55 protein-coding genes (1 of these 55 running past the window's edge) are annotated in these 57,671 nt (G+C 45.8%); 17 read left to right on the top strand and 38 right to left on the bottom strand.

Annotation, left to right across the window (positions count from 1 at the left end):
- The 15 genes from AAC033_RS03175 to AAC033_RS03105 all read right to left on the bottom strand — a co-directional run.
- A protein-coding gene (locus AAC033_RS03175) for a class I SAM-dependent methyltransferase (protein ID WP_339735308.1) crosses the window boundary here: on the bottom strand, positions 1-696 show its 5' portion. 129 nt of this gene lie to the left of the window's left edge; only the first 696 of its 825 coding nucleotides appear in the window; it begins with the start codon at positions 694-696; its stop codon lies off the left edge, out of view.
- Positions 697-698: 2 nt separating this feature from the next.
- Positions 699-1,037 (bottom strand): 30S ribosome-binding factor RbfA, encoded by a 339-nt coding sequence (gene rbfA, locus AAC033_RS03170; RefSeq protein WP_339735306.1) that lies wholly within the window; start codon positions 1,035-1,037, stop codon positions 699-701.
- Between the two features lie 468 nt (positions 1,038-1,505).
- Positions 1,506-1,802 (bottom strand): hypothetical protein, encoded by a 297-nt coding sequence (locus tag AAC033_RS03165; RefSeq protein WP_339735386.1) that lies wholly within the window; start codon positions 1,800-1,802, stop codon positions 1,506-1,508.
- Between the two features lie 72 nt (positions 1,803-1,874).
- The gene (locus AAC033_RS03160; RefSeq protein ID WP_339735303.1) at positions 1,875-2,171 is read right to left on the bottom strand and encodes a hypothetical protein; all 297 of its coding nucleotides are present in this window, start codon (positions 2,169-2,171) and stop codon (positions 1,875-1,877) included.
- A 221-nt stretch (positions 2,172-2,392) separates the two neighbouring features.
- Positions 2,393-4,342 carry a hypothetical protein gene (locus tag AAC033_RS03155; protein WP_339735301.1) on the bottom strand — a complete coding sequence of 650 codons (1,950 nt, stop codon included), beginning with the start codon at positions 4,340-4,342 and terminating at the stop codon, positions 2,393-2,395.
- Between the two features lie 28 nt (positions 4,343-4,370).
- Positions 4,371-7,124, bottom strand: a complete 2,754-nt coding sequence (locus AAC033_RS03150; RefSeq protein ID WP_339735299.1) for a TonB-dependent receptor — start codon at positions 7,122-7,124, stop codon at positions 4,371-4,373.
- Between the two features lie 369 nt (positions 7,125-7,493).
- Positions 7,494-9,266, bottom strand: coding sequence for an ATP-binding protein (locus AAC033_RS03145; protein ID WP_339735297.1), 1,773 nt, complete (start codon positions 9,264-9,266; stop codon positions 7,494-7,496).
- Between the two features lie 35 nt (positions 9,267-9,301).
- Positions 9,302-9,979, bottom strand: a complete 678-nt coding sequence (locus AAC033_RS03140; RefSeq protein ID WP_339735295.1) for a response regulator transcription factor — start codon at positions 9,977-9,979, stop codon at positions 9,302-9,304.
- Between the two features lie 3 nt (positions 9,980-9,982).
- On the bottom strand, positions 9,983-10,669 hold the full coding sequence (locus AAC033_RS03135; protein WP_339735293.1) for a PhoU domain-containing protein: 687 nt from the start codon (positions 10,667-10,669) through the stop codon (positions 9,983-9,985).
- A 21-nt stretch (positions 10,670-10,690) separates the two neighbouring features.
- Positions 10,691-11,473 (bottom strand): phosphate ABC transporter ATP-binding protein PstB, encoded by a 783-nt coding sequence (pstB, locus tag AAC033_RS03130; protein WP_339735290.1) that lies wholly within the window; start codon positions 11,471-11,473, stop codon positions 10,691-10,693.
- A 3-nt stretch (positions 11,474-11,476) separates the two neighbouring features.
- On the bottom strand, positions 11,477-12,364 hold the full coding sequence (pstA, locus tag AAC033_RS03125; protein WP_339735288.1) for a phosphate ABC transporter permease PstA: 888 nt from the start codon (positions 12,362-12,364) through the stop codon (positions 11,477-11,479).
- 6 nt (positions 12,365-12,370) lie between these two features.
- Positions 12,371-13,222 carry a phosphate ABC transporter permease subunit PstC gene (pstC, locus tag AAC033_RS03120; protein ID WP_339735286.1) on the bottom strand — a complete coding sequence of 284 codons (852 nt, stop codon included), beginning with the start codon at positions 13,220-13,222 and terminating at the stop codon, positions 12,371-12,373.
- 63 nt (positions 13,223-13,285) lie between these two features.
- Positions 13,286-14,353: a phosphate ABC transporter substrate-binding protein PstS gene (gene pstS / locus AAC033_RS03115; RefSeq protein WP_339735284.1), complete on the bottom strand. Its 1,068-nt coding sequence runs from the start codon at positions 14,351-14,353 to the stop codon at positions 13,286-13,288.
- Between the two features lie 16 nt (positions 14,354-14,369).
- Entirely contained in the window at positions 14,370-15,353 is a 984-nt protein-coding gene (locus tag AAC033_RS03110) for a hypothetical protein (RefSeq protein ID WP_339735282.1), read from the bottom strand.
- A gap of 307 nt (positions 15,354-15,660) precedes the next feature.
- The gene (locus AAC033_RS03105) at positions 15,661-16,371 is read right to left on the bottom strand and encodes an SIMPL domain-containing protein (RefSeq protein ID WP_339735280.1); all 711 of its coding nucleotides are present in this window, start codon (positions 16,369-16,371) and stop codon (positions 15,661-15,663) included.
- 489 nt (positions 16,372-16,860) lie between these two features.
- On the opposite strand from AAC033_RS03105, the gene AAC033_RS03100 reads away from it, so the two are divergent.
- The 6 genes from AAC033_RS03100 to AAC033_RS03075 all read left to right on the top strand — a co-directional run bounded on the left by AAC033_RS03100 (position 16,861) and on the right by AAC033_RS03075 (position 21,425).
- The gene (locus AAC033_RS03100; protein WP_339735278.1) at positions 16,861-17,367 is read left to right on the top strand and encodes a CHRD domain-containing protein; all 507 of its coding nucleotides are present in this window, start codon (positions 16,861-16,863) and stop codon (positions 17,365-17,367) included.
- A gap of 80 nt (positions 17,368-17,447) precedes the next feature.
- On the top strand, positions 17,448-17,834 hold the full coding sequence (locus tag AAC033_RS03095) for a hypothetical protein (RefSeq protein WP_339735276.1): 387 nt from the start codon (positions 17,448-17,450) through the stop codon (positions 17,832-17,834).
- Positions 17,835-17,944: 110 nt separating this feature from the next.
- Positions 17,945-18,502 carry a YceI family protein gene (locus AAC033_RS03090; protein ID WP_339735274.1) on the top strand — a complete coding sequence of 186 codons (558 nt, stop codon included), beginning with the start codon at positions 17,945-17,947 and terminating at the stop codon, positions 18,500-18,502.
- A 5-nt stretch (positions 18,503-18,507) separates the two neighbouring features.
- The gene (locus AAC033_RS03085; RefSeq protein ID WP_339735272.1) at positions 18,508-19,458 is read left to right on the top strand and encodes a DUF5777 family beta-barrel protein; all 951 of its coding nucleotides are present in this window, start codon (positions 18,508-18,510) and stop codon (positions 19,456-19,458) included.
- Between the two features lie 105 nt (positions 19,459-19,563).
- Positions 19,564-20,157 (top strand): sigma-70 family RNA polymerase sigma factor, encoded by a 594-nt coding sequence (locus AAC033_RS03080; RefSeq protein WP_339735270.1) that lies wholly within the window; start codon positions 19,564-19,566, stop codon positions 20,155-20,157.
- A gap of 2 nt (positions 20,158-20,159) precedes the next feature.
- On the top strand, positions 20,160-21,425 hold the full coding sequence (locus tag AAC033_RS03075) for a hypothetical protein (protein WP_339735268.1): 1,266 nt from the start codon (positions 20,160-20,162) through the stop codon (positions 21,423-21,425).
- A gap of 221 nt (positions 21,426-21,646) precedes the next feature.
- Here AAC033_RS03075 and metK read toward each other — a convergent pair whose 3' ends face one another.
- From metK to galE, 4 genes are all read right to left on the bottom strand, one after another.
- The gene (metK, locus tag AAC033_RS03070) at positions 21,647-22,900 is read right to left on the bottom strand and encodes a methionine adenosyltransferase (protein WP_339735266.1); all 1,254 of its coding nucleotides are present in this window, start codon (positions 22,898-22,900) and stop codon (positions 21,647-21,649) included.
- A gap of 497 nt (positions 22,901-23,397) precedes the next feature.
- On the bottom strand, positions 23,398-23,904 hold the full coding sequence (locus AAC033_RS03065; RefSeq protein ID WP_339735264.1) for a hypothetical protein: 507 nt from the start codon (positions 23,902-23,904) through the stop codon (positions 23,398-23,400).
- A gap of 95 nt (positions 23,905-23,999) precedes the next feature.
- Positions 24,000-24,272 carry a DUF493 family protein gene (locus AAC033_RS03060; RefSeq protein ID WP_339735262.1) on the bottom strand — a complete coding sequence of 91 codons (273 nt, stop codon included), beginning with the start codon at positions 24,270-24,272 and terminating at the stop codon, positions 24,000-24,002.
- 668 nt (positions 24,273-24,940) lie between these two features.
- Positions 24,941-25,969, bottom strand: coding sequence for a UDP-glucose 4-epimerase GalE (gene galE / locus AAC033_RS03055; RefSeq protein ID WP_339735260.1), 1,029 nt, complete (start codon positions 25,967-25,969; stop codon positions 24,941-24,943).
- Positions 25,970-26,137: 168 nt separating this feature from the next.
- On the opposite strand from galE, the gene AAC033_RS03050 reads away from it, so the two are divergent.
- The gene (locus tag AAC033_RS03050; RefSeq protein ID WP_339735258.1) at positions 26,138-27,049 is read left to right on the top strand and encodes an SPOR domain-containing protein; all 912 of its coding nucleotides are present in this window, start codon (positions 26,138-26,140) and stop codon (positions 27,047-27,049) included.
- 69 nt (positions 27,050-27,118) lie between these two features.
- On the opposite strand, the gene trpS is transcribed toward AAC033_RS03050, so the two are convergent.
- Positions 27,119-28,120: a tryptophan--tRNA ligase gene (gene trpS / locus AAC033_RS03045; RefSeq protein WP_339735256.1), complete on the bottom strand. Its 1,002-nt coding sequence runs from the start codon at positions 28,118-28,120 to the stop codon at positions 27,119-27,121.
- 331 nt (positions 28,121-28,451) lie between these two features.
- Here trpS and AAC033_RS03040 point away from each other — a divergent pair, with 331 nt between their 5' ends.
- The 3 genes from AAC033_RS03040 to AAC033_RS03030 all read left to right on the top strand — a co-directional run bounded on the left by AAC033_RS03040 (position 28,452) and on the right by AAC033_RS03030 (position 31,084).
- Positions 28,452-29,828 carry a TrpB-like pyridoxal phosphate-dependent enzyme gene (locus AAC033_RS03040; protein ID WP_339735254.1) on the top strand — a complete coding sequence of 459 codons (1,377 nt, stop codon included), beginning with the start codon at positions 28,452-28,454 and terminating at the stop codon, positions 29,826-29,828.
- A gap of 263 nt (positions 29,829-30,091) precedes the next feature.
- Positions 30,092-30,445, top strand: coding sequence for a carboxypeptidase-like regulatory domain-containing protein (locus AAC033_RS03035; protein WP_339735252.1), 354 nt, complete (start codon positions 30,092-30,094; stop codon positions 30,443-30,445).
- Between the two features lie 180 nt (positions 30,446-30,625).
- The gene (locus AAC033_RS03030; protein WP_339735250.1) at positions 30,626-31,084 is read left to right on the top strand and encodes a toxin-antitoxin system YwqK family antitoxin; all 459 of its coding nucleotides are present in this window, start codon (positions 30,626-30,628) and stop codon (positions 31,082-31,084) included.
- Positions 31,085-31,178: 94 nt separating this feature from the next.
- On the opposite strand, the gene AAC033_RS03025 is transcribed toward AAC033_RS03030, so the two are convergent.
- The 6 genes from AAC033_RS03025 to pepF all read right to left on the bottom strand — a co-directional run bounded on the left by AAC033_RS03025 (position 31,179) and on the right by pepF (position 38,327).
- The gene (locus tag AAC033_RS03025; protein ID WP_339735248.1) at positions 31,179-31,643 is read right to left on the bottom strand and encodes a heme-binding domain-containing protein; all 465 of its coding nucleotides are present in this window, start codon (positions 31,641-31,643) and stop codon (positions 31,179-31,181) included.
- Positions 31,644-31,653: 10 nt separating this feature from the next.
- Positions 31,654-32,052 (bottom strand): heme-binding domain-containing protein, encoded by a 399-nt coding sequence (locus tag AAC033_RS03020; RefSeq protein ID WP_339735246.1) that lies wholly within the window; start codon positions 32,050-32,052, stop codon positions 31,654-31,656.
- Positions 32,053-32,225: 173 nt separating this feature from the next.
- Positions 32,226-34,331, bottom strand: a complete 2,106-nt coding sequence (locus AAC033_RS03015; RefSeq protein WP_339735244.1) for a M3 family metallopeptidase — start codon at positions 34,329-34,331, stop codon at positions 32,226-32,228.
- Between the two features lie 88 nt (positions 34,332-34,419).
- Positions 34,420-35,013, bottom strand: coding sequence for a flavin reductase family protein (locus AAC033_RS03010; RefSeq protein ID WP_339735242.1), 594 nt, complete (start codon positions 35,011-35,013; stop codon positions 34,420-34,422).
- 296 nt (positions 35,014-35,309) lie between these two features.
- Positions 35,310-36,113, bottom strand: coding sequence for a class I SAM-dependent methyltransferase (locus AAC033_RS03005; RefSeq protein ID WP_339735240.1), 804 nt, complete (start codon positions 36,111-36,113; stop codon positions 35,310-35,312).
- Between the two features lie 321 nt (positions 36,114-36,434).
- Positions 36,435-38,327 carry an oligoendopeptidase F gene (pepF, locus tag AAC033_RS03000; protein ID WP_339735238.1) on the bottom strand — a complete coding sequence of 631 codons (1,893 nt, stop codon included), beginning with the start codon at positions 38,325-38,327 and terminating at the stop codon, positions 36,435-36,437.
- 216 nt (positions 38,328-38,543) lie between these two features.
- On the opposite strand from pepF, the gene amrS reads away from it, so the two are divergent.
- The 6 genes from amrS (at position 38,544) to AAC033_RS02970 (ending at position 44,853) form a co-directional block, all read left to right on the top strand.
- Positions 38,544-39,572: an AmmeMemoRadiSam system radical SAM enzyme gene (amrS, locus tag AAC033_RS02995; RefSeq protein ID WP_339735236.1), complete on the top strand. Its 1,029-nt coding sequence runs from the start codon at positions 38,544-38,546 to the stop codon at positions 39,570-39,572.
- The gene (gene amrB, locus AAC033_RS02990; protein WP_339735234.1) at positions 39,553-40,395 is read left to right on the top strand and encodes an AmmeMemoRadiSam system protein B; all 843 of its coding nucleotides are present in this window, start codon (positions 39,553-39,555) and stop codon (positions 40,393-40,395) included. The genes amrS and amrB overlap by 20 nt, the downstream gene beginning before the upstream one ends.
- A gap of 95 nt (positions 40,396-40,490) precedes the next feature.
- Positions 40,491-40,940 carry a DUF2147 domain-containing protein gene (locus AAC033_RS02985; RefSeq protein WP_339735232.1) on the top strand — a complete coding sequence of 150 codons (450 nt, stop codon included), beginning with the start codon at positions 40,491-40,493 and terminating at the stop codon, positions 40,938-40,940.
- A gap of 130 nt (positions 40,941-41,070) precedes the next feature.
- Complete coding sequence (dnaG, locus tag AAC033_RS02980; RefSeq protein ID WP_339735230.1) at positions 41,071-43,017, top strand: DNA primase; 1,947 nt, start codon at positions 41,071-41,073, stop codon at positions 43,015-43,017.
- 11 nt (positions 43,018-43,028) lie between these two features.
- Entirely contained in the window at positions 43,029-43,511 is a 483-nt protein-coding gene (locus AAC033_RS02975) for a pyridoxamine 5'-phosphate oxidase family protein (protein ID WP_339735228.1), read from the top strand.
- Between the two features lie 319 nt (positions 43,512-43,830).
- A complete protein-coding gene (locus tag AAC033_RS02970) occupies positions 43,831-44,853 on the top strand; it encodes an NAD-dependent epimerase/dehydratase family protein (protein ID WP_339735226.1) in 1,023 nt (340 codons plus the stop codon).
- 61 nt (positions 44,854-44,914) lie between these two features.
- Here AAC033_RS02970 and AAC033_RS02965 read toward each other — a convergent pair whose 3' ends face one another.
- The 12 genes from AAC033_RS02965 to AAC033_RS02910 all read right to left on the bottom strand — a co-directional run bounded on the left by AAC033_RS02965 (position 44,915) and on the right by AAC033_RS02910 (position 57,115).
- Positions 44,915-45,892 (bottom strand): ROK family protein, encoded by a 978-nt coding sequence (locus AAC033_RS02965; RefSeq protein WP_339735224.1) that lies wholly within the window; start codon positions 45,890-45,892, stop codon positions 44,915-44,917.
- Between the two features lie 31 nt (positions 45,893-45,923).
- Positions 45,924-47,387: an MFS transporter gene (locus tag AAC033_RS02960; protein ID WP_339735222.1), complete on the bottom strand. Its 1,464-nt coding sequence runs from the start codon at positions 47,385-47,387 to the stop codon at positions 45,924-45,926.
- 202 nt (positions 47,388-47,589) lie between these two features.
- Positions 47,590-48,540, bottom strand: a complete 951-nt coding sequence (locus AAC033_RS02955; RefSeq protein ID WP_339735219.1) for a pyruvate, water dikinase regulatory protein — start codon at positions 48,538-48,540, stop codon at positions 47,590-47,592.
- Positions 48,541-48,597: 57 nt separating this feature from the next.
- Positions 48,598-50,424, bottom strand: a complete 1,827-nt coding sequence (locus AAC033_RS02950) for an alpha-L-fucosidase (RefSeq protein ID WP_339735216.1) — start codon at positions 50,422-50,424, stop codon at positions 48,598-48,600.
- Positions 50,425-50,585: 161 nt separating this feature from the next.
- Positions 50,586-51,263, bottom strand: a complete 678-nt coding sequence (locus AAC033_RS02945) for a hypothetical protein (protein WP_339735214.1) — start codon at positions 51,261-51,263, stop codon at positions 50,586-50,588.
- A 163-nt stretch (positions 51,264-51,426) separates the two neighbouring features.
- Positions 51,427-51,765, bottom strand: a complete 339-nt coding sequence (locus AAC033_RS02940) for a DsrE family protein (RefSeq protein WP_339735212.1) — start codon at positions 51,763-51,765, stop codon at positions 51,427-51,429.
- Between the two features lie 142 nt (positions 51,766-51,907).
- Entirely contained in the window at positions 51,908-52,792 is an 885-nt protein-coding gene (locus AAC033_RS02935; RefSeq protein WP_339735210.1) for a glycine betaine ABC transporter substrate-binding protein, read from the bottom strand.
- 23 nt (positions 52,793-52,815) lie between these two features.
- Positions 52,816-53,736, bottom strand: a complete 921-nt coding sequence (locus AAC033_RS02930) for a universal stress protein (protein ID WP_339735208.1) — start codon at positions 53,734-53,736, stop codon at positions 52,816-52,818.
- A gap of 59 nt (positions 53,737-53,795) precedes the next feature.
- Complete coding sequence (locus AAC033_RS02925) at positions 53,796-55,415, bottom strand: BCCT family transporter (protein WP_339735206.1); 1,620 nt, start codon at positions 55,413-55,415, stop codon at positions 53,796-53,798.
- A 194-nt stretch (positions 55,416-55,609) separates the two neighbouring features.
- Positions 55,610-56,035 (bottom strand): large-conductance mechanosensitive channel protein MscL, encoded by a 426-nt coding sequence (mscL, locus tag AAC033_RS02920; protein WP_339735204.1) that lies wholly within the window; start codon positions 56,033-56,035, stop codon positions 55,610-55,612.
- 238 nt (positions 56,036-56,273) lie between these two features.
- Positions 56,274-56,768: an SPOR domain-containing protein gene (locus tag AAC033_RS02915; RefSeq protein WP_339735202.1), complete on the bottom strand. Its 495-nt coding sequence runs from the start codon at positions 56,766-56,768 to the stop codon at positions 56,274-56,276.
- A 101-nt stretch (positions 56,769-56,869) separates the two neighbouring features.
- Positions 56,870-57,115 (bottom strand): GIY-YIG nuclease family protein, encoded by a 246-nt coding sequence (locus tag AAC033_RS02910; RefSeq protein WP_339735199.1) that lies wholly within the window; start codon positions 57,113-57,115, stop codon positions 56,870-56,872.
- A 199-nt stretch (positions 57,116-57,314) separates the two neighbouring features.
- On the opposite strand from AAC033_RS02910, the gene AAC033_RS02905 reads away from it, so the two are divergent.
- The coding region (locus tag AAC033_RS02905; protein ID WP_339735197.1) for a DUF4968 domain-containing protein at positions 57,315-57,671 on the top strand (357 nt) is incomplete at its 3' end.

The following is a 57,671-nucleotide window of genomic DNA, read 5'->3' as shown; positions in this document are numbered from 1 at the left end:
ACTGGCTCCCAGCATTAAAATCGGATATTTCATCGATAAACGCCACGAAATCTTTCCGGGAGCACCATAAGAGTAGCGCACTTCCACCCGGCTAAATCCGGCCGCTTTCAGCTTTTTCTCTATCTCTCCAATGTTGTAGCCGTCACGCACATGCTCGTCAATAAAGCCGTGCACACCACCCGCTTCATGATCGTGATCATGCGCATCGGACCCACCCTGATCCGATGGAGTTGAAATGAGCAGTACGCCACCTTTTTTCATCGAGTGGAAAAAGTTTTCAAATACCTTGGTGTCTTCTTCTATATGCTCCATTACATCAATGGAAAGCACCAAATCGTAGGTTTCAGGGTTGGTATATTTGGTCAGATCGGCATATTGAAAACTCACCTGGTCTGACTTACCTGTTTGCTCGAAAAACTGGTTGCAGTCAGCAATCTGTTCGGGTTTAATATCGGCCGCAACAATTTTTGATTCCGGAAAAAGCTTCGACATCCGATAGGTGTATTGGCCAAAACCGGAGCCGGCATCCAAAATTACAGGCTTGCTCAAGCCATTCCTTTTCAGCTTTCGCAACTCCTTTCGGATATGCCACGAGCGCAGCAACAGCCAATCGAGCAGGCGATAAAATATTTTTCTCAAGAAAGGATGCCGGTTAAACACCCTCCCCAAAGAACGCTTGATGGGATCGTACTGCATGCTTACGTATTTAAGAGGCGATCAATGTTATCGATGTAGTCCAAGCTGTCGTCAATGTAAAACTCCAGTTCAGGAATCACACGTAACTGCTTGCCTACCCTGCGTCCCAGCATGCCCCGGATTTTCGGATTGGCGATCCGGATCTGTTTCAGCACTTCCTTGCGCTCTTCGGTTGGGAAAATACTAACATACGATTTGGCCAAAGCCAGATCGGGTGTGACCCGTACAATGGTTACACTGATCATCTTCCCCATAAACAGGGTTCGGCTTTCTTTCTGAAAAATATCAGCCAGTTCTTTTTGCAGCAGCCGGCTTATTTTTTGTTGACGTGTTGATTCCATGCGAATTGAATTTCCGGCAAAGTTACCAAAAATCCAATAGCCTTAAGGCATGCTGTCAAACGAATTCGTCGCTCCAGCTTTTTTAAGCACGAAGCCACCACGTTGATGAGGACGAATGAAAGCATGAGCTAGTCATTAGGGCTACTCCATACCCAGCAGATGCAAAACTTGCAGCTTACAGCTATCCAACCATCAAAACTGGTGGCTCAAACCAATCCCCAATGTTCTTCCCGGACTGATGAAGATATTGAGCTGATCTTCAGCCTGGTAGGACTAACAGTAGGTTTCCATTGTGCTGTCCAGAAGGTTGGACACCTTCAGCTCGATGGCTGTGTTTTGATCTTTCCCGATCTTTTTATTCAGGCTGTGAAATGGCTTGATGTAGATATCGCGGAAAAGCCCGGTGCTGGTCATGTCGATCTGAGATTCCACCACGGTCGGGTTACCGCTCAGGTTGAAATTGTTCCATTAAGGGGCAATAAAATCCAGGTCTTTTCTGAATTCCACTTCTACCCAAAACAATTGGCCATCGCCCGCATTTCGTGTTTGGTATTCGGTACTTGTTTGCTGTTCCGGTATGCACACCAATTCAGTGGGATCATCAAATCTCTTGTAGAAAGCACTTACTGAGAAGATCTGGCCTCTTTGTAAAAACATCTCCCAGCGAAGGTCCAGATGATCAATCCGTGTTTCAGTCAGGTTGCCGTCCCAATCGGAGTAAGTAAACAAGCTGCCATTAAAAGTTCGGTTTGAAATAGCATCCAGAATCTGGGCAAACGACAGTTCCTTAAACGAAGGCCTTGCGATAGTCCGTGAATAGGAAGCTTAAATCATTGCTCACCCATCTTCAATGCCTAACATCCTACCTATTTGTTCATCGGGAAGCATGATATCACCCTGGAATATTCTTACTTCATCATAATCAGTAAGAGCAATCATTCTTTCCACTAATCCATAGGCTATTAACAAACCAGGCTCCGGAGAACAAACCTCTGTTAGGCAATCGCAAATGTCTGTTTCAACATCTACTTCAATATTTACTTCAGAAAAATCTAATGGTCTCACTTCATTCTCCTGGCAAGCTTGAAAAACCACGATAACCATCAATAGGCGAATTAAAGTTACTTTTTTCATGTTTTCGAGTTCATCTCAAATACATAATCAAACCGTTAAAAAAGACGGGGAAATGCTCAAAGTTTGACTAAACTTCCAGAAACTATCAACATGATCAGTGAAGACCAGCTATTTGTGATTCAAGTAAAAAGCCCCAGTTCCAACGAACTGGGGCTTTACAGATTTACGGGAATTGAAGCTTGATTAAACTTCAATATGGTGATGATGTTTATTTAGATCGCTTATAAACTTGCTTCAATCCAGCTCCACGCTGAAATATCGACTTTTGTACCCGCATCATAGGTCGCAGTTGGATCGGCATCCACGCCATCGATTTTCACATTCGACAGGGCGCCACCATCTTTCATATCAATGTTGGTTTCGTAGCCTTCTAAATAAAGGTTGGTAATGGTTGCACCGGACTCTAACTTGAACTGTAATGCCGTACCTCCAACCGTTGAAATCGCGGTTACGTTTGCAAACTGGGGGTTGTTGTTTACCTTATCGGCTTCGAAAGCTGTAGAGAAGCCTGCAATGGTGTGTGAAATATAAGTGTTGGTCACGCCACCGCTCCAGCCTTCGGTCCAGTCAACTGCATCATCCTCGTTGTTTTCCAGGTAAATATTGGTAACGGAAGCGGTGCCTCCGAAGAACTCAACACCATCGTCGGAACCGTTGATTACGGCAATATTTTCGAGGGTGGTGCCCGAACCTACGGCGTAGAGTGACACCCCGTTGTATTGTGACTCAGAATTAATCTGGGCACCTGTACCTTTAATGACCAGGTAAGTGACCGAACCCGAGTTGTCGCCATCTTCCGTTCCTCCGTAAATGAAACCGCCTACTTCGGCTTCCGCATCTACGCCGGCTGTTGTTGTCGCTTTGCCGCATATGGTTAAACCTCCCCAGTCGCCCGGAGAACCTAAGTCAGAAGCAATAACAACGGGTTCTTCTGCCGTACCGTCGATAAAGATTTGTCCGCCTTTCAATACGGCGATGTACACTTCTGTACCGCCGGCATCAGCATGGATTTTTGTTCCGGCGGGAATGGTCAACGAAGCGCCGTCCTGCACAATGTACGAACCTGTCAAGCGGTAGGCTTTTGAAGCATCTAAAGTAACATCGGCGGTTACGTCACCCTCCAGGGTAACCACTTCGGCCAGCTCCGCATCTACCCAGCTCCAAGCGCTAGGGTCAACTGTCGCCTCAGCATTATAGCTTCTCGAAGGATCGGCAGCTTCACCATCAATGATAACATTCGACAGCGGGCCATCGTCTTTCATATCAATACTGGTGGCATAGCCGCTCAAGGATAATCCGGTGATGGTAGCGCCAGATTGCAGTTTGAACTGCAACGCTGTCCCGCCAACCGTTGATACCGCGGTCAGGTTGACAATCTTTGGATTGGCATTGTCTTTATCCGCCTCAACAACAGTTGAGAAACCGGCAATGGTGTGTTCCACATAGGCGTTGGTTACCGTGCCGTTCCATCCTTCCGTCCAGTCGATGGCATCGTCTTCGTTATTCTGCAAAAATAAGTTGGTGACCGAAACGGTACCTCCAAAGAACTCCACACCGTCGTCGGAACCGTTGATCACTGCTACGTTTTCAACCGTTGTTCCAGACCCTACCGCATAGAACGAAACACCATTGTACTGCGACTCCGCATTAATTTGGGCTCCGGTGCCAATGATGACCAGGTTTGAAATGGTTCCTGAGTTGTCACTGTCGTCAGATCCTCCGTAGATGAATCCACCAACTTCAGCCTCTGCATTAACGCCGGCTGTCGTTGTTGCATTACCACAAATGGTTAAACCACCCCAGTCGCCGGGATTTCCATTTGCTGAGGACATCACCACCGGGCTGCTTTCGGTACCCATAATCTCAATGTCGCCCCCTTGAAGGACGGCAATGTAAACATCGGTTCCTCCGTTATCTGCAACAATGTTTGTTCCGGCAGGAATGGTCAAAGTAACTCCTTCGGCCACGATAAAGGAACCAGTCAGTTGATAAGACATGGATGCATTAAGGGCGTAGTCTTCCATTAGTTCACCCTCCATAACACCGCTTTCCAGTGCTTCAATGACATCGTCGACCGGAACGGGCGTTGGATCATCATCGTCGTTACATCCGGTAAATACTGCAGTTGCCAGTAGTGCAAGACCTAAAAATTTAATTGTTCTCTTTTTCATTTTTTTCAATTTTATAAAACATGATCGTTTAATGACTATTCAAGTTTATTTTCAATCCCAAGGTAAGCTCAATGCCTTTTCGGTACGAGCTGACCGTGGCGGTATACGGGTCCCCGTTCAGGGGCTTGATATTCTGGGTCTGTTCTAGTTTTGGATTCAGCAGGTTTCTACCTGAGAACGTCAGTGCAATTGCGCGGCTGAACTTTTTACTGATCACAAGGTCTACCGCCGCAAAACCTTTTTCAATGATTTCACTATTGAATAAGGTGGCACTATTTTGAAAATCCTCGGGAGCTCCGAGCGCCAGTATTTTATCGGACGAATAATTGCCGGTAAGCGTAGCCATAAACTCATTTTCTTTATTATTTGAGAAACTCAAAGTACCGTTCAAAATGAAGTCAGACGCGCCCTGCAATTCGGTTTCCGTTACATTATTGTATTGGAACTCTTCAAGCAGATCCTGATTGAACCACATCTTTGTGGCATTTAGAATTAAGTTGAGTTCAGGCATAGCGCTACTCTCAGCCGCCAGCAAACTCAGTCTTGTTTCAAATTCAAATCCATACACATCGGCCCGATCACCTGTATTCTCGTAGATGAAATTACCGGATGAACCTCTTGTTTGCGCCAAGTTGATCGGATCATTAATTTGCTTGTAGAAACCTGTAAGCGATACCAATTCTTTAGTGCCCAGGAATAGCTCCCATTTCAAATCCAGATTGTAATTTTCCGAATGCTGAAGCTCCGGATTTCCCTTGGTTACCCGACCTGTTGGTGAAACATATTCAAAGGGAGACAATTCTTTAAATTCGGGCAGCGTAATGGTTTTGCTGGCTGCAAGACGCAAGGAATTTTTTTCAGATAGCTGATATTTCAAATTTAAGGCAGGAAGAATATTGGTGTATTCATTGGCAATTGAACCGGCTCGGCCCACGTAGTTAGCCACATCCCACTCCACATCAATTTGATCCATTTCGTAACGTGCACCAACCGTTCCGCTCAATTTATCCAAGTTGAAATCAGCATTCAAATAACCGGCATACACCTTTAAGTCAGCCTGGTAAAGATCGGGTCTGGCTTCCCTCAGAACAAGTTCCCGCGTGTTATATTTGCTTAAATCCAGAAATGCTTCGTCCAAATGATCGATGGATCGAACCTGGGCATCCTTTGCCCTCACCCCAACAAACAAAGACTCAAAATCCCGTTTTTTCATCCGGAAGTTTGTGCCATAATTCAGCTTCAACTTCTTTTGCCCCGCATTGATTAAACGAAGTTCATCGTTCAGGAAACCATTGATTTCACTATCCTCAATAAACTGGTGAGATTTTCGCTGTTGAAAATCGCCTACGTAGGCAAAGCGAACACTATTTTCAGCCACTGTATGAACCTGGTTGCGAATCCGGTTGGGTTCGTCAGAATTCACAATATTGTAAGCCACAGCCCACTTGAGCGTATTGTTGTCGCTTAGCTTGTGTGTTGCAAGCAGTTGATTAACATACAGCTGAGTCAGTTTCAGATTCTGATCCCGAACAAATGCGGCGGAATCTTGCGGCAGCTGATCGTAAATGTACCCTTCGCCGTTGCGTCCTGCTTCATACAGTTGATCGGTGGTTTTAAATACAACCAGGCTATTGAAGCTCAAACTGTGATCTTCACTGAAATCATAGGCGAGGTTCAGTAGACCTGTCGAATTCATTTTGGTTAAAAATGTTTCCGCATCGGTAAACGAATCAGTCAATACATTGGAACGGTATTTCTGGTAATCCCCCTTCTGGTGTTCACTGGCGTTTTCGTGCTCCAATGTTGCAAAGACCTTCAAATCATTGTCAAAGAGCCTGAATTTCTTACCCCCGGTGAACGACAAGCCGTAGCCTAGCGGAAATTTCCGGGTTTCTGTATTCCAACTCTGATACTTTACAGCATCGGATGTGGTATAGGGGCGGTCGTAAAATCCAAAACTCACATCATTCCAGTTTTGCGTGGTTCTAAATCCGTTCCACAAGCCCTCTTTCAAAATATTGGTGTTTGCCTTTGCCGAAACGCCAATGGAAAGCTTATTGCTGAACGTTTTGGAGCTCACATTGACCGTGCCTGAAGACTGGTCGGCATAGGAGGCCACGGAGAAGGTCTTGTCAATTCCCACATTTTCAATAATATCAACCGAAAACAGGTTCAAGTCAATATTCTTTTTCTCCACATCGTCCGATGGAATTGGCAGGCCGTTCATGGTGGTGGTCAGATAGCGGTCACCCAATCCGCGAACGTAAACATCGCCTGAACTTTCATTCCGAGTGACGCCCGAAATTTTTGCCGTGGCAGACGCGGCATTCGAAACACCCATGCTGGACATTCGGTTTGAGCCAATGCTTTCTTTAATGCCCGAGGCTTCTTTCTGATCCAGCAATAGCATTGCTTCGGATTCGCGGTTAGCCTTGGCGACAACCCTTACATCGCCGAGCTCAACCGTTGACTCGCCCAACTGAAAGTGAATTTCCACTATCCCACCAGCCTCGATTGCTACATTCTCCCTATTTTTCGTCTCATACGATATGTAAGAACACCTCACCCGGTAAGTTCCTGCTGGAACTTGCTCCAGCACGTAGTTTCCGTCAAAATCGGTGGTTGTTCCAAGGCTTGTGCCTTCCAGATAAATTGTTGCTCCAATCAAAGTTTCATTGGTCTTGATATCAACAACGGTTCCTTTTATCGCACCAGTTTGTGCCGAAGCAAAAACCAGCGTGTTTGCCAGTAAACAAAACAAGAGTAATCTTTTTAATCCCATAAATCTGTTCTCAATTATTCAGCTAAAATTCAACCGCTTGCCGCTGAGTTTTTAGCATTGTCTGCTATTCATGACTGACAGGGGTAGATGCTGCCGGAATCGTTTCCGACCTTTGTCATGTGCCTGGTTTGGCACGCATCCTCTGAGCTGTTGTCGTTTCATTTTCGCAATCAATCGGTTTATTTTTCGGAAGCTAAGTACGGGTAATCGTGTTACAACTTGATTAAAGTTTGGCTACGCTTGGATTACATTTGGATAACAAGGATTATAATAATTGTCTGATAAACAACACAACAAACCCCGGTCAAATGATGACCGGGGTTTGCTTATATGATTACAATTCAATTAATAAGGGAAAAATCTGGCTGCTTAACCTTTAGCCAGAGAAAACAGGAATTCAAGTCCACCTTCGGGCTTGTTACGTACCGAGATTTCACCTTTATGCAGCTGGACCGCATTTTTCACAATGGATAAACCCAATCCGGTTCCGCCATTTTCGCGCGTGCGGCCTTCGTCGGCCCGGTAGAATCGCTCGAAAATCCGCGGCAGATGCTCCTCTGCAATTCCTTTTCCGGTATCGGAGTAGCTCAAGTAATAGAATTTTTCGTCTTCGAGATACTGCTTAATCAGGATATTCGTGTTCTCTCCGGCATAATTAACCGAGTTTTCGATGAAGTTCTGGAAAATAGACGACAACAAACTGTCGTTTCCATACACCATTACCTTGTCGCTTACCGAAAGCTGAACCAGCATATTTTTCTCGTTTAACCGCGACTCCAGGTTTTCAATCACGTCGTTGATCAGCGGCCGCAGGTGAACCTTTTTGAACTCGAACAAATCGCCGGCGTCTTCAATATTATTCAACAGCGAAATATCATTGAGCAGCGAGTTCAGGCGTTCACTTTGAACAAAGGCCCGCTCGATAAAATAGTTCAGTTTCTCCTTAGGCAGGTTCTTGTTGTTCAAAATCGTCTCCAGGTAACCTTTCACTGAAGCCAGCGGCGTTTTCAGCTCATGGGCAATATTCGACGTGAGCTGTTGTTTCAGCAGGCGGCGCTTCTCGGGACGGGTGATATCACTAATCAATACTTCAAAACTTTTATCAGGAAAAACGATGCTTTGAACGTTGAAATACTTTTCATTTTTGGAGATTGTGATTGAAAACTGCGGTAAGTCCTTGGGATTAATAACGTAATCAGCACGCAGGTACTTTTCAATTTGAACAATCAGGGGCTGAAATTCCTCGATCTCAAAGAGCTTTTCGGCCGAAACCGATGAACGTTCTGAAATGAGGTTGATGTATTGAATGAAATGGCTGTTAGCCAGTATCTTTTCTCTATCTGGAAGGAAAAATGCGATTCCTTCATTCAGGGCATTCAGGTGATTGAACAGCCGCTCTTTCTCAGTCGTTAAATCCTCCTTGGTTTTTCGCAGCCGGTTGTAAATTTGAACAATCTGCCGGCGAATATCGCCAAACTCCGAGTCGGCGAAACCTAAATTCGGGTCAATATCTTCATTGTTTCCGGCCCGAACGGCAAAATCACGCAAACGATCAACAAACTCGCCCAACCGGTTCGTCACAACCGACAACAGAATCCACATCATGAGGAACAGGGCAATCATGAAGAAAATAAATACGCGTTCAGTCTTCAGAAAATCCCTCACCTCAATGTTGTAAATCACCGCACATCGAACAAAATAATCGTCGTAAAAGCGGGCAAAGTAGTAAAAATCCTGCCCTGTCGTGGCCGAATGCCGGATGTTTCCGCCGGTTCCGGAATACAGGGCTTTTTGCACTTCAGGACGAAACAGGTGGTTTTCCATCTCTTCGGCTTCCGGTACAAAACTATCATACAACACCTTGCCTTTGACATCAATCACCGTCACGCGGATATTACTTTCCGGGATCAGGTATTTTACCGTATCCAGCCGGGCAAAGTTCTGCTCCGGAATAATCGCGTAATGCTCGATGTACCGGTGCGTAAAACCAGCAATATTGTCGAGCGTATTTTCCAGCTGGTCCGTCCGGTATCGCTTTTCGCGGTTGAACTGGAAAGCCAGAATCGCGATCATGAAAAAGGTGAAGGCAGCAAAAAAATAGATGAAAATGCGCTGCTTGTAAGTTCGTCGTTTAAGTATCACGGTTTTATGTTTTAAATTCCAAATTCCAAAGGCCCTTACTCAAAGCAATATCCATAACCAGAGCGGCCTTTGATGGCAGCTCCATATTCCCCTATCTTCTTCCGCAACCGCGCAATGTTAACATCCACATTCCGTTCGGTTACAATGACATCGTCGCTCCAAATACGGGTCAAAATCTCATCGCGCGAGATATATTTGCCCCGATTCTTCATCAACAAAACCAGGATTTCAAATTCCTTGCGGGTTAGTTTTACCAGCTCATCATCAATGGTAGCCGACTTGCGGTTAATATCGAGCTGTAAGCCACCAATCTCCAGTATTGTTGATGGCTTTTTTGTGGTGGTTCCACGTTTCAAAACGGCTTTAATGCGCACCACCACTTCCTTGATCGAAAAAGGCTTCACGATATAGTCGTCGCCCCCCACATTGAATCCGGTCAACAAATCATTCTCTGAACCTTTGGCCGTCAAAAAAATAATCGGAACATCCAGCTCCTTTTCCTTGCGCAGGATATCGGCCATTTTATAGCCCGACATGCCGCCCATCATCACATCAAGCAAAATGAGGTGATAATTCTCCAGCGGTAAGCCTAAAGCTTCTTCAGCCGAGCAGGCCACATCAATTTCGAACCCCTCGCTCGACAGGTTGAACTGCAGGATTTCGCGCAGGTCTTTTTCATCGTCAACAACCAGTATTTTCGGTGTATAATCCATGACTTACTTGTCAATTTTATGGTGACGGATGTCCTTTCCCTCAATCGAATAAATCGCCGCTTCGGCAATGTTGGTAGCATGATCCGCAATGCGTTCAATGTTCGACATCATTTCCTTAATGGTTACAATGCTCATCAACAAATGCTTATTGCTTTCGGCCGTTTCGGTTTTGGCCAGAATCTTTTTCAACAGTTTATGATTGATCTCGTCAAAAACCACATCATTTTTTATGGTCCAAATAGCAAACTCCCGGTCGTCATTCAGATACGAAAGCAGCGATTTGCGAACCATCTTAATGCTCTGAATGGTCATGGTAGAAAGCACTTCCTTCAACCGGTCATAGACTTCGGGTGTTTTAATTTTCTTGATGAAATTGGTAACATTCAACACAATATCACCAATCCGTTCCAGGCTCAAAATGATCCGGTAACAAGCCATAATCCATCTTAAATCAGAAGCTACCGGCTTGTAAAGCACGATAGCATTCACGATCTTATCGCTTAGTTTGACTTCTCGCTTGTCAATGTCTTTCTCGTTTTGCAGGATTCTCTTCAAAACATCGTCGGGAACTGAAATTTCACCCGAAATGACGACCTGTTCCATAAGGTCAAGCTGTTCCAGCACCAGGTTGGCCAATTCCTCAAAATCAGCCTGGATATGATTAATTGCGTCGTCTTTTTTAATGGTCATAATTTGAATTTTTACCGATTGTTAACCAAACTTACCCGTTAAGTACTCTTCTGTTCTCGGATCAATGGGGTTGGTAAACATGTTTTTAGTTTTACCATACTCAACCAACTCCCCAAGATACATAAATAATGAATAATCAGAGATGCGTGCAGCCTGCGACATGTTGTGCGTGACCAGCACAATGGTGTAGTGCTCTTTCAGCTTGACCAGAAGGTCTTCAATTTTTGAAGTCGCGATGGGGTCAAGCGCCGAGGTGGGTTCGTCCATCAAGACTACTTCGGGGCTGAACGCCAGCGCCCGTGCTATGCATAAACGCTGCTGTTGTCCACCGGACAAGAAGGTGCCTTTTTTGAATAGCGAATCCTTCACTTCATCCCACAGCGCTACATCACGTAGCGAACGTTCAACAATCTCATCCCGCTCCTGCTTTTTGGTGCGGATGCCGTTGAGCTTGTAGCCGGCAATCACGTTGTCGTAAATGCTCATGGTCGGAAACGGGTTTGGGCGTTGAAAAACCATGCCCATGTGCCGCCGAAGCTTGATGGCCGGCATATCGTAAATATTCTTCCCGTTGAGCAATGCCTCCCCTTCGGTCGTAATATTTTCATACAACTCATGCATGCGGTTCAAAGCCCGCAGCAAGGTACTCTTACCACAACCCGAGGGCCCCATAATGGCAGTAACCGTATTTTTCTTTATTTCGACTGAAACATTCTTCGCCGCATAATTCTTGTCGTAGGCAACTGATAAATCCTTCAACGACAAGATCGGGTTCTTTACTTCAGCAATGGTATTTGTAGTCATGTTCTATCGTCTTTTGGCGGCAATTTGTTTCGAGACCAAATTCAGTACTAGAATCATTGCCATCAACAGCAATGACGAGCTCCAGATCAGGCCAATCATGTTAGGATCGTTGTAAAATTCCCAGATTAGCAAGGGAATGGCGCTTGTGGGCTTGGTCATGTCCAGGTTAATCATGGAACTTCCCAACGCCGTTAACATCAGCGGAGCGGTTTCCCCCAAGATTCGGGAAATACCAAGCAAAATACCCGTGAGCAAACCGCTAAAACCTGTTGGAATCAACACCCGCAAAATGACTTTATGATAGGGAACACCCAGTGCCAGCGCAGCTTCTTTCAGGCTTTCGGGAATCATTTTCAGGGTTTCTTCGGTTGAACGAACAATCATGGGAAGCATCATAATCGACAGGGAAACGCTTCCGGCCAAAGCCGAAAAGCCCATGGTAATGTGTTTGACAACCCACAAGTAAGAGATCAATCCGAGTACAATGGACGGTACGCCCTGCAAAATATCGGAAATATCACGGGTTAGATTAGCCATAAAGCTTCCCTGGTTTTCGTAGAGGTAAATACCCGTTAGAATCCCAACAGGGATAGCCAGTGCCGAAGCCAGAACCACCATCAACAAAGTACCCACAATACCGTTGGCAATACCTCCGGGAATCAGCTCTCCGTTGGCAACGGCAGTCATCGCTTCAAAGGTGTCGGGCGTATTTTCGATCAGAAAGTCGAGACTGATTTGCCGGTAGCCTTCCACCACCAGTTTCCAAATAATCAGAACGATCGGCGAAATGGTGATCAGCGAAAGTACAATCACCAGGCCAAGAATAAGCTTGTCCTTGAGCATCCTTCCGGATGAGTGATCCTGACTTTTCAGTATATCGATGGATTCCATAGCTACTTAGTTCATCTTTTTAATAATCAACTTGCCGATGGCGTTGATCACGCCGGTCATCAGAAACAGCAGCAGTCCGATCGCAATCAGTGAACTGAGTTTGAGCCCGTCAGCTTCGCCAAACTGGTTGGCAATCACACTGGCCATGGTGTTTCCGGTGTCAAACAAACTGTCGGGGACCAGGTTGGTATTTCCAATCAGCATGGTCACGGCCATGGTTTCGCCCAAAGCCCTTCCAAAAGAAAGAATGTATCCGGCCACGATTCCGGATCGCGCTGCCGGAATGGTTACCGTGGTAATCACTTCCAGCCGTGTGGCGCCCAGCGAGTAGGCCGCTTCCTTCAGATCATTCGGCACCATACTGATGATCTCATTGCTCAACGATGTGGCATACGGAATAATCATGATCGCCAAAATCAGGCTGGCCGTAAAAATTCCGAAGCCTTGTCCGCCAAAACCCAGGTCGATGAGCAAAGGACGCAGCACATAAAAACCCCACAAGCCATAAACGATCGAAGGAATGCCGGCTAACAAGTCAACCAGTATACCCAATAGTCTGGCAACCCGCGTGCCCCTGAAATATTCACCCAAAAAAAGTGAGGCGGAAAAAGAAAGCGGTAGCGAAATCAGCAAGGCGGCAAACGAGGTAATTAATGTTCCGACAATAAATGGTAACGCGCCATATTTTTCGCGTCCGTAAGTGGGATCCCACTCCCCGGAAATGATAAACTGCAATCCAAAGGCTTTGAAAGAAGGTAACGACCCTCCCACCAGCGAATACAGCATGCCGGCAGCCAGCAGCAGAATCAGAATTGAAACGGAAAATAAGACGGCTTTGGTGACTTTGTCGCTGTTCATTTGTTGCCTTTTCTTACTCAGCGGGCAACTTTAGATCACCCGCTGAGTAAAGCTTAAATCAGTTTATTCTCTCAAAAGTGCTTCACCGTTGTAAGTCACACTGCGAAGGATGGCTTTCGCTTTTTCAACAGTGGCATCAGGCAGCGGAGCGTAGTTCACCTTGGCAGCTTGAGCCTGTGCATCTTCACTAACCAACCAGTCAAGAAACTCAACTGTTCCGCGGGCCAAAGCCTCCGAACGACCATCGTACGCCTGCTCCTTATACAAAATGATCCAGGTAAATCCGCTGATTGGATAAGCCGTTGGATAAGATGAATTGGTCACCATTACCCGTGTGTCGGCAGGAATCTCACCTTGAGCGGCAGCACTAATGCTTTCAATGCTCGGCTCAATGTATTCGCCACTGCTGTTTTGAACTTTGGCGGTTTGAATCTTTTGGGCAAAGGCAAATTCAGAACCGATATAGCCAATGGCACCTTCGGTTTGGCTAATGGTTCCGGCAACGCCCGGATTTCCTTTGGCTCCCATACCTACCGGCCATTTCAGAGACTTTCCGGTTCCCACTTCATTAGCCCATTTTTGGCTGACTTTGCTCATATAGTCACTGAAAATATGGGTGGTTCCGCTACCATCCGAGCGATGCACAAACAAGATTTCCAGATCGGGAAGGGCTACTCCTTCGTTGTTGCTTTTCAAAGCCGGATCGTTCCAACGGGTGATCTCGCCCATGAATATTTTTTCCAACAGAATATCTGATAGTTTCAGTTCGTCCACTCCCGGCAAGTTATAAGCGATAACTACCGCGCCCATGCAGGTTGGAATGTGAACCACTTCGGCTGGCATTTCCTCCAATTGAGCGTCATTCAAGTATGCATCGGTAGCTCCAAAATCAACTACTTTATCTTTCAAGCTACGAATACCGCCACCAGATCCAATGCCTCCATAGGTGACCTGAACGCCGGTTTCTTTCGTATAATCTTTAAACACCAAATTGTAGTATGGCAAAGGAAATGTTGCTCCTGCAGCTGTCAAGCTCACGGAACTACCTTCGGATTCTCCCGCCTTCTTGGCGGAGTTTTGACAGGCACTAAAAAGAACCACGACCAAAACAAGGGATAGCAATGTTTTCATGTTTTTCATTTATAAATTAAAATCTGATTTCACAATTTAAATAGAGACTGGAGCTAATGGGCTGACCTGCGTCATCCGGACTCCAACCTTTATATCTTGGGGCCAGTTTCACTCCCTTCACCGGGGCAAACTCGAGCCCGGCAATAAAGACCTGCCCATCGTTTGAAAGGTTCCAGGCTTCGGTTTCCCCCACCAGGGTATTTGAATAAAGTTTGTCGTAGCGGGCAAACAGCTTGACTTTTTTGGCCAAATGATAAGTGGCATAAAACGACACACCGCTCCAGTCCTGATCTTCCTGAAAGCGCCAGTTGAACTGCTTGTTGTATTCGGCACCCAACCGAAACTGATCGGCTTCGTAACCTATGAAGGTAGCCAAAGAGGACTGCGTGTGTTCTTTGGAGCTAAAATCATAGTACACCCGACCCGTCAATTTTTTCACTGGAGTAAGCGTCACGCCAAAGCCGGTCCGGAACACACTGTCATTCTGTAGTTTTTTATAGCCTTCGCCATTGGAAACAATCACATCGGCCGAAATGACCTCTGAAAATTGGTAAGCCACGCTCACCCCCAGATCGGCGCTCGAATTGAATCCAAATTCATCTTGAAGCGATTTCTCATGATAGCGATAGCCCCAGTTGTCCTCCTGGATTTTAAACTGGTTGGTTGCAATCAAACCAAAATTTACGTCCAACCCATTCTTGCGGTAGCGCAAAAAGGCATTTTTCACATAGGCTGTCATTTGCAGGCTGCCAACACCTGGATTACCTACATCAAGCACGGCGGCTCCAAATAATTCCTTACTAAACTGGTGCTGATACCCCAAGTAGACCCGGGTAAGCTCGAAAGCCGAGGCGGTTTCTCCATCCGAAAAGGTGCTGTGGTAATTACTGAAAATTCTCATCGTTGGTCTCCCACCCGGTTTAAATTCATCTGTTGTTTGGGCCAGGCCCACTAAAGTCATGCAAAACACGACTAACGTTGTTACGCCAATACGTTTCATATACTTAAGATTGATAAAAAATTAGTTATTCCTCTCATGGAATTCAATGGCAAATGAATACCTAAAACATTACAGTGGGATTAACAAATTATTACAAAACGATTAATTAAACTGTTTGTCCTATACTTGCCAATCGCCAAACAAGCTTTAAATTCCTATCCGACAAACAGATAATGAAAATTACAAAACAATTACAGCTCCCCGTTTTTATAACAAATGATTACAAAACCATAAAAAAATCCCGTCCAATAAAGAACGGGATTCTGACCACATAGGTTTCGCATTAGAACGCATAAAATGAGTCCAATTAATCTTGTAAAAAGTAATCGATGGTTGATACGACCCGCACAATTTTGATATGCGGACTGTTTTGATCGCGATCGGTTATGGTGAACAGTCCCTGACGCGCGGTCTTGATCTTTCCAACTTTCGAATCAGAGTCTTTAGCGAACTTTTCAGCCACTTCACGCGCATTCATAGTTGCCTCTTCAATCATCGAAGGCTTAATTTCATTCAGCTTGGTAAAAATAAATTCGATGGGCTGCCAGGTATTCTTCGATCCAATCAAAACGCCTTTCGAGATCAGTTCAAGCGATCCGGAAAGAGCCGTTTGAAGCTTATCAATGTCACTGGTTCGAACCGTGAACTCCGTTTTTACTACATATCGGTATTGGCGGTTGTCCATGTTTCCTCCATACATTTGGGCGCGGGCATCTTCAATATTGGTCGAGCCCATGCTCAACTCTTCTCGGTTAAAACCTTGATCCAGAAAAAACTGCTGCACCTCGGCCTTTTGCCTTTCAATATCGGTCTTCAGCAATTTGAGATCATTGCCGGTCAGCGTGATTTGAATTGGCCAAACGGCTAAATCGGCCTCCACTTCGCGTTCCGACAGACCTTTTACCTCTACATGCCGATTATATTTGATCGAATTTTTGTGCATATTGCCCACAAAATACCCGGCAATTACCAAAGCTGCTGACACCATTGCCACTGATAACCATCCTGTTTTTTCCATGTTTCTGCTTTTTAATTGTTTTTAAAAATTAAAGCCAAACCGAAACTCGATCGCCCGGCTTGCTTTGAGTACCCAAATTAAGAAAATTTGTTGGCCTATAAACAAAAAACATGACAAATAAACCGGACACCAGCTGCATCATAAAAAGCACACCCTTTGCTATTGGGAGTAGCAAATCAGACTGTTCGAGACAATTCCACTTTAACAGACTCCAATGACCATTCTAATTCTTCTCCCGATTTACCCTTCCCCTATCTGTCAGGAGAAAAATCTGGCTGTTTTCGGCAGTTGCCGAATTCAGGCTGGAACAATCAGATTTTTGAATATGTCACGGCAGAATTAAAAAATAAAAGACAAAAATGTATTTTTTAAGGCAGCGTTTCAATTTTCCCTCCCGTATTCATTAATAGAAGCGACTGTATAAACGGTTTGACTCTTCATTTCAGAGTCACGTTAACAGCATTTAATAACCCATTAAAATTCAGCGTTATGAAAACAATCAATTATTTATCTAAGAAAAAAACAAGTTGGATGGCCGTTTTGATGATCTTGTTCTTTGTTGGACTGACCTCCTGCGGCGATGATTCGGATACGGAGGAGATGGTCGACATGAAGGTCAACTACGCCGGCGATTTTGTCAAAGCTAATAACGAGGTGATGACAAGCGCCACCGGCTCTGCCACTGCCACTTACGATCCGGCTACGATGGAGCTCTCCTATTCAGCAAGCTATTCTGGCCTGGGATCTAACGTTGCAAACATGCACTTTCACAATGACGGTCCGGTAATGGTGGGCATCCCAGGTTTCGCGGAAAGCACTGGAGGGTCGGTGTCGGGGAAAGTTACCCTCACCTCACAACAAGCCAGCGATCTTGCAGCAGGACAAATCTACATTCAAATTCATACGGTAGACTATCCGGGTGGTGAAGTGATTGCCACATTAACAAAAAGTAGCAGCTCTTCAACCAACACAGGCGGAAACGGTGGTGGTTATTGACAAAAGAAAGCATCAGTTCCGGTTGAATCCCGGATCTGAGCTTATTGAAAAATAATGAATAAACAAAAAGTTATTCCCCGATGAAAAAAACAAGTTATTTAATTTTAGTCACCGGCATCATCCTTCTTTATGGTTGTAGCAACGAAGCCGACGAAATGTTACCGGAGGAAGACCCAAAGCAGGAAGAAGACTGCGTGCCTCAATTTCCTGATATGGATGTTACCTACAACAATTATGTGAAAAGCGTTGTGGATCAATACTGCATCAGTTGTCACCACACCGGCAATTCGAGCGGCCCGGGTGATTTTACAAACTACAATGGACTGCTGACATATGCCACGGGAAATTCATTTTACGCCCGCGTAATTCAAGATGGCGCCGACATGCCACAAGGTACGGCGCCACTACCAAAGGCAATTCGCGATTCGCTCAACGTTTGGATCCAAAATTGTGCACCACTGAATTAGGACTTCGAGCTCGTGAAACAAGCAATGGAAAGTCTTTACGCAAAGGGGATTATTGCGGGTAAATTCCATCCGCCAACTGGCGGACCATGGAAAACAAATAATTTAATCATATGAAATTTGTATGGACATCTGCTTTTTTTCTATTAACCAATCTGTTTACCCAGGCGCAGGTTCTGACCTCGGAGGATGTCAGCTTAAGCTTTTTTTCGGATGCTCCAATTGAGGATATTACTGCCGAAAGCCACACCGGCGTTTCGGCCCTGAATGTTGAGTCAAAGTCAATCTATTTCAAGGTGGCGATCCGCTCTTTTCAATTCAGAAAAAGCCTGATGCAGGAACATTTTAACGAAAACTACATGGAAAGCCACAAATATCCCCATGCCGAGTTTAAAGGACAACTCACGAGTGAGGTTGATTTTTCGGCCGCCGGAACCTATCCCGTAAACGTGGAAGGCGAGCTCACCATTCACAATGTAACCAAAAGCTACCGTGTGAATGGCGAACTGAGGGTAACAAAACAGGCCGTTGAGGCACAGGCAACGTTTTTGGTAAAATTGGTCGATCATCAAATAAAAATTCCACGTCTGCTGATTAAGAACATTGCAGAGGTGGTAGAAGTAAGCGTTGCTGCTAAATATGAATCCGATGATTTGAAAATCGTAAAATGAAATCGATGAAACCCATTTTATTACTGCTGTTAACTTACATCTGTCCTATGCCGCTTTGGGCACAGGAAGATTTGAGCAAGTTATTTGCCGATTCGGAAGCCAAAAAGGCACCTCTTCCAGTCATCGCTACCTTTAAGTCGCCTTGGATCATCAATGGCCAATCCAACGAAACCATTTATAAAAACGACTTGCTGTTTGTGGTAAAGCACCGGTTTGGCGATCTTGCAGGAGGCAATGGCGGTCTCAAAACTTTTTTTGGACTAGACAATTCGACCGATATCCTGATTGGCTTTGATTACGGCCTGTCCAACAGATGGAGCATCGGCCTGGGTCGTGCAAAAGGAGCGCCCAACGGCATCAGCACCCACCAGCGACAACTATTCTATTTGAATACAAAATACCGCCTGATGCGCCAAACAGTTGATGATCGCGTGCCGGTCTCCGTTAGTCTGTTTGGAAATGCAGTCGTTTCAACCATGGAAGAGCTTGAGCTCGCCACATCGGATGCCAGTTTTCAGACGTTCGGCGACCGCATGAGCTATGTGGCGCAGGTGATCATTGCCCGCAAATTCAGTGACAAACTGTCGCTGGCCTTGTCACCAACCTATGTCCGCCGAAATTATGTATCCTTTCAGGAGATGAATAACCTGTTAGCCTTGGGTATTGGAAGCCGGGTGAAGTTCAGTCGCCGGATAGCCTTGGTCGTCGATTACGTCATCAGTTTCCGAAGCCAGGAAAGCCAGGATTATTTCCTCAATCAACATGAATTCGAATTCCACAACCCCTTAGGAGTTGGCCTTGAAATTGAAACCGGCGGACATGTGTTTAACCTCAGCTTTACCAACTCCACAGCCATTCTCGAAAACCAGTTTATTCCGGGAACCACTAGTTCCTGGGCTGATGGTGAATTTCGCTGGGGTTTTAGCATCACCCGAACTTTCACTCTAAAAGATTGACGATGGAATAAACCAATTACCCAAACAGTTGTTAATCATCTAACATGCTGGCTGTAAGCAAAATAAAATCAACAGCGGCAGCAACATGACTAAGCAGTTCCTTACATGGAAGAAAAAGAACTACAGCAACTGATTGATGGTTGTAAAAAGCAAGACAGACAAAGCCAGGAAATCTTGTACAAACGGCTTTATGGCTATGCCATGAAAATTTGCTTACGCTATGCCAACAGTCAGTCGGAGGCTTCGGAAATCTTGAACGAAGGCTTTTTCAAAGCATTTACAAACATTGAAAAATACGATCCTCAATGGCCTTTTAAATCTTGGCTGTCTAAAATTATATACCATGCATCCATTGACTATTACCGGGCAAATTTGAAATGGTCGCACATGGAGGATCTCGGAAAATCAAATGATCCCTCGCATGAAGCGAACATCGAACACCAACTTGGATACAACGAATTGTTGGCTGTTATTCAGCGCCTTCCGCCCACCTACCGGATCGTTTTCAACCTTTACGCCATTGATGGATACTCGCACGAAGAAATTGGGCAAATGATTGGCATCAGCGCAAGCACATCGCGTTCGAACTTGCACAAAGCCCGCCAAAAATTGCAGCAAATGTTAATGGTAGCGCATTCAATCGTTGTCTTGTTTATTTTGAAAAGCAAGAACTTTTTTCAAAAACCGGAAGAAAATTGACTATGAAAAGCAGGGAGGGAGAGCATATTGACGAATTGTTTCGAAAAGGACTGAATCAAGGAAAGGATCCGGTTGATTTTCGCGAACAGGATTGGACTGCACTGGCACAACGACTCAATCGCTATACCCGGAGAAAGTATGCAACCGTTTGGTTGAAACCCTTAACCGGAGTTGCCGCCATTTTGCTGCTGGCATTTGGAATTTGGGCGTTGTGGCCTGTAACACAGGAACCATCCAATCGCCAAGTAGCAACCGAACAACAAGCATCTCAAACACCAGAAAAACAAAACGAAAGTCTGCCTGCACCAGAAGAACAAGAAACGGATTCCACTGCCGAACCAAGCGATTCTCCGGAATTGGCAGCTCACCAACCCATTGTTGAACAGCTTGCTGAAAAAACACGTCGTGAAGAATCGGGAGTATCGGGCGAACAGGTGTCAACCCCGGAACCGGACAGCCTTCAAAGGAAGGCTTCCGACTTAAAAGAAATAGCACAGAAAGAGAATATTGCGGAAAACCAAGTTGCTACACGAACCGATTCCATAAACCCGGCTGACAAGGAATTAGCATCAGATCAAAAGCCGGACGATCAACCATCCAGTCAGGGAGCAGAAGAATCAACGGTTATCCGGAATCCCGTAGTTGCAGAACCTGACCATGCCATTGTTTCAGAGCCGAAGAATCGGCCGGTGGCTTTAAGTCTTCTGGTTGCACCCGCATATAATGGGGTGGATAACCTGAACAATGGCAAAACGGGCACTGATGTTGGCCTGTTGTTGACTTTGGGCCTGAGCAGGCGGTGGAGCTTCAGCACCGGAGCGCTATACGCCAAAAAGCTTTACGAAACCGGTTTTAGCAGCAATTATTCAAACGGAAACAATGGCTATGGCGATCCTGATATTCAGGCAGTAGATGCTGACTGCCGCGTATTGGATATTCCTCTAAATATCAACTATGCCATTATCGACAAAGGGAAAACGACCATCAGCCTGGGAACCGGAATTTCGTCGTACATCATGTTGAGGGAAGATTACCGTTTTGTTTCCGACGACCCATACGGGGAAGTTCCAGCGGACATTCACCTGGTCAACGAAAATCAGCACTGGCTGAGTGTTCTAAACCTGCATGCAAGCTACCAGCAACGACTGACTTCAAAAATGAGCCTCAGTCTGCAACCTTATCTAAAAATTCCAGTCAAGGATATCGGTTACGCCAAGGTGAAGCTGCAATCGCTGGGGATGGCCTTAAGCGCCAGTTGGACCTTGTGAAAAAATGGGAAAATATCCGTAAGATTTCCTCATGTCATTAAAAGTCATTCAATTATCATTAGGTTGTCATTTTGTTGTTTTGAAACGATCTATGACAATAGAATGACCATGAATGTCAATAATTGACCGCTATGGCAGAATGAAATAGCTTTACGGACAATCATAAAATTGAAAAACCCGGGCTGCACAGCCCGGGTTTTTCAATTTTATCATCTTTTGGCTTAAATGCCGAAGCTTGCTTTTATCTGATCAACAAAGTCCAGTTTTTCCCAAGTAAACAGCTCAACTTCTACTTCCAGATCACCAAAATAAGGTGAGCTAAACACTTTGGTCATCAACTGCGGTGTACGCCCCATATGCCCATAGGCCGCTGTTTCGCGGTAAATCGGCTTGCGCAGTTTCAACCGTTCTTCAATGGCTGCCGGACGCAGATCAAACAGTTCCTTCACTTTCCTTGCAATCTGCCCATCGTCGAGCTTCACATTGGCAGTGCCGTATGTATTCACAAAAATCCCAACCGGCTGGGCAACACCAATGGCATAGGCCAGCTGTACCAGAATCTCATCGGCAACTCCTGCCGCCACAAGGTTCTTGGCAATGTGGCGGGCAGCATAGGCAGCCGAGCGATCCACTTTCGAGGGGTCTTTCCCCGAGAACGCACCGCCACCGTGAGCTCCTTTGCCACCATAGGTATCCACAATAATTTTACGCCCGGTCAACCCGGTATCTCCATGTGGCCCGCCGATCACAAACTTCCCGGTCGGGTTTACATGGTACGTGATATCGTCGCCAAACAGGGCTTTCACACGATCCGGCAATTGCGCGATTACTCGTGGCATGAGGATGTTAATGACATCTTCCTTAATTTTTGCCAGCATCGGCTCGTCGGCATCAAACTCATCGTGCTGGGTCGACACCACAATCGTATCCACCCGTTTCGGCGAATTGTCGTCGTTGTATTCAATGGTCACCTGCGATTTCGAATCCGGCCGCAGATAAGTCATTTCCTTTCCTTGGCGACGAACAGCAGCCAGCTCAATCAAGATCAGATGCGACAATTCGAGCGGCAGTGGCATGTAGTTGTCAGTTTCCTTGCAGGCATAACCAAACATCATTCCCTGGTCTCCGGCACCCTGATCCATTCTATCCGCCTTGTCAACCCCGCGGTTAATATCGGGACTTTGCTCATGAATAGCGGTCAGCACCCCGCACGAATCCCCATCAAAACGGTACTCGGCTTTGGTATAACCAATTTCGTTAATCACTTTACGGGTAGCTTCCAACACATCCACATAGGTTTGCGATTTCACTTCGCCAGCCAACACCACTTGCCCGGTTGTAACCAGGGTTTCAATCGCTACTTTCGAATTGGGGTCAAAGGCTAAAAACTCATCCACCAACGCATCTGAAATCTGATCGGAAACTTTATCCGGGTGTCCTTCGGATACCGATTCACTTGTAAATAAATAACTCATATCTAAGTTTATTAAATTAACAATGAACTACCTGAAGCAATTGAATTGCAGCAGCTTAAAATCAGTTGTAAAAAGGAGATTGAAGGGAACTAAAAAGGTAAAGCCGATTGCTTTAGCATTTTTTTTATGTGGTTGCAATCAATCTCAAATCTTTCCACAAATACGAAGGCAAATGTACAATCTTTTTTTCGGATACAAAACAGTATTCAGTCCCAGTCCAGTATCCAGTTTCGTCCGACCACTGGCGATGCATGGCATTTGAATGACAACTAATGACCTTGAAAGTCAACTGTTCAGTCGCCTTTAAGCAAAAATCTGCAAGCTTCATGTAGTATTGTGGAACTGAGATTCAAAAAAATATGGGCCTAATTACGATTCAATTAACGTTGTGTTCTTCGTGCTTGGAGGGATAGAAAAGCTCATTCCCGCAAAGACGCAAAGCGTAAGAAATTTCCTTGGAAGGGAAAACAACAATAGCCCTTCTGCCTTTATTGAAGTCAATGGTCCATGAAAACCTCTGAATCAAAGTTGTCAATCTCCGCATTATAATAAATTTTTCCAACTGGATTGGGTTGATCAATGGCGGCATTGGTTTGGACTTGATCTAAACCCACTTCAATCTGAAAAGGAGGAAACCCATTATTGGTGTTATCCGGAATATCGGTATTGACCGAAATTCGTTTTGTAGAGAAACCAGGCTTCGAAAACACAACCGTGTATTCTTTATTAAATTGCAAATTCGCCTGGAATCGCTGATTATTAGTTACTTTTGTTTCTTCAACTAAAACAGATCCCTCATAAATCTCCAAAACCGAATTGGTCAGCGTATCACCACCTGCGTGAATTCTTCCGACAAGTGTAAAATTCGCTTTTAGTGTTGCCGGGACCTCCGATGTACTTTGAATATCTTTCTCTTTTTCCCCTTTGTCGGGTGCTGAACAATGAATAAGGCAAACAAAGCCAGGCAAAATAAGAAGAAAGGTAATTAGTCTCGGTTTTTTCATGTGCGTAAAGATCAGATATGGTTTATTAAACGACTTGCAACTTAGCTAATTTAATGGTAAATACCAAAGCCTTCCGACCGAGTCTAAACGGTGATTTACAAGATGATAACCCCGTCAATGGCATCCGCCTTTTCGGTCACCTCAATGATTTGATCAGCATTTTCCATGGTGGCAACGCAAGTAATGGCTACATGGTTGAGGTTGGCAGTATGTTTAAACGAAGTCTCGCCATGATCGGGCAAGATGGCTTTGATTTGATCCACTTTACCCTCCTTATTTGGGGTAATAAACTTAAACATGTATTCCAACGGCCAGCTCTCGGTTTCCATCAGCCGGTAGCGCAAAGTCTTGAATTTATCCGTCTCCATCGTGTAAAACTCCTTTCTAGCCCTACTAACGCTTGACGGCTGGATTTGTTTGTAAACAAGACCAGGCAAACCTCCCCTCTATGTTAGCCTAAGAGGAAAACGAATGAGCAACTAACAGCTGGGAGCGAAAACTTTTTCATGGTACCCTCCGGGCTTGAAACACGCAGTTAGTATTTTCATGTGAGGCTGAAGAAATACATGCCGGACCTTTGGCACCTACAAAAAAAGCACCTGGTTGACACGTATGAAAACATATAAATCGAAGGTTGACGCTGGAATTCTATTGTTCCAAACTTTGGAAAATGGAAGAACAAAGGGCGAGCTGTTTTGATTTTGCAACTCACCTTGCTGAAGCGTTTGAAAGTTCATGAATCCCTGTTTTACGGGATCTGACGAAACCCCATCTCCCAATCTCTTCCTGGCGGAAGAGGATCTGCCCCGGAGCAGCAAAGCGCTTGGTCCATGTTCTGCTGCCAGTCACTTGCGGGTTCCCCATCACCCGTTTTAGGGGATCTAGAAGGCAAAAAGTATGAGGAATTATTTCCTCTCTCGGTTACAGCACCGCCTTAACCTCACACGTACCTTGCCTTCAAACAAAAAGGCCCTGCCCAACGGACAAAGCCTTCGTTTAAAATTTTCACCAGCCACCAGCTAACGGCGACTGCTTACTATTCAATCCCGCGTACCCGCTTTTCCCAGTTCCAAGCCGAGAGCAAGGTTTCTTCGAGGCCCACTCCGGCTTTCCAGCCCAGCTCTTCGTTGGCGTAGGTGGTGTCGGCCCAAATCTTTTCAATGTCGCCGGCACGCCGGGGAACAATTTTGTAGTTGAGCTTTACACCAGTGGCTTTTTCAAAGCCTTTTACAATTTCGAGCACCGAATAACCATTGCCGGTTCCCAGGTTAAAGACTTCGTAACCCGCTTTGTTTTTGTTTTCAAGCAAACGACGGATGGCAACAACGTGAGCTTTGGCCAAATCCACGACATTGATGTAGTCGCGAATGGCCGAACCATCGGGTGTGTCGTAGTCGTCGCCAAACACGCTTAGTCCTTCACGCAATCCAGCGGCTGTTTGGGTAATAAAAGGCACCAGGTTTTGTGGAACACCAAGTGGCAGCTCACCAATCAAGGCCGAGCGGTGTGCGCCAATCGGGTTGAAATAACGCAGGGCAATTCCTTTTAACTCCGGATAAGCCTTGATACTGTCGTTCAGAATATCTTCATTTACCCGCTTGGTGTTTCCATAGGGCGATTCCGCATCCTTGCGCGGTGTGCTTTCCGTTACCGGCAACTTGTCGGGCTGCCCGTAAACGGTGCACGACGAAGAGAACACAATGTTGGCGATCTTGTACTTACGCTGGCATTCGAGAATGTTCATCAGCGATACCAGGTTGTTGCGGTAGTAATGCAGAGGAATTTGTACCGATTCGCCCACCGCTTTGGAAGCCGCAAAGTGGATAATAGCTGCGATGTTCTGGTTACGGCTGAAAAAATCATCTGTTTTTGCCGCGTCGGCCAAATCGAACTGTTCAAAGGCGGGGCGTTTCCCCGAAATTGTTTCGATATTGTCCAGCACGTCCTTGCTTGAGTTGGAAAGATCGTCCACAACGACCACTTCGTAGCCCGCTTCCTGCAGTTCAACAACGGTGTGCGAGCCAATATAACCAGTTCCACCGGTTACCAATATTTTCTGAGTCATAGTAATTGATTGAGTATTTTCTCCAAAACTACGAATTTATATGCAGTGCGTAATTCAAAAACGGTGTGCATGTTACACCGCAGCATTGAAAACTCGCTTAAAATGTTGAAAACTTAGGGTTGCCAGCGCGTTAATTTTTCTTTACTTTTGGACGTAAATAATAATTCCGTGGAAATTTTAAGCTACATCAAAGAACTCTTGCTACTGAATGATTGTGTAATCATTCCCGGCTTCGGTGGTTTTGTGAGTAACTACAAACCGGCTTCGGTCCGGTCGGGACAATTTAATCCGCCAAGCAAGGAAATTAGTTTCAACGAAAAACTGACATTCAACGATGGATTGCTCATCAACCACCTGGTTGAAAAAGAAGGCGACAATTACCTGGCGGTCAGTAAAAAAGTGGAGCTTTTAGTGCAGGAACTCAACTACCGTTTAACCGATGGTGAAACCATTTCGATTGACGGCATTGGGAGTTTGGCTTACGATGACAACGAAAATTTGAGGTTTAGCCCGGCAATGCGCGAAAACCTGAACCTCGATTCGTATGGGCTGACGGCCTTCAACTATGAGACCTTGTATGCCAAGAAACTGGTTCGCACTAGAATTACACCGGAAGAGCGAGATGCGGTGCAGGTTTTCTTTCAGAAACGGACTCTAAAAAAAGTGTTGGTGGCCATTCCGCTTTTGTTTGCACTGGCATTGGTTCCCATAAAAAATAACACCACCAACCTACAAAAGTCGAACCTCAGCAGTTTGACTGAAATGATGTCGATGAGGGAAACAGTTCAGAAAATTGACCCTATTGATGCGGTTGTTGAGGAGTCGGTGCCCGTAGAAGAGCCAGTTCAGAATCATCCGTATTTTATTATCGGTGGAAGTTTTCGTAGCGAAGCAAATGCAGCTAAATTTGTGACTCAAAAGCAAGCTGAAGGTTTCAACGCGCAAAACATTGGTATCATTAAAGGCTTGCACTACATTGCATTAGACAGTTTCGCCAATTTCCAGGAAGCGAAGTCGGCTCAGGAAAAGATAAAAACGGAAACACCTGGGTCAGGCGTGTGGGTTTACGTCAAAAGGTAAAAATATTTCCCGTTGATTTAATGGTTTGAATGTGTTGCCCTGGCCTTGGTTTAGAGCTTTCTTTTCCGCCTAATAAAATTTGCGGAAGCCAACCACTTTTTTCACTTCATTCAATGTTGCTGCGGCTGATTCGCGTGCTTTCTCAGCGCCCATTTGGGCCACCTTGGCCAAATAAGCTTCGTCTTCCAAAATAGTAACAATGCGCTCGCGAATGGGTGTGGTGAACTTCACAATGTCTTCGGCCAGTTGCTTTTTCATATCGCCATAGCGAATTTCGCATTTATTGTAGGCTTCATCAAACTGAGCAACCACCTCGGCTTGCGATACAATTTTCATCAACGTAAACAGGTTTTGAATGGCTTCGGGTTTCTCCGAATTCATTTCCAATGGGCCAGAGTCGGTTACAGCGCGCATCACTTTCTTACGGATTTCCTTTTCGGTATCGTACAGGTTTATGGCATTGCCTTCCGATTTGCCCATTTTACCACTGCCGTCCAGCCCCGGAACTTTAACCAGATCCGCTCCTTCAAATGTAAATGGCTTTGGAATGGGGAAGATTTTCGATTTGTACATGCGGTTGAAACGCTTGGCAAACTTGCGCGCCATCTCCAGGTTTTGCTCCTGATCTTTGCCAACCGGCACATAGTGCGCTTTGTGGATGATGATATCCGAAGCCATCAACACCGGATAAGTCAACAGGCCGGCATTCACGTTCTCAGGCTGTTGGCGCGCTTTGTCTTTAAATGAAGTGGTGCGCTCCAGTTCGCCCAGATAGGCATTCATGTTCAAAATGGTGTACAGCTCGGTCACTTCGGGAACATCGCTTTGAATAAAGATCGTTGATTTCTCAGGATCGATACCACACGCCAGGTACTCGGCCAGCACTTGTTTCACCCCAGCTTGCAGGTTCTCGGGAGTAGGGTGCGTGGTCAACGAGTGAATGTCGGCAATGAAAAAATAGCAGTTATAATCTTCCTGCATACGCAGAAAATTCTGTACAGCTCCAAAGTAATTGCCTAAGTGTAAATATCCTGTTGGCCTGATGCCACTAACAACGGTTGCTTTATTCATTTGAGTCAGTATTCGGTGAAAATGAGCTGCAAAAATAGCTTGAATCCTTGAAAGACAAAAATTTATTTTCACAGGGAAGGCACTGCTGAAAATGAGGTTCTAAAACATAATTGGCTTGCAAACTTTAATTTATTCGCTAGTTTTACGGGAAATTAATGAATTGATGTATCAAATGCCTTTATACGGAACTGAGTGGCACTGGCGTAACGTGAAAATGGAAACGCTGGAGCAGACTATTGTTTTACGATCATAAAGGCCGTGAAGTGGGGTTTGTTGCAAATGCAGCAGACCCCATTTTTATTTTAAAATAGGAATTAAAAACCAATAAATTATGGCCAGACAAAAAAACATCTACCTGGACGAAGCGGACATGCCCAAACAGTGGTATAACTTAGCTCCCGATCTTCCAACACCTTTAAATCCGCCACTGGGGCCCGACGGTAAGCCGGTTACTCCTGAAATGTTGGCTCCCGTTTTTCCAATGAACCTGATTGAGCAGGAGGTCAGCCAGGAGCGCTGGATTGATATTCCGGAAGAAATTCGTGAACACCTGTTTCGCTGGCGTCCAAGTCCGCTGGTTCGTGCTTACGAATTGGAGGCGGCCTTAGGAACTCCGGCAAAAATCTATTACAAAAATGAAGGGGTTTCTCCTGCCGGAAGCCACAAACCCAACACTGCCATTCCTCAGGCTTGGTACAACAAGCAATTTGGAATTAAAAAGCTAACGACGGAAACCGGCGCAGGACAATGGGGATCGGCCTTGTCGTTTGCCTGCTCCGTGATTGGCGGCATTGAATGCAAAGTATTTATGGTGCGCGTGAGCTTTGAACAAAAGCCTTTCCGCAAAATGCTGATGAACACCTGGGGCGGAACCTGCATCGCCAGTCCGAGCATGGAAACCCAAGCCGGCCGCGACATCCTGGCGCAATATCCGGATACTCCCGGATCGTTGGGGATTGCCATTTCTGAAGCCGTTGAAGCTGCAGTGGCTGATCCAACAGGCAAAACACGCTATACACTGGGGTCGGTGCTAAACCACGTGATGCTGCACCAATCGATTATTGGCCTGGAAGCGAAAAAACAGCTGGCCAAAGTGGGAATTGATAAGCCCGACATCGTGATTGGTTGCTGTGGCGGCGGAAGTAACTTCGCCGGCATCTCCTTTCCGTTTATGTACGACAAAATTCATGGGGCCGACATTCAAATTATCGGAGCCGAGCCTTTCTCATGTCCAACACTCACTAAAGCTCCATTTATTTACGATAATGGAGACGTGGCGCAGATGACGCCGCTGTTAGCCATGCACAGTCTGGGACACAACTTTGTTCCGGCGCCTATTCATGCTGGTGGCTTGCGTTATCATGGCATGGCTCCACTGGTCAGTGCTGCCCTGCGCGATGGACTGATGGAAGCACAGGCCATTCACCAAAGTGAGTGTTTCGAAGCCGGCCTGCTGTTTTCAAAAACCGAAGGCATCATTCCCGCTCCGGAAACGACCCATGCCATTGCGGCTGTGATTCGTGAGGCGAAAAAGGCGAAGGAAGAAGGCAAGGAAAAAACCATTCTTTTCAACTTCAGCGGGCATGGACTGATGGACCTGGTGGGTTACGACAAATACCTGAATGGAGAGCTCCACGACTACGAATACCCGGAGTCGGAAATTGCACTAAACCTGGAGAAACTTCAGGGCTACCCGCTTCCGAAATAAAAGATTACTGATTTTCAAGATCATCAATTGAAGTCCTGTCTAATTTGGCAGGACTTTTTTTTGAGTCAAAGCGAGCACTAAATCCCGTGTTCCAAATTCCGCAGGTCAAACCACCAGGGATGAATGACTATTCGTCCAATGACGAATACAACCCTCCAATATCCAACGACCAACATATTTCTTTTAATCAAACTTTAATCAGACTGTAATTCGGCTTTAATCGGATCGAAGTAGTTTTGAATCGAACAAAAACTTCAAAAAAGATGAAAGCATTAATCGTTACTGTTTTATTCGCCGGAATACTTTCTTTTTCATTTGCATCTGAAAAAGAGAATAAGCAAGCCGACAAAGCCGAAACCAAATCATTCACCACGCTGAGTGGTCAGGTGGTGGATAAGCAAACCAACGAGGCGTTGGTGGGTGTCAAGATCGTTTTGGAAGGAACGAATCAGGTTGCCTACACCGATTTTGACGGAAAATACCAATTTGAAAACATTGAAACCGGAGCATATAATTTGACAGCTTCCTATATTTCCTACGAGCAAACTTCGGTTGAAAATGTCGGGGTAAGTCTCAAAAAGAGCCAGGTTGATTTTAGTTTAAGAACAGCAAATTAAAATCTTCGGGCTTATTCTATACTTAAGATTGATACCGCTTCTGAGAGCAGGAGCGGTTTTTTCTTGTTACTGTTTCAGAAATAGAATAAAAACCCATGAAATAATTAGAACCGGGCGCTCCAAAACAGGCAATGGTCTGTAGTTAAAAAGAAGCGATCGGCAAAGAAATAATTCAATTGCATGAAGAAATTAAGTTTATTGATTGGTTTGATTTTGCTTGGCGTGTTGGGCTCGCAAGCACAGAGCATTAAAGAAGTTGATGGCGTTTACTATCGCGGTTCGACTCCTTATACCGGTTTTTACACCAGCGTTTATTCCAACGGAAACACCCGACTGGAAATGAACCTCATTGACGGCGAGAAAGACGGAGAAGTGCTGATTTATTTTGAAAATGGCGAACTGAATGAAATCCGGAGTTACAAGAGGAATATCATGCACGGGAGCTGGATCACCTATAATGAGCACAAACAAAAGATCGGTTTGGCCAACTACCAAGATGGTAGAAAGCATGGCGAATGGAAAATCTGGGATGACCAAGGTAATTTGCTGTACGACATGTATTATCGCAATGGAGAGAAAACCGGGGTGTGGAAACAGTTCGATTCAAACGGAAAACTAATTAGCGAACGGGAGTTTTAAAATCGCTGAACAAGTCATAAAAGAGAAGGAGTTTCATCGCGAAGCTCCTTCTCTTTTTTTCAGAATATGGAATTGGTATCGAGACGCTTTTTCTTCATTCCCCGGTTAAAATTCTCTCGCTAAACGATTCCGTCCAAGCGACCAAGCTTGCTTTTTGTTCTTCGGACAGCTTGGCTTTGCGGTGCATCAATACATACGATTTGATCGGCATTTTGCCATTCTTCACTTCTGTAGCCATGTCATCGAGCGCTGATATTTTGTCAATCGGATCCCAAGTTCCCCAGTCTGACAAATTGAGCTCACTTTTGCCTTCGGTAATGTGCCCGTTAATAAACCACGAAACCGGTGCCACCTGGTGATACCACAGGTAGTTGGTCTGGTTTGAATGACAGTCGAGACAAGCATTGGCAAGCAAACTCGAAATTTCTTCCGGAAGCGGTTCGCTTTTTAGAATGTGATTGGAGTCGATTTCACCGCTGTTTTTTTCGGGCTGAAAAAACTGGATCACAACAAGCGCCAGAACAAACAGAACAATGAGTATTTGGAAAATTCGTCGCATAAGGCAGCTTTTATTTGTTTCGATGCATCAAAGCCATGCTTTCTTTTTTTACCCAGTCGATTAAGATCTGCTTTTGTTCGTCTGTAAGTTCTTTTTCGGGACGTTTTTCCAGGAATTTTTCCGGAGGCATTTCGTTTTCCTCAATCACTTCGCCAATATCTTTCAATATTCCCAATTTTTTGATGTCAGAAAGCTGGTGCATGGTTTTAAAATCAAGTTCCTTCTTGGCATCATCATTCCGCGAATCGGTATTGTGGCATCCAAAACAAGAGTTGTCCACAACCGCTTTGACCTTCTCCGGCATTTTCATGGGGATTTCTTTTGAATCCGGCCTTTCATCAGCCAGCAACATAGAAGAGGACATTAATATTGCCAGAAGCAGGATGGTAAGTAGATTTAATTTTTTCATAATCGTTTTGATTTAAATAGCATTTGTGTACTTCAACATTTAGTGATTTTAAACAAAACGTTCAAAGGGTTTTAAATGTTGAATAGGGAGGATAAATAGTTGTCAGGCAACAAAAAGTAGACAAAAAAAGCCTGAGCGAACTGCCCAGGCCTAAATCTATCATTCATTTCGACTCAGTCTTTCAGCCCGCTACGTTCGAGTAAGGCATCAACCGTTGGTTCTTGTCCGCGGAAGCGGATGTACAATTCCATTGGAGGCTCACTTCCGCCTTTCTCAAGAATATTGGTGCGGAAAGCGTCGGCGGTTTTCCGGTCGAAAATACCATTGGTTTTGAAAACCGAAAAGGCATCGGCATCGAGCACTTCGGCCCACTTGTAGCTATAATAGCCGGCAGCATAGCCGCCAGCAAAGATGTGTGCAAAAGAGGTGCTGGTCAGGCTGCCATCTACCCGAGGAAAAAGCTCGGTTGGCGCCATGGCGTTGTTTTCAACTTCGGCAACGGGTGCCGTCAAAGGCTCGGTAATGGTATGGTAAGCCATGTCAAGCATCCCCAAGCTCAGTTGGCGTTCCGAAGCGTAACCCGACTGAAAGTTTTTGGCGGCAATAATCTTTTCAACCAAGTCTTCCGGAAGCTTTTCGCCGGTTTCGTAATGCACGGCAAAGCCATCGAGCCACTCTTTTTCGTACGCCCAGTTTTCATGAATCTGAGAAGGTAATTCCACAAAGTCCCAGAATACGTTGGTTCCACCGGTACTTTCGTATTGGCATTTGCTAAGCATACCATGCAGACCGTGCCCAAACTCGTGAAGGAAGGTGGTCACTTCGTCAAAAGTAAGCAGCGAGGGTTTGGTGTTGGTGGGTTTGGTAAAGTTGGTAACAATACTCACGTGTGGACGAATATCGGTCAAGGCCTCCATCCATTGTCCACGGAAGTCGGTCATCCAGGCACCCGAGCGTTTGCCGTCGCGTGGAAAGAAGTCCATATACAGTACCGAAACAAATTTTCCGTCCCCATCAAAAACCTCATAGGCTTTTACATCGGGATGATAAACCGGAATGTCTTTATTCTCTTTCAGTTCCAGGTCATACAAGGTTTTAGCCAAATTGAAAACACCGTCAATAACATTTTCGAGTTTGAAGTAGGGCTTTACCTCTTCCTCGTTAAACCCATAGCGGGCACTTTTCAGTTTTTCTGAATAATATGACCAATCCCAACGTTGCAGCTCGTCTTTAAATCCCTCGGCTTTGGCAAATTCCACCACTTCGGCAAAATCCTTTTCAGCAGCCGGGCGCGAAGCCTGGTGCAAGTCTTCCAAAAATTCGAGGACACGTTCGGGGGTTTCGGCCATGCGCCGTTGCAGGGTGTAATCGGCATGCGATTCGTATCCCAGTAGTTTGGCTTTCTCCAACTTTAGCGCCACCACTTTGGTAATGATTTCCTTGTTGTCGTATTCATTGCCCTGATTGCCTTTGGTTGAAAAAGCCCGGAACATCTTCTCGCGCAGCTCCCGGTTGTCGGCATATTTCATAAAAGGAATGTAGCTGGGATATTGCAAGGTAAAGATCCAGCCTTCCTTGTTTTTTTGCTGAGCGGTCTGCGCTGCAGCTTCCTTGGCAAACTCAGGCAATCCGGCCAGATCTTCGTCCTTGGTCACATGTAGCTCGAACGCGTTGGTTTCGGCCAGCACGTTTTCCGAAAACGTCAGGCTCAACTTCGACAGCTCGCTTGTGATTTCACGATAGCGGGCTTTATCAGCCTCATTCAGATTGGCACCACTACGTACGAACCCGAGGTACGAATTTTCGAGCAGAGTGTGTTGCTCCGGAGTCAAGTCCAGGATATCCTTTTGCTCGTACACTGTTTTTACGCGGGAAAACAAATCGGGATTCAACGAAATGTCATTGCTGAACTCCGAAAGCATGGGCGCCACTTCCTGTGCAATTTTCTGAATTTCGTCGTTCGTTTCGGCCGAGTTCAGGTTGAAGAAGATTTTGCGGATGGTCGATAAGCGATCGCCCGACTTGGTCATGGCCGCAATCGTGTTTTCGAACGAAGGCGGTTGCGGATTGTCAATAATCGCCTGCACTTCGGCACGTGCTTCTTCAACCGCCGCTTTAAATGCCGGAAGAAAATGCTCATTTCGGATCTCTCCAAACGGTGCCGTTTGATGGATGTTTTGAAAGGTTTTGAGTAAGGGATTCTCGTTGTTTTCTGCTTGTGTTGTCATCATAGTAAATAAAACTAAAAGGGTGACCACCACCCTGTAATGTGTTTTCATGTTGTTGTTTTTAAGTTCTCAGTAAATAAAGTTGTGCAAGATCTGTCGTAAGTTGTAACAGAATATTACAGAAAACTTATCGAATAGTTCACGAGCGATTTTTTTTCTTTTTGCGATTTTTCTTTTCAACAGACCAGCCAAACTTGCCAATGGGCTTTCCAATCTTAAAATAGTGCCCGTGCATGTAACAGATCGGGTCGGCTTGTTTGAGGCTGAATGCACCGGTTTCGGGATCGATGTAGCGTTCGTCGGCCAGCACATTCACCACTTCGGAGATGAACATGTCGTGGGTACCCAGCGGTACAATTTCTTTCACCTTGCACTCAATGCTGATGGGCGCTTCGGCTACAATTGGCGCCTTTACAATGGTAGCCGATGCAGGAGACAGTCCCATTTCTTTCCATTTGTCGTATTTTTTGCCCGAGCGTACCCCACACCAATCGGTGGCGCGAGCCAGTTCTTCGGTCGTCAGGTTGATCACGTATTCACCCGTTCTTTTAATGATCTCGTAGGAATGGCGGCCGGGCCTTACCGAGATGTAGCACATGGGCGGATCGCTGCACAGGGTCCCCGTCCAGGCGATGGTGATCAGGTTATACTCGTCAGGTGTTTCGCCACAACTGACCAGCACCGCCGGCAGCGGATACACCATAGTTCCGGGTTTCCAGTTGACTTTTGCCATCAAATATTGTTTTTTGCGTTGCGGGTTCGGCGTGGCATCTTTTCAAGGCGACTACTCCATTCATTCGCAACAAGTTTTTGTCTCAGCAAAGGTACGAAAAGTCGGGTGGAACGTGTCCCTCTTCCGAAACGCCCGTTGGGCTTAACTTGAAACGATTTCAAAATTGATCGCGGTAATTCAGTTGACGGTTGATTTTCATTTCCAATTTCGTGGAAATAAAATGAAACAGTCGGTTTTCCTTCAACTTCGAATGAATAAAGCAGGCCCTTGTTTTACACGGCTAGCGCTGAGGCGCTTTACGGCTTTCGGGTTGCCACGATGGAATAGACCATCGGGATCTTGTTTTCGAGCTGCTTGATGCGGAACTTTTTTGGCGCAACTTCAATGCTATTGTTGAAACAGTTGTAAGGAGAATAATCAAATTCATCGAGCAAATTAATTTCGAGTTTGTTTCGGATCAGGCTGTTGACCACCTCGCTCAGGCTGTGGTTCCAGCACACGAACTCCTGGCTAATCCTGGCCTCCCGGTCGGCATAGGTGCCAGTTTCTGTTTCAACAATGGCGCCGTCCTTAAAATAGTTGTAGGCAATTTTTTCAAATTGGTTGTCAAACATCCAGACGACCGGATGAAATTCAACAAAAACAAAGCGCCCCGTTGGTTTCAAAAAGCTGGAAATGAGTTTCGCCCAGCGATCCAGGTCGGGCAGCCAGCCAATGGTTCCATAGCTGGTGAAAACCAAGTCGAATTGCCCGTCCAGGTGATTGAACAAATCGTAAATATCGCAGCAGATGAAGGAGGCGTCTACCTGGGTTTTTTCGGCCAGCAGCCGGGCTTGCTCAATGGCTTTGTCCGACAGGTCAACTCCGGTTACCTGTGCCCCCATGCGACCCAATGACAGGGTATCCTGCCCGAAATGACATTGCAGATGCAGGATGCTTTTCCCCCGAACATCGCCCAAAAGTTGCAGCTCAATGGGGTTGAGCGAGCTACTACCAGCCAGAAACCCCGGCAGATCGTAAAAGCTGGATTGCAGGTGACTGGCTATTTTGTTATTCCACGACTGTTTGTTGATTTCGATGTAGTTTTCTTCGGGCTTCATGCGGTTTGTTTTTGATGATTGTCGGTTTACTGCCTTCTGGGTCTGTCGGGACCGTCAATTATTGTCATTCATAGTCCATCCTGGTCATTAATCGTCTCCACACAACTCAATGACCACCTCATGACAGCTGAAAGACTTTTAATAACGTTAGGTAATTTTGCGAATACCTGTTCGTTTTTTTGTGATCACCAAGATAATGAAACTTTCGTGGTTATAAGTCTTGTTGAGCTTTCCGGGGTCAAACCTCTTGCTTTAACTTCATAAAAAAACCGGTCGCCCAAAAGAGAAGACCGGTTTAAAACGGACAATCAGTAACTGATGTTACTCTTTCTCCTTCTTGTCCAAAATTTTCTCAATTTCATCCATCACCTTATTCATTGATGCGATGGCTTTGTCGAAGGGCTCCGAGCTGGTCATGTCCACACCAGCATTTTTCAGCAAGGGAATCGGGTAATCTGATCCACCGGCAGAAAGGAAGTCCATGTAATTTTTTAGAGCCTGTGTGTCACCACTCATCACTTTTTCGGCCAGCGAAATGGATGCCGTAAACGATGTGCTGTACTGATACACATAGAAATTGTAGTAGAAATGTGGAATGTAGGCCCATTCCATATTGATATAATCATCTACATAGCAAATATTCTTGTCGTGTCCGTAATAGCGGTTTACAATGTCGGTGTAAATTTCGGAGAACTCATCGCCGGTGAGTGGCTTGCCCTTTTCAGCCTCTTCGTGGATTTTTAGTTCGAACTCGGCAAACTGGGTTTGGCGGAACAAGGTCCCCTTGAACCGGTCTAGCCATTCCATGAGTAGCGACAGGCGAACATCGTCATCCTCCACCTGATCCAGCATGTAGTTGAACAGCAATACCTCGTTGAAAGTTGAAGCCACTTCAGCGACAAAAGTCACATATCGGGCCGTAGGATAGGGTTGCGTTTTATTTGAGAAGTAGCTTTGCATGGTGTGCCCCAACTCATGGGCAAAGGTACTCACATCGTCATACAGGTCGTTGTAGTTGAGCAAAATGAAGGGATGTCCATCATAAAAGGACCCGTTTGAATATGCTCCTGATCGCTTTCCCGGTGTGGGATACACATCAATCCAGCGTTCATCAATCGCCTTTTTCACCGTGCTCACATACTCTTCGCCCAGTGGTTTCAGCGCTTCCAGAATGATCTCAGCTCCCTCATCGTAGGTATATTTCAGATCCAGATCTTTAACTACGGGAGCATATAAATCCAAATATTTCAGCGTATCCACACCCATCATCCGCTTTTTTATTTTAAGATATCGATGAAAGGCCGGCAGGTTCTCATTCACATTGTCCACCAGCGAGTGGTACACCTCAACCGGAATATTATTGGGGTAAAGCGATGCCTGAAGCGTTGATTCATAGTGCCGGGCACGTGCACTAAAAATATCCGCTTTCACATTCCCGTTCAACATTTCGCCGTAGCTGGCGCGGAAGCGAGCAAAGTTATTCCAGTAAGCCTCAAACACAATTTCGCGGTCGGTGCGGTTGGCCGATGCTCGGTAGCGGCTATACTCGGCGCTGCCAATCTCCAGTTTCGAACCATCAGACAGGGTCACTTCGGGCTTGGGCATCTCGGCATTGGAAAAGGTGCCATACACCGCTTGCGGAACGGAGGAAACCATACCCGAAAGCGCCATAATTCGTTCCTCAGCCTCACTAAGCGAGTGCGCTTTAGTGCGAAACATGTTTTCCAGCCCCATGCGGTACATCTCGAGCTTGGGCTCTTCCTTGATGAACCCTTCGATGGTTGACCAATCGGCCGATAAGATCTCGGGCTCAATGAAAGCTGCTTTGGCTCCAAAGTTAGAGAACAAGGACTGCAACTCCTGTTTCATGCCGTTGTACTTCATGTTGCGGGTGTCCAGGTCGGAGCTCATGCCGGCATACAAATAGATTTTGGAAGCTTCCTTGGAAAGCTCGCTGTTGAATTCCAACGCTTTCAGTAAATTTTCGGCCGATTGGGTTAAGGTTCCCTTAAACTCCTCCACACCATCCAACCTGGAGGCTAAATCGTCAAAAGCCTGCCGCCAGGCTTCATCCGACTCGTATAAGTCGCCTAAGTTCCATTGATACTTTTCCGGTATTTCTTCTCTTGTTTTCTGGCTGTAACTATCCATGGATGCAAACATCGCTAAAATAGCCAAGAGGATCATGTTTGTTTTCAGGTTAATTCGCTTCATACGTATAAAAGTTGTATCGTTTCGAAATAATTGGTATTTATCTGGTGAAAATATTACAACAAAAGGCGTAAAAAAAAGGTCTTACTCATGTTTTTATTCCGATTGCTCTATGGCATGTCCGATCGGAATACCTTTTATCATTTCATTGCGTATAGGTTGTTAAGGATAATTCTTGGGTATGATTGCACCCCAATCATCTGGTAAAACAAGGATGTTATGCACGAAGCACTTTTTTATATCGAATCAAAAGACAAGGAGGTAAGTTGCCATTTATGTCCACACAATTGCCTGATTGAACCAGATCATGCGGGTGACTGCCAAGTACGAATCAACCGCAATGGCGTTTTAGTCTCGGACGTATATGGCAGGCTGGAGGCCATGAACCTTGATCCAATAGAGAAAAAAGCCTTGTTCCATTTCTATCCGGGGACAAAAATTCTGTCGGTTGGCACAGCGGGATGCAATTTGCACTGTTCGTTTTGCCAAAATCATCCACTCTCGCAATGTGGAGTCTCTGACAGCAAAGCTCAGCATTTTTTTGCTCCGGAAGACTTGGTCGACCTCGCCAAACAGACTGCCCACAACATTGGTGTGGCGTTTACCTACAACGAGCCTACTGTCAACTACGAATTTATGCTGAGTGCAGCGGTCAATGCCAGGGCTGTCGGCTTGCATACCGTCATGGTTAGTAATGGATACATCAATCCCGAACCCCTGAGCAGCTTACTTGGGCCGATTGAAGCGTTCAATATTGATCTGAAAGCCTTCAATCCAAAATTTTACCGGTCTTACTGCAAGGGAAAACTGGATCCAGTTTTGAAAGCGATTAAGCAAATTGCCGGTTCAGCGTGTCATCTGGAACTAACGACCTTGGTAATTCCCGGATTGAATGATGATTTAGTTGAATTTGAGCACCTATGCAAGTGGATTGCCAACGAGACTGGCAGCTCAACGGTACTTCACCTGTCCAGGTATTTTCCGGCCTACCAGTTAAAACTGAATCCAACACCAGCCGAAACCTTGTTTCTGATGTACGACCTGGCCAAGAACTTTTTGCACCATGTGTACCTGGGCAACCTGTTTGCCGGCGACTATGGCGATACGTTTTGTCCGCATTGCAATACGAAGCTAATTGAGCGTGACAGGTATCGGATCCTTCCGGTTGGGATGGATAAGCATGGTGCCTGCGAACACTGCAAAACCAACGTTATCAAACACTATCTCAATGAATACGACCATTCGTAATTCTATTTTTACCGGTAGCTTTTATCCGGGAACGGCGTCCGATTTAAGACAATTGGTTCAGGATGTGTACCAAGTCGAAAAAGACAGTATCAAACTGAGGCTGGCCGAACGCCCGCTGATTGGCGGCATAGTGCCCCATGCCGGGTACTCCTACTCTGGTTATGAGGCCATTCATTTTTACGATATCCTGAAACAAAGTGGTCAGCATTTTGATACAATTGTCATCATTAACCCCAACCATACTGGTTATGGTACTGGGTGGTACAACACCAGCACCTACTCGTTTTGGGAAACTCCGCTGGGCCAGGTAGAAGCCGACCAGGAATTTCTGCAAGCGCTGGATATTGCGGCTAACAACAAAGCTCATTCGCTGGAACATTCGGGTGAAGTTCAGCTTCCGTTTCTTCAGCTTTATGCCGCGGCTCCCTTTGCTGTGGCTATGATTACGATGAACCGGCAAACCGTTGCGAGCGCGGTTTCCCTGGCAGCCAAAATTCAACAAGCGACTGCACTAACGGAAAACAGTGTACTGGTGATTGCTTCGTCCGATTTCTCACATTATGAATCACCACAAACAGGATTGAAAAAAGACCAGTTTGCCATTGATCAGATTTTAGCCAGAAACGCGCAGAAACTGTTCGATGTCGTTCAGGAACACCAAGTCTCAGCTTGTGGCTATGGCCCGATTATGACCCTGATTGAATATGCCCGATTGGCTGGTCACAAACCCGCAATGGAACTTTTGAGAAGGGGAAACTCGGGCGACGTTTTTCCATCCAACGAAGTGGTCGACTACATCTCATTTCTCTGTTATGAATCCTGATCTTTTTTTTGACGGATTAGTTCATCTCAGACTGACTAGCTTATTCTTCCATTATCTTATTATCTTTATGCGCACGGCTATTAAAAACGAAACGTATGAGGAAAATCCTGATTCTTTTTCTTTTTGGACTTTGGCTGAACACGGTCTCGGCACAGAAAGCATCCGACATTACCGGCGTTTGGTGGAACGACGAGAAGACATCAAAAATTGAAGTGGTTGAAGAGAATGGTCAATTTATTGGCAACATTGTTTACATGATTCCGGAAAAATACGAAAACGGTCGGCCGCCAAAAGATAAGGAGAATCCCGATCCGGCTTTGCGCGATCGCTCCGTTGTTGGACTTCAAATATTAAGCAGCCTGAAATACAGCCTGGACGATCAGGAATGGCAAGGCGGCCGAATCTACGACCCCAAATCAGGTAAAAGCTACGACTGTTACGGTTGGTTTGAAGATGATCCCAACAAACTCTACCTGAAAGGATACGTGGTCGGTATCAAATGGCTGGGCAAGTCTACCGAATGGACCCGCACAAGTTTGAATTAAGTCCGGCTTAGTGACTTCCAAATACTTGTTCCTGAAAAGCTGAATTTGAATTTCGGCCGAAAAAAAGTCTTCAGCCGGAACTTTTCAACACCACCCTTCGTTCTTGGTCAATTTTCCTACTTTTGTGGCTATGATCGACCAAGCAACAATTGACCGGATTATGGATGCTGCCGAGATTTCAGATGTGGTCTCGGAATTTGTTTCTCTCAAGCGCAGAGGGGTCAACCAGCTTGGATTATGCCCGTTTCACAACGAAAAGACACCTTCATTCACCGTATCGCCGGCCAAAGGCATTTTTAAATGTTTTGGCTGCGGAAAAGGGGGCAATGCCGTCAACTTCATCATGGAACACGAAGCTCTTTCGTACCCTGAGGCCTTGAAGTGGCTGGCCAAGAAATATCACGTCGACGTTCAGGAAGAAGAAGAAACCGAGCAACAAAAGCAACTAAAGGATGACCGCGAAAGTATGATGATCGTGTCGGCTTTTGCCCAAAAATACTTCACTCGTTATGTGTGGGAAGAAAACGAAGGCCGAACCATTGGCCTGAGCTACCTGCGCGAGAGAGGTTTACAAGATCACATCATCAAGAAGTTTGAGCTGGGCTACTGCCCCGATGGAAAGGATATTTTCACCCAAGCTGCACAACAGCAGGGCTACAAAATGGAGTATCTGGAAAAGACCGGGCTCACCATCAAGCGCGAAGATTGGGTGCGCGACCGTTTTGCCGGGCGGGTGATGTTTCCCATCCACAATGTGGCCGGACGCGTGGCAGCTTTTGGCGGACGAACCCTGAAAAGCGACAAAAATACAGCCAAATACCTCAATTCGCCCGAATCGGAAATTTACCACAAAAGCCGTGTGTTGTATGGTATTTTTCAGGCCAAACGCGAAATCACCAAACAGGACAAGTGCTATTTGGTGGAAGGTTATACCGATGTGCTGGCCTTTCATCAAGCTGGTATCGAAAATGTGGTAGCCTCGTCAGGAACGGCTTTAACACCTGACCAAATCCGGCTCATCAAGCGGTTCTCGCCCAACATCACCATCATTTACGACGGCGACGAGGCTGGGATCAAGGCTTCGCTCCGCGGAATTGACCTGGTACTGGAAGAAGGCATGAATGTCAAAGTTTTGCTGCTTCCACAAGGAGAAGATCCTGATTCTTTTTCCCGCTCCATGAGTTCCAGCCAGCTACAGGAATACATTGAGGAAAACCAAACCGACTTCATCCGGTTCAAAACCAAGCTACTGCTCGAAAATACAGAGAACGACCCGGTGAGCAAAGCTCGGCTGATCAACAATATTGTGCGTTCCATCTCCGTGGTTCCCGATACAATCACCCGCTCCTTGTATATCAAGGAATGTAGCAACCTGATGGATGTTGGTGAAGATATTCTCTACACCGAAATCCGGAAGATGATGCGGCAGGAGTCGGAAGACAACCGCAGAAAAGAATACCGGGAGCATGCGGCCCAACAACGCCAGCCGGTTGTCCCGAAGGAAAATAAGGTAATTAAGAACCTCTGCGAGATTGAGGAACGTGAAATTCTGCGAGTGCTGCTGAAATATTTTCATGCCGAAGTATTTGAGGAGGAAGGGGAAAACCCAGAAGAGACCATTTCCATTTCGGTGGGCCGTTTTGTTTTGGAAGAAATTGAAAATGATGGCTTGTATTCAGACAATGAGTTGATTAACCAGATTCTGGATCTATTTCGTGAAAACCTGGAGAATGCCAACTTCAAGCCCACGCAGTTCTTTACACACCATTCTGACCAGAAAATCAGCCAGCTGGCAAGCGATTTACTTTCGGAAAAATACGTAGAAAGCAAGCGCTGGAAACGGGGTGGTGCCTTTGTGGAAGCAGAAAGCGAAATCCTGGATTTGATTGTCCCCAAGATTGTGCAGGAATACAAACTCCGGAAAGTGAAAAACATGCTTTCCGATTTGGAGAAGGGAATTCAGCTCGCTGCATCCGACATGGAAAAAGTGATGAGCATTCAGAACCAATACCTCAACCTAAAAAAAGTGGAGAAACACTTGTCGGTTCAGCTTGGCAACCGAACCGTTACCCGATAAAAACCACGACCATGAGAACCCTGTTTATTGAAGACCGCAACGAAATCAACGAAGTCATTCAAGCGTGCAAAACCTGCTACGTAGCCATGTCAGATGGTGACACGCCTTATGTGCTGCCTATGAATTTTGCCCTTGATGGCGACACGGTTATTTTGCACTCAGCCCAGTCGGGGCGGATGTGGGAAACGATTCGTAAAAACCCGAAAGTATGCATCAACTGGACGCTGGGCGAAGAACTGGCCTGGCAGGACGTGCGCGTGGGCTGCAGCTACCGCGTAAAATCAAAATCGGTGCTGGTTGAAGGTGAAATTGAAGTGATTGATGACTACGATGAAAAATACCGCATGCTAAAGAAAACCATGGCGCAGTATAGCGATCGCGAATTTAAATTCAGCAAACCAGCAGTGGTCAATGTGGGCATCATGAAAGTGCATATCAAAAAGATTACCGCTAAAGTATTTGGAGCCAAAGCCGTTACTCCCTGGAATTCGTGATTCTCATTGCCGCTTTTCCTTTGTGGGTAATTCTGCCATGGTGTCATTCGATGATATCGTTATTTTTCAGTCGGTCAGGATGGGGTAGATCGCTATTGAAAAGCTGTACTTCTTCGCAACGTCGGAGAAAAAACAAAGCGTTATTGAAGATCGCGTTCAAGCGTCTCTTTCGTCCTTCGCTGGTTGGAATCTTCCTTTGTTTCGAATAAGTATGCTATTCTCTTCATCCATGATTTAGAATTATAAAATAAAAAGCATTCTGCAAGGTCGCGGATTTTCGAAGATTTTTTAATTTCTATCTTTAAAACAAAATTGAGCTATGATTTTTGTAACAGGAGGTACAGGATTGGTTGGTTCGCACTTGTTATTCAAGCTGTTGAGTTCAGGAGAAAAAGTAAGCGTGCTGAAACGCCACATCAGTAATGTGAAATGGGTGAATAAGGTCTTTTCGTACTACACCGACCATGCCGACGAACTTTTCGATCAAATTGACTGGGTAGAAGGCGATATTTTAGATTACCACAGCATGGAAGAATTGCTGGTTGGTGCAACCGAAGTCTACCATTGCGCAGCCATTGTTTCGTTTCATGCGAATGACCGCGACAGCATGCTGAACAACAACGTGAAAGGAACCGCTAATTTGATTAACGCAGCGATCCACCACAGGGTCAAGAAGTTTTGTCATGTGAGTTCGATCGCGGCTCTTGGAAAAACACAGGATGGCAGCGAAGTTAGCGAAGACACTTATTGGACGCCTTCGAAGCAAAAGTCTGGCTACAGCTTGAGCAAGTTTTTCTCCGAAATGGAAGTGTGGCGTGGCATTGAAGAAGGACTGGATGCTGTGATTGTAAATCCGTCCATTATTTTAGGACCAGGCAATTGGGACATTGGCAGTCCCAAGCTATTCCAGGCCATTGCCAAAGGACTGAAATACTACACGAAGGGGGAAACCGGTTTTGTGGACGTACGCGATGTGGCGCAAGCCATGATTCAGCTGATGGATGACCAAAACTTCGAACAAACCAAAAACCAGCGTTTTATCCTGAATGCAGGTAATATGAGTTATCAGGATTTTTTCAACAAGATTGCCGATGCTTTGCAGAAACCTCGTCCACAGACTTTTGCTTCGGACATGGTGTTGCAGATGGCCTGGAGAGCGGCACGTCTGGCTAGTTTTTTTTCCGGGAAACGCCCTCAAATTACAAAGGAAGCTGTTTCCGGGTCCAATCGGATTAATCGGTACAACGGGAATAAGATTCGGAAAACAATTGATTTTCAGTATAAAAACCTGGATGAGACGATTACGGACATTGCGGGTTTATTTCAGAAAGATATCAACTGAAAAGCAAAAAAAACGGAAGCCTCTTTGAGCTTCCGTTTTATCTTTATTCGTGTGCTTACGCTTATTTCTCTACTTCCTTCCAAACCAGGGCGCTGGCTCCTACAATCGCCGCATCTCCTTGTTTTAGTTTTGAAGGTAAAACCTTAATTTTATTTTTGAAAATCGGTAGCAGGTGATTTTCCATGCTTTCGATGGTTGGCTTGAAAATATAATCGCCGGCAGCTGTCGGTCCGCCAAACAGGAAGATGGCTTCCGGGCTCAGGTGGTGAACCGTGTCGGCCAAACCTTGTCCCAACCATTTGCCAGTTAGCTCAAACACTTCCAGCGCGACTTTGTCTCCCTTCTCGGCCGCATCAAAAATCATTTTTGAGTCCAGTTCTTTGAATGATTTGTCAGCCAGCAAACTGTCAGCAGCGTTATCGCGTGCCATGATTTCAAAAGCGGTACGCTTCATGCCTGGAGCCGAACAATACGCCTCGAGATGCCCTTTCGATGTGCAGCCGCACAAGCGTCCGCCAGGGATGAGGGTGGTGTGACCACACTCTCCTGCAAAACCATCATGGCCGTATACCAAGTCGCCATTGACGACAAGACCGCTGCCAACCCCGGTTCCGAGGGTATACATCACAAAGTTATTCATTCCTTTAGCTCCACCGTAAATCATCTCGCCAATGGCTGCCGCGTTGGCATCGTTTGTTAACGCCAGTGCGGGTAATTCCGGAAAGCTTTTCCGCAACAGTTCAACAAAACGCACCACTCCTTTGAACGACAGGTTTGGAGCATACTCGATGGTTCCGCTGTAGTAATTTCCGTTTGGCGCACCAATTCCGATACCCAGAATTTCAACGTCACTATTGACTAATTTTACAGACTTAATTAATTCCTTAATGGCTACGGTTAGCTCGTTAATGTATCTGTCGATGTCTCCGTGTGACGGTGTTGAAATGGAATCTTTTACCATCACATTGCCTTCGCTGTCTACCACGCCGATGGCCGTATTCGTTCCGCCGACATCAACGCCTATTGCTACTTTTTTCATATTCATTATTTTTTCTTAAAGTTCGGGAAATTTATTCAACAGGAATGTTTCTGTTAATATTTTTGCTTCCAATAACCGCATAAAAGAACAGGTATCCGAGGCAAACCACAACCAACCAATAACTCATTTCATAATTAAGAACATCAGCCATCCATCCCTGAATTGCAGGAAGAATACCTCCACCAGCTACAAGCACCATAAAGATTCCTGAAGCAGCAGCAAGGTATTTACCCAAGCCTTCAACAGCAAGGTTGAAAATACTTCCCCACATAATTGAAGTACAAAGTCCTACCAATGCAAGAAACATGAATTTCATTGGTACAGGAACAAGGCCGAAGCTCAATCCGGCAGTCCCTGACTGGAAAGCGGGCATAGAGATGAGCGTGGTTGCCGGCCAGAATATAGCTAAAGCCACCAATAACATCCCAGCAAAAGAGGTAAAACCCAACATCTTTCTACTGGAAACCGTGCTTCCGATGGCAGCACCCGTCAAACGGCCAACCAACATTAGCAACCAGTAAAAACCGACGACTCCTCCGGCAATTCCGGCTCCAATTCCAAGCCCGGGAGTATCATTACCCTCTATAATCCGTTTTGAGCTTTCGTAGGCTGTTTGGTTGACTACTTTCATACGATAGCCGTCAACGCTGGCATTTTTCTGATCAAGCGCTGTAAGTTCCTCAAGATAAGAAGCATCAGCTTTCTGCTTTTCATACTCAGCAATGATTGTTTCAGCCTGATTTGCCGTTGGAGTGGTCATGTATAGGTTTGCAATCCCGGGAGTTCCAACTTCAATACCTACATAAACGAAGATTCCAATTGCTCCAAAAACAAAGTGACGGAATTTCAATGCACCAGACATTAATCCACCCAGTGGTTCTTGAGGTTGGTCGGCGTGTGGTTCGGGAATTCTAGCCAACCGAAGAATGAAAAATACAAGGGCAAAAACACCCATAGCAATGTACATAATAGGAAACACATCGGTAAGACTGGCTTTTGTTGCTTCACCAATCAGGATACCTACAAATACCGGAGTGAATGTGGCCATGACTGAGTTGAATGAACCACCCACCTGAATCAATTGGTTTCCCTTGTTTCCTTCTCCTCCAAGTGTGTTCAGCATTGGGTTTACCACAATGTTTAACAAACACATGGAAAAACCTGCAATGAAGGCCCCTAGCAAATACACCACAAAACTTTCAGCATGTCCTGACAGGTATTGAATACCAACACCTACAAATCCAACTGCGACGGCGATAAGCGCTGTTTTTTTGTATCCAACTTTTTGAAGCAAAATACCTCCTGGAATACCCATTACAGCGTAGGCGATAAAGTTTGCCAGGTTTCCAAGCATTCCTAAGCTGTTGGAAACATTGAATTGATTTTTTAACACGATACCCATTGGCGCTGCCAGGTTGGTTACGAAAGAGATCATCCCGAAAAGCAGGATCATCATCAAAATAGGCAATAAAAGATTTTGTTTACTCTGTTGCATAATAAAATTTATTAAGAATGGTTTGGTTTAGATTTATTTACTATTTGTTTCAGTTTTAAATTCTGTTCCCTATTTCAGGATATAATGCCCTGAAAAGTACAAATTCAAAATCCGAAGTAGCAAATTTAAAAATTAAAATGGTTTTTCAGGATTTGAAATGTTAGAAACCCATAATATAAGGCTGAATCATGTTTAATTTCTTCTATTCTCGGTCATCGGCTTCCAAGGGTTTGTCGACCCGAACCTGGTCTTGTTGAAGATCTTCACTAACACTGGCCGGGTTGGTAGCATCCTGGTATGGTGAAGTAATCCGACGCCCGCCATATTCGAAGCGTTCATTCATGATATTCAGAATTTCGTTGGCTGTTGATTCAACCGGCTTATTCGATACATGAACCACTGTAAACTTTCCTTTTCTGAAAATAAACGAGGCATTCCTGATTTCATGTTTGATCTTTGCTTCATCGGTGTAATTGGTGCTGTCGTGCCGGGGCAGGCTTTTGAGCCGTTTAATGCGGTGGGCTACTAAATGCTGAACACCAATGTGTAAGCCAAACACGCGTTGCGGGTCAATTTCAAACAGTTCTTTGGGTGGCTTAATGCCGTCGACCAACGGAACATTGGCCACCTTCCAGCCATACATGGCCAGGTAAACACTCAACGGCGTTTTGCCGGAGCGCGAAACCCCGCACAAAACAATCTCGGCCTTGTGCAAACGCTCCGGACTCATGCCATCATCGTGGTTCAAGGTAAATTCGATGGCTTCAATACGGTCAAAATAACGTTGGTTAATCTCGCGAAAAAGTCCGGGCGCTTTCAGCGAGGCAATGCCCAGCTCCTGATCCAGGTAATCAGCCAGCTTGCCCATAAAATCAATCTGCTTCACCTTATGTTGTTTCGCCAAGCGAATCAGGGTTTTCCGCAAATCGGAATTCACCATGGTATGGGTAATCAGTCCCCTATCCTTTTTCGCCCGAAGAACCACCTCCTCCAACTTCTTCTCATCCGACACATCCGGGACAATAATGACCGGCACGTTGTTGTTTGGGTACTGAATAAGCACGGACTGGACCATGTTGTTTCCCGCCAGACCCTTTCCGCCCGACACCACGTAAATGGGCTTTCCCTTTTTCTTTTTTGCTGAATTGGGCATCGCTGTCGTGTTTTCTTCCTGTTAATGAATAAACAAAGCTTTGTTCAAAAGGATCAGTCACTTTTTCAGCCACAGCCATTGGAATTGCACCCGCGTGTTTTTTTCTGTTTCCACCTGCATGGAAATTTCGTACGATCCAGCCTTCGGAAAGTGAATCGTTCCCAGCCGATGTGAGGCGAAATTCGGGATATGCCAATTGCTGTTGGGTTCGCCAACAGTTAAGCCGGTTGGAGCAAGCGGCTGCCGAACTGATTTGTTGGCGGCGGTGACCTGTATTTGCCCGCCCGGTTCTTCAGCCTGAAAGCTGTAGGAAGCGTCTACCTGGTAATCGCCGGGCTCATCGATAAATAGTTTCCAGCCCGCCCTGTACGATGTTTTTATAAAGGCATGCGGAGGAACCGTGCCTTGGTGTTGCGCGCTGACCAATTCGCGGTCTCCAGCTTCGAAAACCACATTGCGTGGGTTCAGAGCAAAGCCGCTATCAACTGTTTTAGCAACCAGCCCTTTGCTGGTCGCAGGTTTGGCATTATACTCCAGCACCACCACCGAAATTAGCGGATCGGGCTGCTCCGCCGGCAAGCTGATTTCAGTAAACACATCCTGGTGCTTCACCGCCAACGGACTTTGTAGTTTGTCGCTCAACACCCAGGCTTTGTCGGGTGGGCTGCTCATTCCCGTTAGGGGAAGCTTCCGGTTGAATGGCCAATTGTACACATGCAAATAGATTTTATAGCCGTCGCCGCTTGGCTTGCAGGTAATTTTACCCCAGTCGTGCTGGTTTTCGGGCAGGTCGAATGCTTCGGCGCTATAAATGGCTTCGCCGTTTACTTCGAGCCACTGCCCCATTTCGAGCATGCGCTGCGAAATTTCGTACGGCACCTTTCCATCGGCCCGCGGCCCAATATTCAGCATGTAGTTCCCGTTAAGGCTCACATTGCCAATCAGCGCCTGCAGCAAGCCGGAAGTTGATTTCCATTCGGTATCGAGCTGGTGAAAACCCCAGGAATGCGCTACCGTTCCGGGCGATTGCCAGGGGTAGTCCAGTTTGGTGGTGCCAAGTTGATTGTCGCCCAGGGTGCGAAAATCAATGTCGTTGTCTTCTTCAATCGAAAGGCCCAGGCGCGAGTTCACCAGGCAATCAGGTTGCAGCTCCCGGATCAGGCTTTTGAGCTGCAACAATTGCGCCTTGCTGACAATCGATTCGCAATGGTTGATCCACATGTCAAACCAAATCATCCCAATCGACCCGTAGTTGGTAAGCAACTCACGCATTTGCGGCATCACTTTTTCCTGCCAATACTGGTCGTATTGCTCCTCCAAAATCGGGTAAATCTCTTTGGAATGATCCCAGCCGTATGGATGCTCCCAGTCGACCCAGTGCGAGTAGTACAGTCCCAGCTTGAGCCCGTGTTTTTGGCAGGCCTCGGCCAGTTCCCTGACGATATCGCGTCGTGGCTGGGTGTGGTCGGCCACATCGTAGTCCGACACCTGGCTGTCCCACAGGGCAAATCCATCGTGGTGCTTGGCAGTGAGGGTGACGTATTTCATGCCCGATTTTTTGGCCAGCAGCACCCATTCTTCGGGGTCGATCGCATCCCAGTCGAAGCGGTCGAGCAGGCTCAGGTATTCGGCTTTGTCAATGCTGTTGCGGTAGAAGATCCACTCGGCGTAGTTGTTGTCGTGGCGCAGTTTTTCCCCTTTCCAAACCCCTTCGGCACCACTGTATATTCCCCAGTGGATAAACATGCCAAAGCGGGCATCGACAAACCACTGGGCGCGCTGGTTGGTTTGTGACTGGCCAAAAAGTTGGGCGACAATAATTATAGAAAACAATAGCGAAAGCAGACTTCGCCGAATAGCAACAGTTGGTTTGGATGGGCTCATTTTTTTGATTTAGTGAGTGGAACAATGTGTACCACCAACAAATGTATAAAATGTTGCCGACTTCAAACCTCAGCGGCACCATACATTCACATTCCTTGTCACATGCCGTTTGGTTTGAACAGTCGTCTGTTCGGCTATTTTCTCAGGAAGTTTCGGCTGTCCTATTCTTCTTCAGATTGATCCTCAAACGAATGAACCTCACATTCGTATTCCAGATCTGTAAACTCGTCTTTGGTGAGCCATTTTTCAGAAGTCGTCATGGAATAGTCATCGTTTCCCTTGTGTTTCAGCTCCCAAACAATTCCTTCGGCCTCGGAAAAGGACGCCTTACCTGCCAGTTGATCGCTCAGCAAGCGCTTAATCAAATTGTTTTCTGAAAGGCCATGGCTCAGTGCTTTCAATACCGTTTCCTTGGTAACTTCCGCCTCGTCATTCGGCTCTCCCTTCAGTTCGAACTGGACCACGTTTACCTTGGTCAGAGGAAATTTCCCGTTGTAGGCCTTGTACAACAACTGGTTGACATTGAACAACTCCTGATGAATGTAGATATCCGAATAATTTTCAGAGACCTTTTCACGCAGCATTTCGTGCGAAATATTATCAACCTGCCCCTCAGCCAAAACATCCGATAGCTTATAGTCGAGCAGGATTGCAGCCGCCTCGTTCGGCTCAAAGTCAGAAATAGCCATAAAAAGGTATTCCTGAAGTTCAGCGGGTTTCAATTGCTCCGCATCCGGGTACTCAAATCTCGCCAACAGTTCCTTAAAGTCGTTGTTATTCCATGCTCCATCCAGCTCATCGGCCGTTTTCACATCTTTTATTTTCACTTGGTATTTCATTCAACTTGCTTTTTGGTTTCTACTTTATTCTAACCCGTGGGGAGGTGCATTGTTTTAGTTGTTTTGAAAGCCGGCAAACAAGCGCATCAAATTAACGACTGATAAGTGAAAAGTGGTGGAAATGAATGGAACGATTTGGGGTCAGAGGGCGTTCTTCGAGCCTTTAAAGATTAATCACCTTGCCGGCTGCCTTTTGAAGCAACTGGATGTCTATCATGGTGCCGGCAATTCCCACTTCCATTTGGTCTATCAGCCCAAAATAATTCAGACAGGTTTTACAGGCCATCAGTTTCACCCCTCTATGCTCGAGTGTCCGAAGGATGTCGACTACCGGCGAACCGGCGCAAATCAACTTCACCCCAGCATGATAAAACGCAATCACTTGCGGGAGTTCACGTTCTTCGCAGAGTAGCGTCAGGTAATTTTTGATCAATAATATCCCAAGCTCGTCATCTCCGGCTCCCATACCGTTGCGGGTAATTTGGATGAGGGTTTGTCTCATTTTAGTGTTCGTTGTTTGGTTTTGACGCAAAGATACACCAATGCACGAACCATCCATAACTTAAGCTTCGATTTGCTTCAGTCGATTTGTGTTCGTTTTTTCAGGGCGGCCGCTCAAAACCAGCCGATCAAGTCGAAACGATTTACATGATCTTTTTTCGTTCGGGTTTCAGGTTTTTCACCCATTGGTTGACAATGTATTCGTTTTTGTGAATCCATTCGCGTACTCCATCTTCGGGATCGGCCTCGCTGTGCATCGAGTAGATGAGACTGTTGATTTGCTGCTCTGACAATTGCATGCGTTCGAAAAAACGGGCGACTCTTGGCAAACGCTCAGGCACACTTTTGTTGCCCACTGCATAAATGTTTTCCTGCGCACCAAAAACGTGCAGCGGATCGTTCAGAAACCGGAGCTCGTACCGGGCAAACAGCCAATGTGGTTCCCAGCCGGTGATCACCACTTCTTCGCGGCGTTTAAACGATTCTGAAAAGGCTTTGGTCATGTCCCGCTCCGACAAGCTAAGAAGTTGTATCTCGCCAAGGCCGTATTGATCGATCGCATGACGTGTTTGGTACATCACACCGGCTTCGGATTCAATCCCAACAATCTCAAGATCAATTCCTTTTAAATCTTCGATAGACTGATACTGGCTGTATGCCGGAACCACCAGTCCGGTGCGGGCATGCGGGTAGATGATGCCCAGTTGTTCAATCGCGTTGGCATGGTTCTCCAGGTAATGGCCGTGTGTTTCCGGCAACCAGGCATCGGCAAATATATCGGCTTTTCCACTGGCCACTTCGGCATAGGCGGTTTCCACATCGGTCAGTTTCATTTGCACCTCAAACTCCATTTGCTCTTCAAGCACAATCTTCGCCAGGTTTGTAATGGCAACAGCCTCCGACCAATCGGTGTAAACCAAGTTGACTTGTCGCGCCTGATCCGATTGTTCGTTGGTGCTTGTTGTGCAGGCCCCGGCCAGGAAAAATGCCAACATGGCTGCTACGGTCGTTTTCATCTGCATGTTCATAATTTCTGATTTTAAGCGATTCACTAATCAAAGAGCGCTTCCAAAAATCCCAGGGTTTGTTTACGGTCTTTCACAATCATCACCGGGATGTTTTTTTCCACCTCCGCCAAGTCCTCCGCTGTGCGGTCCAGAATAACATTGGCCAGTTCCGATTTCACTTTCGAGCCAATCATAATCAGGTCGGCCTGGTTGACCAGTCCGTGATGATAAAGGACCTGGGCTTCATCGTAATTCTTGTCGTAGAGGTAAGTACAGGGGATTTCCTGAGGATCGAGCTTCAGCTTTTTCATGAATTTGGCGTATTCCTTTTCACCATGTTTGCTCATTCGCCTTTGCAAGCGTTGTTCGTCTTCCTGTGAATATTGTGGAAAATGGCTGATCGGAATTTTATAGGCATTGATGGCGAAAACCGTTGCTCCAGTGAGCCGCCCAAGTCCAACAGCAGTTTTCATGGCTATTTCCGACATCTTTGTGAAATCGGTACGAACCAGAATCCTCTCGATCTTCGGAATGACGGTTTCGCTCAGCAGCAAGATTGAAGAAGGCGTGAGCGGCATGGTTCGCCGGGCCAGAGATCCTCGTCCCAGATAGCCAACCTTCTTTCCAAACAGGGTGAGGTTGATCTTTTTATCGCGGGTGAACTGGAGCAATCGGTCCGATTTGATGCCCTCCAACACGACTACTTCAGTCTCAATATGATCCTGATTCGGAAAAGACTTGGAAATCTTCTCCTCCAGTTCTTCCTGTATTATTTTAGTAATTGGCTTTTCCATATCGGGAAAATCACGCAATATTTCTTGTGGCAGGTCGTAACTTTGCAGCAAGTGAAGGAAATAGATTTTCCGGGCTTCGATTCGATCTACCAAATATGCCGCATAATTGATGAGGAAGTCATCCATCTCTGTCAGGTCCATGCAAACCAGTATGTTGTCCAATTTTTCCATAATGCAATGATCTTGTCGTTTTCAATACAATCTATCCAGGCAATCCCCACCCCGGACATTTATTTCGATTCTCTTTTCTTCAGAATGTCCACAATGATTTTCTGATAGTCTTTGTGCTCGCGATCCCGGACACGCTCCATCATTTCTTCGTATTCACCCCGCAGGCCTTTCATCAGACTCCAGGCAATAATAATCAGGATAATAGCAAAAGGCAATCCAGTTGAAATGGCTGCCGTTTGCAGGGCTTGTAATCCGCCACCCAAGAGTAGCACTGCTGCTACGGCCCCTTCGGTGAGCGCCCAGAAAATTCGCTGCGCAACAGGCGCTTCCAGCTTTCCTCCCGCAGTCAGACTGTCGACAACCAGGGAGCCAGAGTCGGAACTGGTCACAAAAAAGCTGGTCACCAGAATCACACCTACCATGGAGGTAACCTGCGAAATCGGGAACTGCTCGAGCAAGACAAAGAGCGAAGTAGCAACATTTTCTTTCACAGCACCGCCAATGTCGGCCAGGCTATTCAGCTCAAGAAACAGGGCGCTGCCTCCAAAAGCAGAGAGCCAAAGGAAAGTCAACAAGGTGGGAACAATCAGTACGCCCAACACAAATTCTTTCAGGGTGCGCCCCCGCGATATGCGTGCGATGAACATGCCAACAAAGGGGGACCAGCTCACCCACCAGGCCCAGTAAAAGACGGTCCAGCTGTTTTGCCAGTCCGATTGCTGGTAGGTTTCTGTCCAAAAACTTAGCTCGAAGAAGTTTTGCAGGTAGCTTCCCAGGTTTTGCACAAACGAGTCGACAATAAATAAGGTGGGACCAACGATAATGATAAAAAGCAAAAACAAGCCTGCTAAAACAATGTTGATTTCACTCAGTCGCTTTACCCCTGAACTCAGGCCAGCAACTACCGAGCCGGTGGCAGCAATTGTGATCAGCGTAATCAGAATCACCTGGCTGTTCACGGTGTCGGGCAGGTTAAACAGGTGAGCCAGACCGGCACTTACTTGCTGCACGCCCATCCCAAGTGACGTTGCCAAGCCGAAAAGTGTAGCCACCACAGCCAGTACGTTAATCGTTTTTCCGATCGGGCCATTCACTTTCCTTCCCAATAAAGGATAAAATACAGAGCTGATGGTCAGCGGTAATCCTCTGTTGAAGGTGAAGAAAGCCAATGCCATGCCTACCAACGCATAAATCCCCCAGGCATGGAGGCCCCAATGCAGAAAGGTAAGTTCCATTGCAATTTTGGCGGCTTCGACCGTTTGGCCCTCCGAAGTTGGGGCGCTAAAAAAGTGGTTCATTGGTTCGCCCACACTCCAAAATAAAATACCAATACCCATTCCGGCGCTGAACAGCATGGCAAACCAAGCTCCTTTCGAAAACTCCGGTTTGGCATTTCGGCCACCCAACTTGATGGTGCCAAACTTGCTAAAAGCAATGTACAAAACAAAAATGAGGAAAAAGTTGACAGCCAGAACGAAAAACCATCCGCCACCATTGGAAATCGCACCCTGAATACTGCTGAATACCTCAGCCATGGGCTCACCAACAATTAGGGTAACTGAAATAAATAGTATAATTAAAATGGCGGAAGGCCAAAAAACGGGGGCATCAACATCAAAATACTTTTTCTTGGTTTTTAATTCAGGATTGATTTCATCCTGCTGTTCTTTTTCTGCCATAAGTGCGGTTTTTCATTTCTACTCTATGCTGGTAAACGGTGTCGAAATCTGGCTTCCTCTGCAAGATAAGAAAATTGAAGGGGAATCAAAAGGATGTTTTGCTGCAGATTCACACATCTGCAGATATGCTTCCAAGTAAAAAGAGGCACTGATCAATCGACCACTGCCTCTTTTTTCGGATCCCTAATTCCGGCTTATTCTTTCTTCAGCAAATCCCTGATTTCAGCCAATAATTCCTGGTCCTTGGTTGGAATAATCGGTGCTGGCTCAGCTGGCTTTTCGTCTTCTTTCTTCTTCATGTTCACCATCAACCGAATCATCATGAATACCGCAAAAGCAATGATAATGAAGTCGATGGTTGTTTGAATAAAATTACCGTACAGGATAGTTGCTCCTTTGGCCACTACCTCACCGGCGGCATTCACCACATCATCGCGCAACACGTACTGGAGTTCCTTAAAATCTACTCCGCCAATCAGCATACCAATCGGCGGCATTAGAATATCGTTGACAAACGAAGCCACAATTTTACCAAAGGCGCCGCCAATAATAATGCCAATCGCCATGTCAACGACATTGCCACGCATCGCAAAGGCTTTAAACTCTTTCAATAAGCTCATAAGATTTAGAATTAGATGAATACTGGAAATTTGAAAGAAAAGATACTGCTTATTTCAACCCAAGTCAATGGCTTTTGAACTTGATCGTTGAAAGAAAGAATCCGGATGAGGCAGCACGATTTGAGCGAAGCATGGGTTGACCGGGCTTTGAATTTCGGCTAAAATTTTAGGGTTAACATCTCGGCGGACTTGAATCCGGTTTCGATATTAACCCTAAAATAAAAATTCAGAAGAACGGTTATTTCTTAATCAGCAGCCAGGTATCAGCATACTGAGGGAAATCACTGCGGATTTGATGAACGCGTCTCCGGGCTTCTGCTTCATCCGTGTACGAATTGACACAAACACGGTAGTAACCCGTTTCGCTGTGCAACACAATGGGGCTAAATCCCTGTGGAATCAACTCTTGCTTGTACCGGTTGGCATTGGCGTTACTGCTAAAACTTCCGATGATCACAAAAAAGCTTTTGTTTTCATTTTTTGTCTGATCTTCCTCTTGATCAAACGAGAAACTTTCAGCCTGCACACGTACGGGCTTTTCAACCTCTTCGTACATGCGGTCTGAAGTTGGATTTTCTCTGACTTCAGATTTGGTTCCAGGAACCGAGAACACCTTGGTGTTGTCCTGCATGGTTTCTGTTGCAGGTTCATCGTTCTTACTTGCTTTTTGAAAAACTTTACAGCCGGAGGAAAGGATTCCAAGGGCTAAAACTGCAACCATTATTTTCTTCATGACTTTCTGTTTTTACTTCATTTTGACTTTCAAAAATACGAAAAAGCGTTACTGCTTATTGTTCTTAGGAAAACACATTATCAACTACCGATTGTTAAAATCTAAAATTTCAGAATGTTTTTCAAATAGCGCTGACCAGCTACACTACGGTAAAAGCGACTTCTCCGGCTGGCTTCCATCTTGCTGGCAAACCCTTCGTGGTATAGCATCACCCAGTTCGAATAATCTTTGGTCAGGTCTATCTTACCCTCGTTGTGAGCTTGCAAGGCTTTCTCCAAATCCATGCAAAACCCGTAATAAAAACGGTGGTGCTCCTGATTGTAGATGACGTACGAATAAAAGTTCATGCCGCAAAAATAGGAAAACCGGATCACTTCCGACAGTTAATTTCTCATTCTGTTGTGGTTTTCTTTACGAAAGCGTATGTTCTTGGAAGTTTTCAGAGAATGAGTCTGTTGTTAAACGCGTGATGAACGGGCTTTTTTGTAAAATTCATTAACTTGGGATCAGCTTTTTTTAGACAGCAAAGAATAAAAAAGAAAACAGATGAAGAAATTAGTGGCAATTGTATTAGTGGCTATTTGTGGTTTTTCTTGCGCACAAAAAAACTGGGAAGCCAAGCCAGGCGGGGTGATCGTGTTTTTAGACAACCCACCCGAAGGAGGGGCTGGGGCCGTTCGTGTAAAACCGGTCGGAGAAGAGATCTTTCACGTGTCGGCCAGCGCCAACGGAACGTTTAGTGGCGACTCAAGCCTAGTCACCTTGCCATTGGAAGCGGTTGATTATGAAGTGAACGAACAGGGCGATGATGTATTGGTTACTACCTCAAAGATGAAAGCGGGTATTTCGAAAAAGACAGGCGAAGTCCGCTTCTATGATGCCGACGGCAACCTTTTGCTTCAG

It is taken from the genome of uncultured Sunxiuqinia sp. (assembly GCF_963974515.1).
In the GTDB taxonomy this organism is placed as follows: Bacteria; Bacteroidota; Bacteroidia; order Bacteroidales; family Prolixibacteraceae; genus Sunxiuqinia.
Note: the sequence above shows the minus strand (reverse complement) of the source record. Positions and strands in the feature narration are given on the sequence as shown.

Excerpts from the sequence above, each read along its gene's own strand:
- rbfA (WP_339735306.1), bottom strand. The coding sequence starts at position 1,037 with ATGGAATCAACACGTCAACAAAAAATAAGCCGGCTGCTGCAAAAAGAA.
- AAC033_RS03160 (WP_339735303.1), bottom strand. The coding sequence starts at position 2,171 with ATGAAAAAAGTAACTTTAATTCGCCTATTGATGGTTATCGTGGTTTTT.
- AAC033_RS03155 (WP_339735301.1), bottom strand. The coding sequence starts at position 4,342 with ATGAAAAAGAGAACAATTAAATTTTTAGGTCTTGCACTACTGGCAACT.
- AAC033_RS03150 (WP_339735299.1), bottom strand. The coding sequence starts at position 7,124 with ATGGGATTAAAAAGATTACTCTTGTTTTGTTTACTGGCAAACACGCTG.
- AAC033_RS03140 (WP_339735295.1), bottom strand. The coding sequence starts at position 9,979 with ATGGATTATACACCGAAAATACTGGTTGTTGACGATGAAAAAGACCTG.
- AAC033_RS03135 (WP_339735293.1), bottom strand. The coding sequence starts at position 10,669 with ATGACCATTAAAAAAGACGACGCAATTAATCATATCCAGGCTGATTTT.
- pstB (WP_339735290.1), bottom strand. The coding sequence starts at position 11,473 with ATGACTACAAATACCATTGCTGAAGTAAAGAACCCGATCTTGTCGTTG.
- pstA (WP_339735288.1), bottom strand. The coding sequence starts at position 12,364 with ATGGAATCCATCGATATACTGAAAAGTCAGGATCACTCATCCGGAAGG.
- pstC (WP_339735286.1), bottom strand. The coding sequence starts at position 13,222 with ATGAACAGCGACAAAGTCACCAAAGCCGTCTTATTTTCCGTTTCAATT.
- pstS (WP_339735284.1), bottom strand. The coding sequence starts at position 14,353 with ATGAAAACATTGCTATCCCTTGTTTTGGTCGTGGTTCTTTTTAGTGCC.
- AAC033_RS03110 (WP_339735282.1), bottom strand. The coding sequence starts at position 15,353 with ATGAAACGTATTGGCGTAACAACGTTAGTCGTGTTTTGCATGACTTTA.
- AAC033_RS03105 (WP_339735280.1), bottom strand. The coding sequence starts at position 16,371 with ATGGAAAAAACAGGATGGTTATCAGTGGCAATGGTGTCAGCAGCTTTG.
- AAC033_RS03100 (WP_339735278.1), top strand. The coding sequence starts at position 16,861 with ATGAAAACAATCAATTATTTATCTAAGAAAAAAACAAGTTGGATGGCC.
- AAC033_RS03095 (WP_339735276.1), top strand. The coding sequence starts at position 17,448 with ATGAAAAAAACAAGTTATTTAATTTTAGTCACCGGCATCATCCTTCTT.
- AAC033_RS03090 (WP_339735274.1), top strand. The coding sequence starts at position 17,945 with ATGAAATTTGTATGGACATCTGCTTTTTTTCTATTAACCAATCTGTTT.
- AAC033_RS03085 (WP_339735272.1), top strand. The coding sequence starts at position 18,508 with ATGAAACCCATTTTATTACTGCTGTTAACTTACATCTGTCCTATGCCG.
- AAC033_RS03080 (WP_339735270.1), top strand. The coding sequence starts at position 19,564 with ATGGAAGAAAAAGAACTACAGCAACTGATTGATGGTTGTAAAAAGCAA.
- AAC033_RS03075 (WP_339735268.1), top strand. The coding sequence starts at position 20,160 with ATGAAAAGCAGGGAGGGAGAGCATATTGACGAATTGTTTCGAAAAGGA.
- metK (WP_339735266.1), bottom strand. The coding sequence starts at position 22,900 with ATGAGTTATTTATTTACAAGTGAATCGGTATCCGAAGGACACCCGGAT.
- AAC033_RS03065 (WP_339735264.1), bottom strand. The coding sequence starts at position 23,904 with ATGAAAAAACCGAGACTAATTACCTTTCTTCTTATTTTGCCTGGCTTT.
- AAC033_RS03060 (WP_339735262.1), bottom strand. The coding sequence starts at position 24,272 with ATGGAGACGGATAAATTCAAGACTTTGCGCTACCGGCTGATGGAAACC.
- galE (WP_339735260.1), bottom strand. The coding sequence starts at position 25,969 with ATGACTCAGAAAATATTGGTAACCGGTGGAACTGGTTATATTGGCTCG.
- trpS (WP_339735256.1), bottom strand. The coding sequence starts at position 28,120 with ATGAATAAAGCAACCGTTGTTAGTGGCATCAGGCCAACAGGATATTTA.
- AAC033_RS03040 (WP_339735254.1), top strand. The coding sequence starts at position 28,452 with ATGGCCAGACAAAAAAACATCTACCTGGACGAAGCGGACATGCCCAAA.
- AAC033_RS03035 (WP_339735252.1), top strand. The coding sequence starts at position 30,092 with ATGAAAGCATTAATCGTTACTGTTTTATTCGCCGGAATACTTTCTTTT.
- AAC033_RS03030 (WP_339735250.1), top strand. The coding sequence starts at position 30,626 with ATGAAGAAATTAAGTTTATTGATTGGTTTGATTTTGCTTGGCGTGTTG.
- AAC033_RS03025 (WP_339735248.1), bottom strand. The coding sequence starts at position 31,643 with ATGCGACGAATTTTCCAAATACTCATTGTTCTGTTTGTTCTGGCGCTT.
- AAC033_RS03020 (WP_339735246.1), bottom strand. The coding sequence starts at position 32,052 with ATGAAAAAATTAAATCTACTTACCATCCTGCTTCTGGCAATATTAATG.
- AAC033_RS03015 (WP_339735244.1), bottom strand. The coding sequence starts at position 34,331 with ATGAAAACACATTACAGGGTGGTGGTCACCCTTTTAGTTTTATTTACT.
- AAC033_RS03010 (WP_339735242.1), bottom strand. The coding sequence starts at position 35,013 with ATGGCAAAAGTCAACTGGAAACCCGGAACTATGGTGTATCCGCTGCCG.
- AAC033_RS03005 (WP_339735240.1), bottom strand. The coding sequence starts at position 36,113 with ATGAAGCCCGAAGAAAACTACATCGAAATCAACAAACAGTCGTGGAAT.
- pepF (WP_339735238.1), bottom strand. The coding sequence starts at position 38,327 with ATGAAGCGAATTAACCTGAAAACAAACATGATCCTCTTGGCTATTTTA.
- amrS (WP_339735236.1), top strand. The coding sequence starts at position 38,544 with ATGCACGAAGCACTTTTTTATATCGAATCAAAAGACAAGGAGGTAAGT.
- amrB (WP_339735234.1), top strand. The coding sequence starts at position 39,553 with ATGAATACGACCATTCGTAATTCTATTTTTACCGGTAGCTTTTATCCG.
- AAC033_RS02985 (WP_339735232.1), top strand. The coding sequence starts at position 40,491 with ATGAGGAAAATCCTGATTCTTTTTCTTTTTGGACTTTGGCTGAACACG.
- dnaG (WP_339735230.1), top strand. The coding sequence starts at position 41,071 with ATGATCGACCAAGCAACAATTGACCGGATTATGGATGCTGCCGAGATT.
- AAC033_RS02975 (WP_339735228.1), top strand. The coding sequence starts at position 43,029 with ATGAGAACCCTGTTTATTGAAGACCGCAACGAAATCAACGAAGTCATT.
- AAC033_RS02970 (WP_339735226.1), top strand. The coding sequence starts at position 43,831 with ATGATTTTTGTAACAGGAGGTACAGGATTGGTTGGTTCGCACTTGTTA.
- AAC033_RS02965 (WP_339735224.1), bottom strand. The coding sequence starts at position 45,892 with ATGAAAAAAGTAGCAATAGGCGTTGATGTCGGCGGAACGAATACGGCC.
- AAC033_RS02960 (WP_339735222.1), bottom strand. The coding sequence starts at position 47,387 with ATGCAACAGAGTAAACAAAATCTTTTATTGCCTATTTTGATGATGATC.
- AAC033_RS02955 (WP_339735219.1), bottom strand. The coding sequence starts at position 48,540 with ATGCCCAATTCAGCAAAAAAGAAAAAGGGAAAGCCCATTTACGTGGTG.
- AAC033_RS02950 (WP_339735216.1), bottom strand. The coding sequence starts at position 50,424 with ATGAGCCCATCCAAACCAACTGTTGCTATTCGGCGAAGTCTGCTTTCG.
- AAC033_RS02945 (WP_339735214.1), bottom strand. The coding sequence starts at position 51,263 with ATGAAATACCAAGTGAAAATAAAAGATGTGAAAACGGCCGATGAGCTG.
- AAC033_RS02940 (WP_339735212.1), bottom strand. The coding sequence starts at position 51,765 with ATGAGACAAACCCTCATCCAAATTACCCGCAACGGTATGGGAGCCGGA.
- AAC033_RS02935 (WP_339735210.1), bottom strand. The coding sequence starts at position 52,792 with ATGAACATGCAGATGAAAACGACCGTAGCAGCCATGTTGGCATTTTTC.
- AAC033_RS02930 (WP_339735208.1), bottom strand. The coding sequence starts at position 53,736 with ATGGAAAAATTGGACAACATACTGGTTTGCATGGACCTGACAGAGATG.
- AAC033_RS02925 (WP_339735206.1), bottom strand. The coding sequence starts at position 55,415 with ATGGCAGAAAAAGAACAGCAGGATGAAATCAATCCTGAATTAAAAACC.
- mscL (WP_339735204.1), bottom strand. The coding sequence starts at position 56,035 with ATGAGCTTATTGAAAGAGTTTAAAGCCTTTGCGATGCGTGGCAATGTC.
- AAC033_RS02915 (WP_339735202.1), bottom strand. The coding sequence starts at position 56,768 with ATGAAGAAAATAATGGTTGCAGTTTTAGCCCTTGGAATCCTTTCCTCC.
- AAC033_RS02910 (WP_339735199.1), bottom strand. The coding sequence starts at position 57,115 with ATGAACTTTTATTCGTACGTCATCTACAATCAGGAGCACCACCGTTTT.